This is a genomic window from Janthinobacterium saanense (assembly GCF_014200675.1).
Lineage (GTDB): Bacteria > Pseudomonadota > Gammaproteobacteria > Burkholderiales > Burkholderiaceae_D > Janthinobacterium.
In genome coordinates, this window is record NZ_JACHCI010000016.1 from 1 (window position 1) to 57309 (window position 57309).

A 57309-nucleotide genomic window follows, 5' to 3' on the forward strand; every position below is an offset into this window, starting at 1 on the left:
CAAATCAACTTGCGCGATTCGCCGTAAAATGGTGCTTCGATGTGTAACCTATGTCTCCCGACAAAGTGTTACCCATGTCTCCCGACTAAACACCCGGAGGGTACGACCCCAAAAAAAGCGCCCGCAGGCGCTTTTTTCACATCATGGCATCACTTAAAACTTGTAGTTGTAAGCCACGCCCAGCAACTGCATGCGGGTCTTGAACAGGCCCTTGGTGGTTTCACCGTTGCCGGTGCAGCCAGGCGTCACGGGCGAGCAGTTGTTCGTGTAGTTCACGCCGGCGTCCTTGAAGTCCAGGAAGCTGTAGGCCAGGTCCAGCGAGGACTTGTCATTGAGCTTCCAGTTGGCGCCGATCGAGTACTGCATGCGGTCACTGTCCGGCAAGGCCGGGTGGCGCAGTTCATCGTTCTGCACCGGCGCCTGGTCGTGGGCGATACCGGCGCGCAGCAGCAGGCTGTCGCTGTACTTGTAGCTGGTGCCCAGCGAAATGCGGTAGGTATCCTTCCAGTTCTGGCGGATGCGTTCAGCGCCTTCGCCCGTCGGCGGGAACTGGATGTCCAGGTTTTGCAGGCGCGAAGTACGGCTCCAGGTCACGTCGCCCATCAGCGCCCATTTGTCATCCATTTGATGGAAGGCGTTGACCGACAGGGTTTCCGGCGTACGCACTTCTACCAGCGCCTGCGAATTGACCTTGCCCGAAGCGCTGGAGATAAAGCTATTCACGGCAGCGTTGTTCGACACTTGCGAGAAGTCCCAGATGGTGCTGCCCTTGAGCTTGTGCGAGATCGACGAGCGGTAGGCAATACCGAAGCGCGTGCCTTCATTGAGCTGGTACAGATAGCCAAGGTTGAAACCAAAGCCCCAGTCATGGCCATCCATCTCGGCATGGCCATCGCCGGCGTTTTGCAAGGCCAGGCCGGCCGCTTGCGCGGCGGCTGGACCTTGCGTCTGATAGATCTTGCCCAGGAAGGCTTGCGCTGCAGCTGGCGCGTGGGCATTCAGGAAGGCAACCGTGCCTGGCACGTCTACCGCCTGGCCCAGTTCTGCCTTCATGTATTCGGCGGTGATGCCGAAACCGAAGGAATGATGTTCATCGAGCTTGAAGGCCACCGATGGGTTGAGCGCAACGGCTTCGAGCTTGATATTGGTGATCGCGTAGCGGCCACTCCATTGATTGCCATAATCGAGCTTGGCGCCATAGGGCACGAACAGGCCGGCGCCTATGGTCCATTGATCATTGATTTTCTTGCTGGCATAGATGGCCGGCGCAACCACGCCATTGGGCGCGTAATCCTTGGCGGCGCCCGTCGTCGGGCGTCCCGTGAAGGTGGTCGAACCCGTATCCTGGAACGAGGAATGCGGCAGCACCAGGGTACCGCCGCCGACGATCTGCGTGCCGTCCAGGCGCGACAGGCCGGCCGGGTTGTAGAAGATGGTGGAAGCGTCGGAGGCTTCGGCGCCGTTGGCGTCGGCCGTACCCTGGCCGGACACGCTTTGCGAGCCGAAACGGTAACCGGAAGCCTGGGCGGTGGCCGACATGCCAGCCAAGGCGGCGGCAACGACAAAGGGAAGGCACTTCAGGGGCAAATAGGTATGTTTCAATTGAGTCTCTCTTTATTATATGGCTTGCTTGACAGGGCTTCTCATTCAGCACTTTGCATGCAGTCCTGAACTCCAATTCAGGACCGCATGCATGCAGCATATAATATTTTTTAAAAAAAAGCGAACGGTCGCTCTTTTTATTTCGAGACACTTTCAAGGCTGATAACAGTCGCAAAATCCGGGCTGGCGACGGTGCTATACGGCGGCAGGACGCGGGCTTTTTGGGGGATCAGGAAGCGCTTGAGCATCAGTTCCAGCATCTGCTCGGCGGGCACCGGGCGCGACACATAATAGCCCTGCACCTCGTTGCATTGCAGCGCGCGCAAGATCTCCAGCTGCTCCGCCGTTTCCACGCCTTCGGCCACCACGCTCATGCCCAGCGCATGCGCCATCGACAAAATCGCGCGCACGAACACTTCGCCCTGCTCCGAACGCCCCAGCTCCATGGTGAAGGCGCGGTCGATCTTCAAGCCATCCATGGCAAACTTCTGCAACTGCGACAGCGAGGAATAACCGGTGCCGAAATCGTCGACCAGCAGCCGCACGCCCAGCGCGCGTATCGCCGCCAGCTGTTCCACGGCGCGGTTCTGTTCATCCATCATGGCCGATTCCGTGATCTCGACTTCGATCAGGCGCGCCTCGATGCGATGGCGGGCCAGGGCAGACGCCAGCACTTCGTGTACGTCGCCGCGGCCGAACTGGCGCGCCGAGACGTTGATCGAGACCGGCACCAGCTCCATGCCATAGCCCTTCCAGCGCGCCATCTGCTGGCAGACTTTTTCAATCACCACCTCGCCCAGCTGCGATATCAGGCCGCTGCTCTCGGCCACGGCGATGAATTCCAGCGGCGGCACCATGCCGTGCAGCGGATGCATCCAGCGCACCAGCGCCTCCATGCTGCACAGCTGGCCACTCATGGCGTCCACGCGCGGCTGGTAGACAACCAGGAACTGATCCTGCTCCAGCGCCGTCACCAGGCTTTGCTCCAGTTCGCGCCGGTTGCGGATGGTTTCAAACAGTTCGGGCTGGAAGAAACGGTGATGGCCCTTGCCCGCCGCCTTCACGGCATACATGGCGATGTCGGCATTCTTCAGCAGCACGTCCGTCTCGCCGCCATCGCGCGGATACAGGCTGATGCCGATCGAGGCGCCCATCTTGTGCCGCTCGACACCGAGATAAAACGGTTCATCGAAAGCGAGGGCGATGCGCTGCGCCACCTGCTCGGCGCGCTCCTCGTCTTCCATCGGGTCGAGGATGACGATAAATTCATCGCCGCCCAGGCGCGCCACATGGTCGCCCGGCCGCAGCACGGCTTTCAGGCGCAGCGAGGCAGCGCGCAGCACCTTGTCGCCCTGCGCGTGGCCTTGCGTGTCATTGATATCCTTGAAACCATCGAGATCGATGAACAGCAGCGCCAGCATATGGCCATCGATGGCCGCGCGCGCCAGGGCATTGGGCAGGAATTGCTGCAGCCAGTGGCGATTCGGCAGCCCCGTCAAGCCATCTTCATTGGCCAGGCGGCGCAAATCCTGTTCGTGTTCCTTGGCCGTGCTGATGTCTTGCAAGGTGACCGCCAGGCGCTCGCCGCTGCGCACCAGGCGCCGGCGTATCCAGCGCAGCTCGAATGGATTTCCCTCCTGCAGCTCGATTTCTTCTTCTGAAAAACCGGACTCCATGGCGGCCCGGTAGCTCTGCATCAGGTCGCGGAAATACTGTTCGTGCGCGCGCTCCTGCATGCGCATGCCCAGCAGCTGGTCGCGCCGCACGCCAAAGAAACGGGCGCCCGGTTCATTGCAGTCGACGATCTCGAAATCGATGATCGCGCCCGCCTCATCGCGCAGCGCGGCAATGATGTAAAAGCCGTCGCTGGTGCCTTCGGTGGCCATGCGATAGGCATTGCGCACGCCCGCCGACAAATGATGGCGCCAGGCCAGGCGCAGCGACAGCATGGTGGCGATCACGGTAAAGGCCAGCAGCAGCAGGCTGACGGCCGCCGCGATCCACATATAGATGGTGCGCGTTTCTTCGTAGGGATGCAGTACTTCCGCATCGCTCAGGCCCACCACGGCCGTGAAAGGATAGGCTTTCAAGGCTTGCCAGCCCACGTAGCGGCCTTGCTTGTCGGAAAACGCCACCCGGCCACCCGACTGCATGGAGCCGCTATCCGTTTCCAGGAAACTGGTGTCAAAGAAAGGCGTGCCCTGCACCGGCAAGACGCGTGTACCAAGGCGCGTGCTGAACAGCTCGCCCTCTTCACCCACCACGGCCGACATGCCCAGTTTGCCGAAATTGACGCTGTCGTAGAACTCTGCAAAATAGGCCGAATGGATGGAAATGAGCAGCACGCCGTCAAAATTGCCATCCGCATCTTCCAGCCGGCGCGTGAAATGCACGAGGGTATTGTCATCGCCCTTGGCCGCGCCTTCATTGGCACGCCCCAGACCGATGCGCAAGGCGCTGGAATTGCTGCGCCAGTGACGCAGCAGGAAATCGCTGCGCTCGCTGGTGCGCAAACGCTGCAAGGGCGCCGTGGCAGTGACGGCGTGTCCCTTGCGGTCGAGGATGGCCACAAGGGCAAATTGCGGCAAGGCATACATGCCCTGCGTCTTCAATTCATCGAGCCGCAGCTTCCCCTGTGATTTTTCCCACTCATATTTCAGTTGCAAGGTCAGCTGGTCCATCTGTTCCAAGGTGCGCAGCAGATACTGGCTGTAGGCCTTCGAGAGCGAGGCAACGCTGTCGAGCGCCTGCTGCTGCGCCACCTTCTTTTCCGCTTCCAGCTGCACCAAAGTGGCGGTCCACAGCACGGCGCACAGGGCCAGGCAGAGCAAAGGCCATGCCAGGATCAGACGCAGATTGGCCTTGAGGAAATCAGTCCGGCTCATTTCCACCACGGCAGCGTTATTATTATTCACAAATTGTCGCAAGAACATGGTGCAGCATCTGCCGTTTCTATATTGTTACCCTGGAGACACACAAGTTACCACAGAGTCAAATAATGTGGGGTGACGCCTGCAACATTATGTAAACGGTCACCCTCTTTTTGCAGTCTCGTCCGGCCTGTCGTGCCGCCCTGCGCTGCGTTACAATCACCATCCTTACCGTAGTAAAGCCGGAGCACATATGCAGCAATACCAAGATTTGATCAAGACCGTCCTTGAAACAGGCAGCTGGCAAGACAACCGCACGGGCATCCGCACCTTGAGCGTGCCGGGCGCCATGATGCGTTTCGACCTGGCCGATGGCTTTCCTGCCGTCACCACCAAGAAGCTGGCGTTCAAATCAGTGATCGGCGAATTGTGCGCCTTCTTGCGCGCTTCGCGCAATGCGGCCGAATTCCGCGCCCTCGGCTGCAAGGTATGGGACCAGAACGCCAATGAAAATGCGCAATGGCTGGCCAACCCGTATCGCGAAGGCGAAGACGACCTGGGTCCCGTGTACGGCGTGCAATGGCGCCAGTGGCCAGCCTACAAGCTGCTGGGTGCTGATCAGCCGGCACAAATTGCCGATGCGCAAAAGAACGGTTTTACCGTGGTCGCTCCCATCGTCGAAGATGGCGTGCAAAAAGTGCTGCTGTACAAGGCTGTCGACCAGTTGCGCGAGTGTCTGGACACCATCATCCACAATCCCGGCAGCCGCCGCATCTTGTTCCACGGCTGGAATCCTGCCGTGCTCGACGCCGTCGCCCTGCCCGCCTGCCATTTGCTGTACCAGTTCATCTCGAACGCCAATACGCGCGAAATTTCGCTGTGTTTATATGTGCGCAGCAACGATATCGGCCTGGGCACGCCCTTCAATATCGCCGAAGGCGCGGCCCTGCTGCACCTGGTGGCCCGTTTGACCGGCTACACGCCGCGCTGGTTCACTTATTTTATCGGCGACGCCCATATCTATGAAAACCACCTGGAGATGGTCAAGGAGCAATTGAACCGCGCGCCCTTCCCCGCGCCCCAGTTCATCATCTCGGACCGCGTGCCCGATTTTGCCAAGACGGGCAAATACGAACCGGAATGGCTGGAAAAGATCGAACCGTCCGATTTCTCGCTGCAAGGCTATGAACACCACGCCCCGATCAAGGCGGCGATGGCGGTCTGATGGCGACCGCAGCGCTGGAAAACCTGCGCACAAAGCTGTTTGAGGATAGCGAGGGCAGCAAGTTCGCGCGCCTGAAAGACCGCCTGCTGAAAAACCATGGGCAGCAAGAGCGGCTGGCGGTGCTGTCCATGCTGGTCGACTATGTGCGTGACGAACACGGCTATGCCTGGAATCCAGTCACGCAAGAAACCATCACAGACTGGCCTGCACAGTACCTGGTGTAGCCAACGCAGGCGACGATCCGCTGTGCCTGGACCTGGGCCACATCGAAGGCCACTCTGCCCCCGTGCTGTGGGCCATGCATGGCGCAGGGCGCTGGGACTTTGAGCCGTATTGCGCGAGTTTTGTCGAGTTTATTGCTGAGCTGGCGGAAAAAACAGGCTGAAGCAAGTCACACCATCCCGGCTTTCGGCGCTCCACTTACCCTGATGCAAGGTCATGATGCTGCGCACGATGGCCAGGCCCAGGCCGCTGGAGGATGACGAGGCGTGGCGCGATGGGTCGGCCCGGTAAAAGCGGTCGAACAGCCGGGCCAGGTGGTGTTCGGCGATGGTGGGACCGGTGTTTTCCACCGTGATGGTGGCGCCGGCCGCATCCTGGCTTGCCGCCAGGATTATCTCGCTGCCCGGTTCGGCATAGCGCACGGCATTGGCCAGCAGGTTGGCCAGGGCGCGGCGCAGCAGGACGGCGTCGGCCCAGACTGTTCCTTCGCCGCGCAGTACCAGGCGCACTTCGCGCTCTTCGGCCGGGCCTTCGAAATAATCGGCCAGGCGCTGGAATTCGGCGCTGACATCGACCGCCTTGCACTCGATCACATGATCGGCGTGCTCGGCGCGCGCCAGGAACAGCATGCTGTCGGTCATCTTCGACAGGCGCTGCAATTCTTCGAAATTCGATCCCAGCAGTCTTTGATAATAATCCACGTCGCGGCGCTGGCCCAGCGCCACTTCGGTCTGGCCCAGCATATTGCCGATAGGCGTGCGCAAATCGTGCGCCATGTCGGCCGACACCTGGCTCAGTTGCGTAAAACTGCTTTCCAGCCGGTCCAGCATGCCGTTGAACCCTGTAATCAGCGGCAACAGTTCTTGCGGCGCACCCACCTTATCGATGCGTACGGACAAGTTGCGAATGCCGATGGCGCCCGTCTGCTCGGCCAGCTGGCGCAGCGGCAACAGGCCACGCCGCGCGATCCAGTAAGCCAGCAGCGCGCTCAGCACCGACATGATGGCTGCCAGCAAGACGATCTGATCGCGGTAATTGCCCAGCATGCGTGTACGCTCAGTCAGCAAACGGCCCGAGGTAATCAGCAAGGGCTCTTGCGCATGGCTGGTGATGGCGGCGGCCGAAACGGCGATAAACGGCGTGCCGTCAGGTTCGATCCGATGATGCACGGTGTCCAGCGACAGCGGCGCATCGGCCGCCACCGGCTTGACGTCAGGCACGCGGCTGTTGCCGGGATTGACTTCGATCAGCGGCGCCTGGCCCGGATACTGCAAGACCAGCAAGGCTTCGCGGTTGCCCAGCATATTGGCGAACAGATGCGGTTTCTGACGTATCAAATCGACCACATCGACGTCGCGCAGCAAGGTGCGCAGCTGGTCGACCCGGTTGACCAGCGCCGCGTCGTCGCGCACGGTCAGCTGCTGTTCCAGCGCCCGGTACAGGGCATAACCGAGCGCGGCCGTCGCGGCAAAGGTCAGCAAGGCGAACAGCAGCGCCAGCCGGTTGATCAGCGAATGCGATTGCCTGGCCAGCTTCATGTTTCCTCTTCAAAACGATAGCCCACGCCATGCACGGTGTGGATCAGCCGTGTAGCGAACGGTTCGTCTATCTTTTGGCGCAAGCGCCGCACGGAGACATCGACCACATTGGTGTCGCTGTCGAAATTCATGTCCCACACGCGCGAAGCGATCAGCGAGCGCGACAGGACTTGCCCCTGGTTCGAGGCAAAAAAGTGCAGCAGATTAAATTCCTTGTTGGTCAGGCTGAGCCGGGTACCGGCTCGCACGACCTTGCGCTTGGGCACGTCAATCTGCAGGTCGGCAATGGCGATCACATCTTCCTGGCGCACTTGCTGGCCGCGCCGCAGCGCCACGCGTATGCGTGCCAGCAATTCTGCAAACGAGAACGGCTTGACCAGGTAATCGTCGGCGCCCAGTTCCAGGCCCTTCAAGCGGTCATCCAGAGTACCGCGCGCCGTCAGGAACAGCACCGGCGTGCCGGTGCCCAGCTTGCGCATGACTTCCCAGCCATCCATTTCCGGCATCATGACGTCGAGCAAGATCAAGTCGTAGCGCAATTCCTGCGCCATGAACAGGCCATCGCGCCCGTTTTGCGCCAGATCGACCACATAACCGGCTTCCGTCAAGCCGTTGCGCATGTACTCGCCCGCCTTGGGTTCGTCTTCGATGACCAGGATTCTCACGCTGCCGCTCTCTTTCTATTTTTCATGATCCATGATGCTCACAGTATGGCGCAAGCGCGGCAACAGCGGCATGACACAAAAATGACAAAAAAATGACAGTGCGCTGCTGCGCCATCTTACGCCAGCAATCCACGCGTCCGCCTGCCGCAGGTGGCAAAATGACCGATAATGTTGCCCGATGCGGCTGCGGAACAGCGCCGTAATAGCTGACAGGATACTTTTTGAATATCACAACGCAAGACCGGATGCGGCTGGACCTGATACCCGGCACCTTATGCGACGAGCGGCTATGGTCGCCCCTGGCATCAAAGCTGGGCGAAGCTTACGTTTGCAACTGCATACCCTTGCAGCAGGCCGGCACGCGCCAGCAAATGCAGGAATTGATCGCCAGCCACAGCGCAGCGCAATCGCACCTGGTGGGTTTTTCGCTGGGCGCCTATCTGGCCATCGAACATGCGGTGGCCCATCCGGAGCGGATAAAGTCCTTGATCCTGATCGCCAATTCCGCCAGGGGGTTATTGCCGGCAGAAATTGAAGCGCGCGAACGCATCGTCAATATGCTCAAGCGCAACGCCTATGCGGGCATCACGCGCCAGCGCTTGCGCGAGCTGCTGCACCCATCCCATTTGCAGGATCAATCCATCACGGGACTGATCGAGCAAATGGGCCTGGACCTGGGCAAGGACGTGCTGCTGACGCAATTTGCCACCACCATCCACCGCCCCGACCTGATGGAGCGCTTGCCAGAACTGCCCTTCCCCGTGCTGATCGTCGGCGCCGAAGACGATCAACTGGTGCCAGCGGCCGACTTGCGGGCCATGGCCGAGCGCTTGCCGCACGCCACCCTGCACATGGTGCGCGGCGCCAGCGGCCACATGATTCCGCTGGAACAGCCCGATGAACTGGCCGCCGCCATGCGCGCACATTTGCAGACATTTGGAGCGCATCCGCAATTTCAAGGATAATGGCGGGCATAGCGTTCCGCGCCCACCAAACTTTATGAATCAATGAGCTTACTGACCATCATCGTCGCCACCGACCAGCAAGGCGGCATCGGCATCAACAACACCTTGCCATGGAAGTTGCCGGAAGACCTGGCCCACTTCAAGCGCCTGACCACCGGCCACCCGATCATCATGGGCCGCAAGACTTTTGATTCGATTGGCCGGCCGCTGCCGAACCGCCGCAACATCGTCATCACGCGCAATGCCGAATGGCGCCATGACGGCGTGGAAACGGTCGCTTCGGTGGAGGCAGCGGTCGCCCTGCTGGACGGCGCTGAAGGTTTTGTGATCGGCGGCGCCGAGATTTACAAACAGTCGCTGGGCTTGACGCAGCGCTTGATCGTGACGGAAATCGGCCAGACTTACGCTTGCGATGCGTTTTTCCCCGCCATCGATCATGCCGAGTGGCAAGAAACGGCGCGTGAAGCGCACGTGGCGGCCAATTCCGGCTTGCCGTATGCCTTTGTTACCCTGCAAAGAAAAGCCTGAAACAGGGGATTCGGCGCAAGAATCTTGCTATCAAAGTGCTGTGATGGCGCTGTCGCAGGGCTGTCATTGCGTTGTCATTGCGCTGTCACACCGTTGAGGCAAGCTAAGGCAGGTTTTTTGTAGTTTCTATATGATATTTTTTTCCCGCAGACGCCGCATTTCTGCGAGAATCCCGTTCTTAATTTTTTTATGCGACTGCAAGGCAAACACCTCGCCTGGCCGTCGCGCCCTAGTCCGCCCCTCCATATAAGTCAGGGGCGGCTTGCTTTTTTGGAGACATGCATGAAATTCCGTTTCCCCATCGTCATTATTGACGAGGATTTCCGTTCTGAAAATACGTCCGGCCTGGGCATTCGCGCCCTTGCCGCCGCAATGGAAAAAGAAGGCATGGAAGTGCTGGGCGTGACCAGCTACGGTGATTTGTCGCAATTTGCCCAGCAACAATCGCGCGCGTCGGCCTTCGTGCTGTCGATCGACGATGAAGAATTCGGCTCCGGTTCCGTCGAAGACACCGATATCGCGCTGAAGTCCTTGCGCGCCTTCGTCGAAGAAATCCGCTACAAGAACGCCGACATTCCTATCTATATGTACGGCGAAACGCGCACTTCGCGCCATATCCCGAACGATATCCTGCGCGAACTGCATGGTTTCATCCATATGTTCGAAGATACGCCGGAATTCGTCGCGCGCCACATCATCCGCGAAGCGAAATCGTATCTGGACGGCCTGTCGCCGCCTTTCTTCCGCGCACTGGTGCACTACGCCAACGACGGCTCCTATTCCTGGCATTGCCCCGGCCACTCGGGTGGCGTGGCTTTCCTGAAGTCGCCTATCGGCCAGATGTTCCACCAGTTCTTTGGTGAAAACATGCTGCGCGCCGACGTCTGCAACGCGGTGGAAGAACTGGGCCAGTTGCTCGACCATACCGGTCCGGTCGCCGCATCCGAGCGCAATGCCGCGCGCATTTTCAATGCCGACCATTGCTATTTCGTCACCAACGGCACCTCGACCTCGAACAAGATGGTCTGGCACTCGACCGTGGCGCCAGGCGACATCGTGGTTGTCGACCGCAATTGCCATAAATCGATCTTGCATTCGATCATCATGTGCGGCGCGATTCCCGTGTTCCTGATGCCTACCCGCAATCACCTGGGCATTATCGGCCCGATACCGCTGGCTGAATTCACGCCGGAAAGCATTGCTCGCAAGATCGAAGCGAACCCGTTTGCCCGCGAAGCCAAGAACAAGAAGCCACGCATCCTGACCATCACGCAATCGACTTACGACGGCGTGATCTACAACGTGGAAACCCTGCGCGAAATGCTGGACGGCAAGATCGACACCCTGCATTTCGATGAAGCATGGCTGCCGCACGCCACCTTCCACGATTTCTACAAGAACATGCACGCCATCGGCAAGGACCGTCCGCGCGCCAAGGAATCGATGATCTTCTCGACCCAGTCCACGCACAAATTGCTCGCTGGCCTGTCGCAGGCATCGCAAATCCTGGTGCGCGAATCGGACCAGGTCAAGCTGGACCGGGACGCCTTCAACGAAGCCTATCTGATGCACACCTCGACTTCGCCGCAATACTCGATCATCGCTTCCTGCGACGTGGCCGCCGCCATGATGGAAGCGCCGGGCGGCACCGCGCTGGTGGAAGAATCGATCATGGAAGCGCTCGATTTCCGCCGCGCCATGAAAAAGATCGACCAGGAATGGGGCCAGGACTGGTGGTTCCAGGTCTGGGGACCGGACAGCTTCAACGACGAAGGCATGGGCCAGCAATCGGACTGGATGATACGCGCCGAGGACGACTGGCATGGTTTCGGCGACCTGGCTCCCGGCTTCAATATGCTGGACCCGATCAAGGCCACCATTGTCAACCCGGGCCTGTCCCTCGATGGCCACTTCGGCGAGACGGGCATTCCTGCGTCCATCGTCACCAAATACCTGGCGGAACACGGCGTCATCATTGAAAAATGCGGCCTGTACTCCTTCTTCATCATGTTTACCATCGGCATTACCAAAGGCCGCTGGAATACCTTGCTGACGGCGCTGCAACAGTTCAAGGACGATTACGACAAGAACCAGCCGATGTGGCGCATCTTGCCGGAATTCGCGGCAGCCAACCCACGCTACGAAAAAATGGGCTTGCGCGACCTGTGCCAGCAAATCCACGATTTCTACAAGGCTTACGATGTGGCGCGCCTGACCACGGAAATGTATCTGTCGGACATGATCCCGGCCATGAAACCGTCGGAAGCCTTCGCCAAGATGGCCCACCGCGAAATCGAGCGCGTGGCGATCGACGACCTGGAAGGCCGTATCACGTCCATCCTGCTGACGCCGTATCCACCAGGCATCCCGCTGCTGATCCCTGGCGAGCGCTTCAACAAGACCATCGTCGACTACCTGCGCTTCGCACGCGACTTCAACGAGCGCTTCCCCGGCTTCGAGACAGACGTGCACGGCCTGGTCAAGCGCGAAGTCGATGGCAAGCGTGGCTACTTCGTGGACTGCGTTCGCCAGTAACGGTACACGCTATCTGCAGCGCCCTGAAAAGCGCTGATAGACGCCGCCTGGTCATGGATCAGGCGGCGTTTTTCATGCGCAGGCGATTTACTGAATCTGGCCAGCCGCTGCCAGTGTCTGTTGCTCAGTCCCAGTCAAGCTGCGATGTCCGTAGCTGAGAACACGTGTAATCTGCCATTTCGCCCCAGTCGATTGCCAGACAATCAAAAATTTCGCAATCCCTTCACATTTCCCGCTCGCAATCTCGCAGAAGCGATGTTCTCCTTCCTCAATTGCGCCGAAATCCTTGATTGGGTAGACTTTTAATGTCGCGGGAAGCAATTCACGGCGAATATTGCCACAAATATATTTTTTTGTATTTGCGACAACCGTATCACGATCAAAAGTTGCTCCCCCCCTTGTCATGATAGAACTCGACCGTCGGTGAAAAATATGCAGCAAATGCGTCCAATGCACAGCTGTTATAGGCATCGAATACCTTGGTATCGAGCTGTGTAACAAGCCATAGACGGTTGCATGATATGCCACCCACACATATTGTGAAGAGCTGCATGCGGCGTGTGGTCGACGACGGAAAGGCGCTGCTTAGCCGCCAGCTGAACGCTCAGCCATTGATGGCGATACGCAAGGTGGCCACATACCCATCGACGGGATTGCCCGTCAAATGGGTCGTCTGCAGGCTGCTGGCGGGTCCGATGCCAGGGCTGGTCTCGCCAGGCCGTGCCAGGTTCGCCAGGCTGGCTTCATAGCCGCTGGCCGCATAGATCTGGTGCAGGGCCGCCTTGGGAAAGCTGAAGTGTGTAGTCTTGAGGCGGTTGCTACCGCTGGCCGCCTGGACCAGGCTGGGGTAGATTTCCAGATGCACGTGCGGCATGGTGCCTGGCTGGCAGCCAGGAAAGATGCTGGTAAAAGCCAGCATGCCGTCAGCATCCGTTTCCTGTAGTCCACGCAGATAATTCTGCCCAGCCAGCGTACTGGAATACAGGGAATAGCGGCCATCGCGGTCGCAATGCCATATATAAATGGCGTAGCCGGCCAGGCTGGCGCAGCCGGCGCCGGCATTGAGCAGTTGCAGCCGTATGCTCAAGGGTGCGCCCGTGGCCACCGCCGTGCCACCGTTGAAGCTGCTGCGGATATCGCTGCGCACGATGCCGGGCTGGTTCAGCACATTGATGATGCTGCCGCTATAGGTATTCGTGCCGTCAGCCGGATACGGCCCCGCCATTTCTTCCTGTATCACGGCGCAAGCCCCTGCCAGCGGTTCTGCGACGTCCGCCGCCGCCAGCGTGGTCGTGGTCGCGGTGGCGTCGCTGGCGCCACCGCAGCTGATCAGGGGCAAGGTCGCCGTGCCCACCAGCAGCCAGCGCAGCAGCCGGCGCCGTTCGGTCTGCCGGTGGTCCATCATTTCGACCCTGGATGCCAGGTCGACAGCAGGTGTATCCATACATATTCCATCAAGTGGGGCAAGCCGGCCAGCGCCGGACTGAGACTGGCGCACAGGAACAGCAAGCGCCTGGCGGCCTCGCTGAACGTGACGCTGGCTGGCTTGCGCTCCATGGTTCAGGCCGTGGTATTGACCAGGTTGCCGGCCGCTGGCAGGCTGGTAGCGCCGCTGGCGCCGCCCAGGCTGCCCGACAAGGATTGCAGGAAGCTGCCCAGCTTGGCATTACTGCCGTCGCTGCTGCCACCGAGTGAGCTCAACAGATTGGCAAAACTCGATTGCAAATCGCTGACGCTGCTGTCGCTGCTGGTGCTAGCGGTGCCATCTGTGCCGCTGGTGCTGTCTGTGCTGGACGACAATTTCTGCATCAGGCTTTGCAAGTCCGACCCGATATGGCCGGGCCCGCCCCTGCCGCCGCCATGGTGGCCGCCTTCGCCGGCGACTTTGCCCTGGCCTTCACCTTGGCCGCCGCCGCCCTGCGCGTGCAGGCTGCCCATCAACTGGTGCAAAAAGGCGCCCAGCGCCTGGCCGGCGTCGCTACCGCTGGCGGTACTGGTGGCGCTGGTGCTGTCATCGGTGCTGCTGGCCGTATCGCTACTGGTATCGGGCACGCTCACGCCTATCGATGACAGGGCGCTGGAAATGGCGTCCAGGAAACCGTTGTCATCGGACTTTTGCGGCGGCGCGCCGGCTGTGGCGCTGGTCGTAGTGCTGGCCGTGCTGCCATCCAAGCGGCTGTAGGCATTCAGTTGCAAGTTGCTGCTGGACGATAAGGCGCTGATGCTCATGTGTTACTCCCCTTTTATTGTATGTTTAATGATGGCTTACACTGGTGCCGGTGGACGTGGGCGCTGACCCTGACGGCCGGGACCGCCTTCGTGGCGCGCTTGACGGGCGGCCAGTTGTGTCCGCTGTTCCGGCGTCAGCAAGGCCAGCAGTTGCTGCTCCAGCCGCGCCTGCTCCAGGCTGATCCTGGCGGTGGCTTGCGCCGCGGTATTGGCCAGGGCGCTGGCCTGGGCGTCGTCGTATTGGGCCGAAGCGGCCAAGGCGCGCAATTGCGCATGCGCCTTGAAGGCGATTTTCTTTTGTTCGTGCAGCAGCGGCTCCTGGGCGTAGGTCGCGGCAAACACCTTGTCTTGCTGCGCCTCGGTCAATTCAATGCCGCGCAGGAAAGGCGGCACGCCCTCGCCAGCACCATGGCCGTGATGGCCCATGCCGGGACCCGCGCCGGGGCCGGGACCAAAGCCTGGACCCTGCTGCGCCTTGGCCGTCAGCGGCGCGGCCAAACCGGCCGACAGCAGCAGGAACAGCATCGTTTGCGTGTGCTTCATGGGATTCTCCTCTCGTTTTGATGAAGATTGATTGTCCGGTGCTGGCGTGTAAAGCAACGTTAGTACTAAGTAAAAGCATGTAAAGGAATGTGAGCGCTTGTGTGTAAAACCGGGTAAAACGCTGTGTAACAGCCCCCGATAGACTGCTATCATCGGGGCAACACAATCTACGACCATGGGAAAGACGCGCAAAGAATGAGCAAGGTACTGCTGATAGATGACGATGTGGAGCTGGTAGGCATGTTCCAGGAATACCTGGAGCAGGAAGGCTTTGCAGCGCGGGCCGTGCATGACGGCGAAACCGGCTCGGCCGAAGCGCTGACAGGCCTGTACGCCATCGCCATACTCGACGTGATGATGCCGCGCATGAACGGCCTGGAAACCTTGCGCCGCATCCGCGCCGGCAGCAATATGCCGGTGCTGATGCTGACGGCGCGCGGCGACGATACTGACCGCATCGTCGGGCTGGAACTGGGCGCCGACGATTACGTCACCAAGCCGTGCACGCCACGCGAGCTGACGGCCCGGATCCGCGCCATCCTGCGCCGCTCGCAAGCGGTGCAGCCAGACAATTCCGGCGCCGCGCCGCTGAGCGTGGGCCAGTTGACGATGTGGCCGCAGCAGCGCCGCGCAGCCTGGGCCGGCACCCATCTGGAACTGACCAGCACGGAATTCAATTTACTGGAAGTGCTGGTGCGCCAGGCAGGCAAGCCTGTCAGCAAGAACCAGCTGTCCGAACTGGGGCTGGGCCGTCCCATGGCCCGCTTCGACCGCAATATCGACGTACACCTGAGCAGCCTGCGGCGCAAGCTCGGCTGCCTTTCCGATGGCCGTTCCTGTTTGCAAACGGTGTACCGGCTAGGCTATCAGCTGATCAAGGAATAAGCGTGGGCCGCCTGTTCTGGAAGTTTTTCCTGTGCATTTTGCTGGCCCAGTTTGCCGCCACCATCGGCATCGGCGGCACCTTCTGGCTGAAAAACCGTGCTGCCCAGCAAGAGCGCCTGCTCGACATCGACACCAGTCCGCCCGCGCAGATGGCCATCGATGCGGCCGCCGCCACCCTGGAGTTTGGCGGCAGCAACGCCCTGCGCCAATTGCTGGTGCAAACGGAACGCTTTCGTGTCTACGCCGTCGATGACCAAGGCCGTGAATTGCTGGGACGCCACGTCAAGCCCGCCACCCTGGCCAGGGCGCGCACCATGCGGGGGCAAACTGCGGGGCGGCACGTGGTGCGCGAACTGGAAGGCGCCGATGGCGTGCGGCTGCTGCTATTCCTGCCCTATTCCGAACATTTCCGCGGCTTCGAGACGGGCGCCACGCGCGACACCCTGCAAGCCATCGTCATGGGCGATACGCGCGCCATGCCATCGGGGCGCCCACCTGCAGACGCCGGCGCGCCACCATCGAGCGCCAAGCCAGCGCCTTTCCCGGACATGGGCGGCATGCCGCCCGGCCCGCGCATGAATGCGCCTTACCGCAGCTTTATTCCCGTCGTGGCCGCCACGCTGGCCAGCCTGCTGTTCGCCTTTTTGCTGGCCTGGTATTTCGCCCGCCCGATCCGCGATTTGCGACTGGCCTTCGAAGGCGCGTCCAGCGGCGACCTGGCGCCGCGCTTCCGCAACAAGCCGGGCGGCGACGAATTGAAAGACCTGGGCCACGATTTCGACCGCATGACGGGACGCCTGCAAAACATGATGGATAGCCAGACCCGGCTGCTGCATGATGTGTCGCATGAATTGCGCTCGCCACTGGCGCGGCTGCAGGCGGCCATCGGGCTGGCCCACCAGCAACCCGAAAAAATGGCGGCGTCGATGGAGCGCATCGAGCGTGAAAGCGTGCGCATGGATAAACTGATCGGTGAATTGCTGACCCTGTCGCGGCTGGAAGCGGCCGCCATCCACCCGCTCAGCGAAGACTTCAGCATCGCCGACCTGCTGCACGACATCGTGGAAGATGCCTGCTATGAGGCGGGCGGGCGCCAGATCAGTATCAACTTCAAAGGCGACGCCGATATCGGCGAGGCCATCGTGACGGGCCAGGCCGACCTGCTGGGCCGGGCGGTGGAAAACGTGGTGCGCAACGCCATCAAGCACAGTCCCGATGGCGGCGCCGTGGAAGTGGCAACATCGCTGCTCGATGGCGGCCGGCAGGTGCGCATCGCCGTGCTGGACCAGGGCCCCGGTGTGGCGGCAGCCGACCTGGGCGCCATTTTTGAACCATTCTTCCGCGCCAGCACCACGCAAAAATCCACCGATGGACATGGACTGGGGCTGGCCATCGCCCAGCACGTGATCGGCGCCCACGGCGGCACGATCACGGCCAGCAACCGCGGCAGCGGCGGCTTGTGTGTGGAAATGCTCTTGCCTGCCAGAATGCCCGCCTGAGGCAGGCATGCTGGCACCGCCATCAGGCGTGCGTATCGATAATGCTGCCCAGGGTGGACGATACCGAACGCGCCGCACTGGTACTGGTGTCCGCGCTGTCGGACGACTGTGCCGACTGTTGCGCTACCTGTTGTGCTGAGGCAGCCTGCAACTGGGCGATCTGCGCCTGCAATGCCGCGATCTGATCGGCCAATTGCTGCTGCAGCTTTTGCGTGGCGTCCGTCTGCTCGCCCTTTTGCGCATCGGTCAATTGCTTTTGCGCCGAGGTGATCTGTCTTTGCAGTGTTGCAATTTGTGAACTATTGCTGCTGCCAGTACCACTGCTGACGGCGCTGCTGGCGCCATTTGATGAGATTGCCGAAACCATATTCCCTCCTGATACAACTAATTAACACCCTTTATTTATCGGCCAGCGCAGCGGCAAATGAATAGGCCGACATGTAAAGCCAGGTAAAGACAACATCGGCTGGTGACACGGCAATAAAGCTGGCACACTGGAGCTTGCTCCTGCCAAGGCTACGACCATGCTCTCTCTGCCAGACTTCCATCCCCGCCGCCGTTCAGGCCTGATTGAGTTTCCAGTACACCATATGCGTGGTGGTACCTCTACCGGACTGCTGCTGTGGGAACCTTATCTGCCGCCGCAGCAAGACTTGCGCGAGCAATTGCTGCGTCATTTGATGGGCGTGCCACAAGCGGGGGCGCAGCCCGGCAACCGGCAAATCACGGGCCTGGGACGGGGGCCCGCCACCAGCAACAAGGTATTTATTGCCGATGTGGAACAAAACGCGGGACAGCCGGGCCTGGTTAGTACCCTGGCGCAACTGGCCAGCGAACACGGTCATATCGATTGGAGCGTCAATTGCGGCAATATGTCGTCCGCCCTGCAACTGTGGGCCATCGATACGGGTTTGCTGGCGACTGAAGCTAGCGGCCAGCAGGAAGTGTCGATCCGCAACACAAATACCGGCGTGATCACCACTTCGCGCATGGCGCTGCTGGACGATGGACGTTATGCCACGGCAGCCATTCCCGGCGTGCACGGCGAGTTTCCCGCTGTCGATCTGTTCCTGCACGACCCGGTGGGCGCAAAGACGGGCAAGCTGCTGCCGACCGGATCAGCGCAAGATGTGGTGGCTGGCTATACGGTCTCTTGCGTGGATGTGGCCGTGCCGATGGTGATCGCGGACGCGGCCCAGTTCGGCAAGACGGCGCAGGAGCCGATACGCGAACTGGAAGCGGACACGGCCTTCATGAACAGCATCCGCGCCGTGTGGGTGGCGGCGGGCCTGCACATGGGCTTGCGGCGCCGCGATGGCGGCTTGATGACGCAAGATGAATTGCTCCGCAGCGAAACCATCCCCAAGTTCTGCCTCATCGGGCCACCGCAAGCCGGTGGCAACCTGGCCGCGCGCTATTTCACGCCGCAAACAGGGCACGCTTCGCTGGCCGTTTCGGGCGGCTGCTGCCTGGCGGCCGCGACCCTGATACCGGGCACGGTGGCGCACGCGATCGCCCGGCAAGTGGCGCCAGTGACTGAAAAATATGGGGATGTGCAGGTAGGAATAGAGAATCCGGCCGGCATTTTGGACACAACGATAGTCGCGCGTAAAGTGGACGGCCAGATCGGGATAGCGAGCGCGGCTTACCGGCGCAGCACGCAAATCTTGCTACGCGGCCATGTGCCGCTATACCAGGCCTCGCAGCAATTGCAGGCCTGGTTCAGGGAGTGGAGTTAGGTTTTAGGCAAGGTCACGCCGACCTGGCCCTGATACTTGCCGCCACGGTCCTTGTACGAGGTTTCGCACACTTCATCGGACTCGAAGAACAGCACTTGCGCCACGCCTTCGTTGGCGTAGATCTTGGCTGGCAACGGGGTCGTATTGGAAAACTCCAGGGTCACAAAACCTTCCCATTCCGGCTCGAACGGCGTCACATTGACGATGATGCCGCAGCGCGCATAGGTGCTCTTGCCCAGGCAAATGGTCAGTACATTGCGGGGAATGCGGAAATACTCGACCGTGCGGGCCAGCGCGAAGGAGTTGGGAGGAATGATGCAATAGCCCTTGCCGGACACATCGACGAAGTTGTTCGCGTCAAAATCCTTGGGATCGACGATAGTGGTATTGATATTGGTAAATAACTTGAACTCGTCGGCGCAGCGGATGTCGTAGCCATAGCTGGAGGTACCGTAGGAAACGATGCGGTTACCGTCGCGTTCCTTGACCTGGCCCGGTTCGAACGGCTCGATCATGCCCGTTTGCTCCGCCATGCGGCGTATCCATTTATCGCTTTTAATCGTCATCGCAGGGGCTTCTTTCTAGAATATCGAGTGGCTGGGCGGCGCAGCCTGTGCAGGTGCGGCCCGAATGGCAGGATTTTACGCGAAAAACGGGCGCTTTTGGCCCCCTGCCCCTGAAATTCATCGCCTAGCGCCGTGCCAGCATGGCCGTGATCATTTCATGCAGCAGCTGCGCCGTCAGCTCGGGCGACTCCATGGGAAACAGATGGCCACCCGGCAACTGCCGGAAAAATGGCCCGACCAGCTTGCGCGTGGCGTCCAGGCCCGCTTGCCGGCATTCCACCGATTCCGTGCCGCCTATAAAGCCGATCGGCACGGGAAAGCCATGCTTGACCAGTTCACCGATATGGTGGGGCAAACCGCGATACACCTCGGTTTCCACTTCGCGCGTAAAACGCAGTTGCACGCCGTCCGGATGCGGCGCCAGGCCGCTGGCGATATAGTCATTCAATACCTGCGGCGCCCAGGCGGCAAACATATCCTTGGCGGCAAAATGGGCATGGGCCGCTGGCGCATCGGGCCACAGATAACGCCGCTTGGCGGAAAAACGCGCCGGCGAATAGCGCTCGCCCAGCGCCGTATGGCGCACCAGGCGCAGCAGCAAGGCGCGCCAGCCGGCCACCACCGGGGAATCGAGCAAGACCACGCAGCGGACCAGCTCGGGATGCGCCTTAGCCACCATCAGGCTCAGCATGCCACCCAAGGAATGGCCGACCAGGATCACGGGGCTGCTATAGCGGCGCTCCAGGTCGGCGATCATTTCCTGCTGCAGTGCGGGCCAGCCGGTCGTGACCGGATAGCGGGGATCGTGGGCGTGCATATCGAGCGCCTGCACAGCGTAATGTTCGCCCAGCAAACCGAGCAGCTTGCGGTAAGTGCCTGCAGGATAGCTATTGGCGTGGGCAAAATGCAGTTTGGGCAAGGTCATCTTTGGGGCTGGCCAGTCAACGGGATAAACCATTGTAATGGCATGCTGGCAAGACAAGTCTGAGGGAGCACTCTAATCAGCTGCCGGGTCGCCTATAAAGGAAGCCAGCACTTCGCCCAGCTCATCCATCGATTCCACCACACAAAACGCCTCATCAAACGCACACTCACGGTTCATGGCGTTGCGCAGCACGATGCATTCCAGGCCGGCGGCATTGGCTGAGCGCAAACCACGCGGCGAATCTTCTACCGCCACGCAGTGGACGGCGTCCAGGCCCAGCTTTTGCAAACCCAGCAGATAGCCATCGGGCGCCGGCTTGCTGTTGGCATAGCTTTCACGCGTCAGCACGAAATCAAAATACGGCAGCAAGCCGGTCGCCGCATGACTGATCTGAAAATGCTGCTCATGGGCACTGGTCACCACGCCCATGGCTATCTGCGGGTGCAATGCCTGCAGCAAACGTTCGACACCGGGTATGGCCAGCCCGCGCGCCTGGCGCAAGCGTTGACCGAAGAGCTGCTTGCGCTCGGCCCGCAAGCGGTCGATCAGCGCAATATCGTGGCCCTGCCCCAGCAGCACGTGCCAGGCGCCATAGTTATTGTCCAGAAACCAGTCAAAAAATTGCTTGGGCGTCAGGTCCACGCCATAGGGCAAGAGCAGTTCGCGGTTGCTTTCATAAAACAGCTGTTCGGTATTGACCAGCACGCCATCGTTGTCCCACAGCACACCCTGGATGGTTTTCATGGTTCAGTTCAACAACTTATTTGAAGAATATGTCGTAAGACAATTTAACGATCAGCATCACCAGCAACACCAGGAACAAGATGCGCACGAAGGCGGCGCCCCGTCGCACGGCGATCCAGGTGCCCGTCAGCGCCCCCAGAATATTGCACACGGCCATGGGCGCAGCCACCGCGTAGACCACGTGGCCGGCGGGAATGAAAAAGGCCAGCGCCGCCACGTTGGTGGCGATATTGACCAGTTTCGAGCAGGCCGAAGCGAGGATGAAATCGAAGCCGAACACGCGGATAAACAGGAAAATCAAAAAGCTGCCCGTGCCCGGACCGAACAGGCCATCATAAAAACCGATGGCGCCACCGATCACCATGGCCAGGATGCGTTCACGCGGGCCGATCGGGCGCGGCTCGCGCGTGGCGCCGAAGTCTTTCTTGATGAAGGTGTAGATGGCCATGATGATGATCAGCGCCAGCACCATAGGCCGCACCACTTGCTGCGGCACATACGACACGGCGGCCGCGCCGATGAAGGACATGACGAAGGCGCAGGCCACGGCCGGCAGCACCAGCAGCCACGGGATATGCACCTTGCCGATGAAGGAGCGGGCGGCAAACGCCGTGCCGCAGGCAGAGGCCAGTTTATTGGTTCCCAGCAAGGACGTCGAAGCCATGTTCGGCATCAGGTTGAACAGGGCCGGCAGTTGTATCAAGCCGCCGCCACCCACGGCGGCGTCGATCAGTCCCGCAAAGAAGGCAAACATACACAAGAGGGAGATGGTCAGCATGCGGCGATCCAAAAACAGTGGCAAGGACGCAAGTATAGGCGCGCGATTATGTTATGGCTGCAGCTATGCATGCAACTCCATCTTGCGGAAAGCGCAATCAGGCGTGGCGCTTGACGAAACAGGCATGGTGCGCTCTACTGGCGACTTTCCTTCTGAACCGCCCTGCCATGTCCATGAAACTGATGTGGGAAATCCGCGCCTTTTGCAGCGTCGTCGAGAAACGCAGCTTCGTCCACGCCGCCCGCATGCTGGGGCGCTCGCCGTCGGCCGTCACGCGCGCCATCCAGTTTCTGGAAGACGCCATCGGCGCCGAGCTGATCCTGCGCACGCAAAAGCAATTCACCCTGACCACCGCCGGTGAAACGTATTACGCCTCGGCCAAGCATTTGCTGGAAACCCAGGCCGAAGCGGAAGACCAGCTGGCGGAACTGAGCAATTCGCCCCAGGGCTGGGTGCGTATTTCGGCGCCGGAAATCCTGTCGCTGGGCTTTTTGCCGAAAGTGCTGGCGCAGTTTTCACGCGATTATCCGAATGTCTCGGTCGATATCCACTTTTCAGATAAATCGATCGACCCGATCCAGGAAAAGCTCGACTTCGCCATTCGCGGCGCCTTTCCCCGCTCCAGCGAACTGATCGGCTACCCGCTGTGGAATTACCGCCGCTATATGTATGCCTCGCCCGACTACATCGCCCGCATGGGCGCGCCGCAAGAACCGGAAGAACTGGGCGGCCACGACATCATCGTGCACTCGGCGCCCCGCATCCTGCGCGACTGGCATTTCGTTTCCGGTGAGCGCAATGTGCGCTTCCAGGTCCAGCCGCGCTTCCGCTTTACGTCCGGCATCGCCACTTTCCAGGCGGCACAGGAAGGCGCCGGCATCGCGCGCCTGGCCAGCTGGCTGGCGGAACCAGCCGTGGCAGCCGGCGCCCTGCAAAGGGTTTGCCCGGCGTATCGTTTGACGTCCTCGAAAGAACTGGACCCCAGCATCCACGCCGTCTACGGCAGTGCTAGGCTGCCCAAGGGCGCCAGGCTGTTCCTGGAATATGTACGCAAGAAAGGCATGGAGATACCGGATGAGCGCCTGGCCTGACGCTTAATGTGAAACCGCGTCACTGTACACGGCATACTCAGCACCATCCCAAACATAGCCAGCCACCTCGCGCATGCCCAGCCGCCGATGCGCGCGCAGTGATCCGATATTGTCGCGGCGTATGAACAGCACCGCCTCGCCGCCGGGATGCCGGGCCCGCATGGCTTCATGCAGCAACACCAGCAAGCCCTGCCCCCGCTCCGACTCCGCGATGCAAACGGGACCATACACATACGCCCCCGGCCCACCAGCATAGGCCTCCAGCATGGCCAGCACGGCCGGCGCCTGGGCCGTGTCTTTCGCTGCACTGAACAGCACGCCAACGACAGGACCACCAATAACACGCCGCGCCACGATCACGGCAGACTCGCCGTTGGTCATCTGAACCACCTTTTCACGCGGAAATTCGCCCGTCAAGCTGCCGCCCTGCGCAGGGGAATTGGCTTGCAGCAAGGCAGTGATGGCGTCGATATCGGCTGCCTGGGCCAGGGTGATCAGGTAAGCGGCGCTGGAATTGCTCATTTGCATTCCTTTAAGGATGAGGTCTGGAGCGTAGCATGAAAGCGCTGGATTCCATGTCCATAGCGCTGGCAATCGGAATCACCTATATACACATCAATCCATGAATGCAACTCAAATGCCACAATGATTCATATTAATTCATTGACATATTATTTATCTGGATCAAGAAATTTCAATGGTAATCGTATTTATTTCCTACTTTTCAGCCATTCTTGCAATAAGCGGGAGCATTTATCTTGCATTGAAATTTCACAAGTCTTGGTATGCTCCTCTTAAAGAATTGGCGATTAAACCAGAATTTGGCGGCGTCAATATATTTCTAGGCGCCATGGTGGGTTACCTTGGATCGCATTTCGACAAGGAAATTTACAACGCCACCGGCCGTTTATATCTACCCGCCGACTGGACCGGTGGAACACCATGGATTACAGGTCAATTCACCGTCGTTCCTGTTTTCTTCTGGATCCTGGTGATACTCACCGTGATCGCATTTATTGCTACCGTTTCCGCCCAAGGTTCCGCGGCTGCCGAGATCAACACCGAGTTTCGCTCTTCATTCAAGCGTTTGTTCACGATGCCGCCGAATGGTTTTTTGGACGAATATCGCAAGCTTGCCTTGGGAAGTGGCCGGCTGGTGATGGATTTGCCGCCGACCTTGCGGCGCAGCCAGCACCAGGAGCTCATCCGTACACTGCTGCTTTCGATTTGCAATGTGGTCAAGGAATACGATAGCGGGCGAAATTCCTGTGTCTACGGATGCAATATCATGCTGTACTTTGGCACGGGAAGCAGCAGGTTCAACACCAGGTGCAAGGCACTCAGGAAGAATATCCGATGCATAGAGCGGGGCGTGGCGCTTGAGAATTTGGCCGGCGTGCTGGAACTACAACGTATTTTAAGTATCTCCAGTCATACGGGTGTCAATCCCGATAAGAGGCTGCAGAAATTGGCATTGCCCATACCGATGACGAGTGGCCCACTCGATGTACTTGATTATATCCCTGGTGCACCATTGACATTTGCAACAGGCAAACCTGCTGCCTATCGCAGTCAAAAAGATTTGATTGAGAAAGTAGAGAAAAATAGAAGGTTCTCTTCCAATGTACTCGATGATCTGGTCGCCACACTCAATGCGCAAAATGAATCCGTCCAGGCCGTTATCTGCATACCTTTATACAGTTACTATACTTCGGGTGTACCAGAGGCAATAGGAATATTGAATATTCATAAGAACATTGTTGATGAGCATTTTGAAGCGAAGTATAAAAACTTTGGCGATTTATTGGCGCCCCTGGTACAGAACCTGGAGCGCGCGGTCTCGCTGTATCCCTGATTAGTGCTATACTTTTCTTGAAGGAGGGTTTGTTATGGAAATCACAATTCCCGTAAGTAATGCGGCATACTTTGATCAATTACTGAAATCCATCGGGCGTGAACTGACTGCGCCGCGCTCGGAGCGCATGGAGCTCGTCGCTGTGAAAAGCGAGGCTGGCGGCTTCATCATGGAAAGATTGCCAGTGAACGCCAAGGATATTTATCGCGTCACTAAAGAGTGATTGCCCTCTCAATCGCTGTTCTGACCGCCTTACCCCTTGCCATGTCTAGTGCGCATACCAGTAGCGCGGATGACTGGCGCGGTAAGCAGTGACCGTGATCATCTCGCCAAACTCCAGCATCAAGGCCCCAGCCTCATCCGTGCGCAAGCGCGTAATCCCCATTTCCCCATAGCGCGCATAGACTTGCGCCTTCGGGTGTTTGTAGCGGTTGCGGTGCCCAACCTGGAATATCGCCAAACTCGGGTGAACGGCAGTCAAAAAAGCGGGCGTGGACGAAGTGCCACTGCCATGATGAGGCGCCAGCAATACATCGGCCGCCAGCTCGGTCCCCAGGCGCGCACGCAATTGCGCCTCCTGCGCCGCTTCGATATCGCCGGCCAGCAAGATCGCATGCTTGCCTGCCGTGATTTTCACCGTGCAGCTGCGGGCATTCGGCTTGAGCGATTTATCATCGTGACTGGCCGCCAGCGGGTGCAGCATTTCGAAACGCACGCCCTCCCACTCCCAGCTTTGGCCGGCCGCGCAATGCAGATAGGGCTTGCCCAGCTTGTGCTGCGCCACGACGGCCTGGTGACCGCTGGTCAAGGACGAGGCCAGCCAGCCCACGGGTATGTTTTCGAGCAAGGATACGGCGCCGCCCGCATGGTCTGCATCGCTGTGCGAAATGATCAGGCCATCGAGCTTGCCGATTCCCCGCGCACGCAGATAGGGCACGATCACCCGGCTGCCGCCGTCGGAATCCATGCCATACGCGGGGCCCGTGTCATACAGCAAACGGTGTCCATGCGTTTCAATCAATAGCGCCATGCCCTGCCCCACGTCAAAAGCCGTGACCCATAACTGGCCAGGCGCCGGGGTGCTTGGGAAGGCAGTCATCAAAGGCAGCCAGCTCAGCATCCCCAGCCAGCGATGCGGCCAGCCGCGCGGCGCCAGCAGCCACAAGGTGCCAAACAAGGCCCAGGCAAAACTCCACCACGGCGGCGCGGGCGCAGTCCAGACGGCAAACGGACCAATACTGAGCCACTCCAGCAGCTGCACCAGCAGTTGCACGATCAAGTGCGCCAACAGCAGCAGCCAGCCGGACAATGGCGCCGGCAACAGGCTGGCAGACAATGACAAGGGCGCCACCACCAGACTGACCAGGGGAATCGCCACGGCATTGGCGACCGGCGACACCAGCGACACTTGCGAGAACAGCAGCATGGTCAAGGGCACCAGCCCCACCGTCACCACATATTGCGTATGCGCACCCAAGGCCAATTCCGCCCGCAAACGCTGCCAGCGGCTGGCCTCCGGGGCCGCCGGCGCCGGTATGCGCCCCACGCTGGCGTACAGTATCGTGGCCACCGCCCCGAACGACAGCCAGAAACCGGGCCACAGCACGGCCCAGGGATCCAGCAGCACCACCACGCCCAGCGCCAGGCACAGCACATGAAACACGCTGGTGATGCGCCCCGTCCACAAGGCGATGGCGACCACCATCAACATATATAAGGTGCGCTGCGCCGGCACGCCAAAACCGGCCAGCAGCACATACAGCAAGGCCGCCACGGCGCCCGCCAGCGCCGCCACTTTTTGCGCCGGCAGCAGCAAGGGCAATTGCCATCCCGTAAAAAACGAGCGCCGCCACAAGACGCCCGCCGCCAGCGCGACCAGCCCCGCGATCATGGTGATATGCAAGCCGGAGATGGAAATCAAATGACTCACGCCCGTGCGGTTGAACACTTGCCAGTCCGACTGCGGTATCGCCCGCTGGTCCCCCACCACCAGCGCCACGATCACGCCGACATAGGGCTTGCCCTGCAAGCTGCGTTCTATCCGCGTGCGCACGGCTGCCCGGCACGCTTCCACAATGTTAGCGAAACCCGGCACAAAATCGGTCAAGCGTACATTTGGTGTATCCGCCCGTGGCTGCGGCCGCACATACCCCGTGGCGCGCACGCCCTGCTCCAGCAGCCACACCTCATAATCAAAGCCCATCGGGTTCGCATTGCCGTGGGGACGCTGCAGCCGCACCGTCAACTGCCAGCGTTCCCCCGGCTGCACATCACCCACCTCATTCGTCACCTCATCGCGAAACCCTTTGTACCAGGACAAGGCAATCAGCGGCGGCACTGGCGCCCCCACCGCCTTTTCCACGACAAAGTTAAAACGCACACCCTGCTCGAAGTGATATGGCAGGCTGGCGATGGTGCCGATGACGGTGATATCGCGGCCTTCGTCGGCCAGCGCCAATTGGGGAGCGAGAGCGAGTTGGGCCAGCCAGGCGGCCCAGAAGAAGCCGAGGATGATGCCGCTTGTCAATCCCGAAAGCAGGCGCAGCGAAGCATGCTGGTGGCGCAGTGCGTATCCGGCTAACAGACAGGCCAGGCAGGCGACTGCCAGCGTGGTTCCGGCATGGGCAGGCAGCGCCGCCTGCGTCTGCAGCCAGTAAGCGCCAGCGGCGAAGCCGAGGATGAAGGTGGGCATGGCGGGTGTAGTCACGCGCTGAAATGCACCAGTATGGGCGGCGGAGGTCGGGTATGCGCATCTTTATAGATAGCGCTTTTGACCGGGCGCAGCACGATGGTTGATATCGTACTTGGACGGTCAAAGGCTTGCCTGTCACCTGCAAATTAACGTGCAGGTACGCTTGAGGTGAAAAATCAAGAATTACAGCAGAGGTCGTGTCTAAATGCAGAACTGACCCTGCCTTCGCGCTAGACGGGACCTTAACCGCGCCTCATTGTGCCCGGAAGCGTCCGTGCCGATCCGTTGGCTTCCGATTGCGCTCGCGGTGAATGTTGATGGAATAGCCCTGATTTGTAGCCCACGCTATCGCCTGGGCCTGAGTATCGCACTCGTGCAATAACCGCTCTGTCCCCTCTTGCTCAACCGCGTGATGAATGCCTGGTTCCCAGTTGCTGGGATTTTTACCCTTAACAATATCAACCTTTGCCATAGAGCCTCGCTGTTTTGGAATATGAAGTTAGAGCGCGTTAGGTACATCACCTGCAATGCATCCTGTCGCGCATTATTTTACCGGTGGCGTAAAATTTCGTACCCCCGGCTAGCGCCCAGCTTATCAGGTTGTGTTAGCGAAAAACTCACGAATTCTCACCCGCGAGGACCACGAACATTCTTCGGGTACCCAGACTTTGGTACAGCCGTTGTGCGCTCGTGCTGTGGGACGCCTGCAAAGCTTACGGTGCCGAAGCGCGGGTCGTAGGCCTAGCTGCGCAATAATGAGCGCCAGGGAAAACTAATTGTCGTAGACCGAAAGATCGCCGGCTGAGCCAGGGAAGAACTTAATTGTCTTTCACCAGAGCAATCGCCCGCTGGTCCCCCACCACCAGCGCCACGATAACGCCGGCATACGGCTTGCCCGCCAGACTGCGCTCTATGCGCGCACGCAAAGCCGCACGGCACGCTTCAACGACGTTACCGAAGCTGACCACAAAACTGTCCAGGCGGACATTGGGCGTATCCGCCCGGGGCTGCGGCCGCACATAACCCGTAGCGCGCACGCCCTGCTCCAGCAGCCACACCTCATAATCAAAACCCATCGGGTTCGCATTGCCGTGGGGACGCTGCAACCGCACCGTCAATTGCCAGCGTTCCCCCGGCTGCACATCGCCCACGACATTCGTCACCTCATCGCGGAAGCCCTTGTACCAGGACAAGGCAATCAGCGGCGGCACTGGCGCCCCCACCGCCTTTTCCACGACAAAGTTAAAACGCACACCCTGCTCGAAGTGATATGGCAGGCTGGCAATGATGCCGGTGACGGTAATATCGCGGCCTTCGTCGGCCAGGGCCAACTGTGGAGCTAACGCTAGTTGGGCCAGCCAGGCGGCCCAGAAGAAGCCGAGGATGATGCCGCCAGTGAGTGCTGAAAAAAGACGCAGCAATGCATGCTGGTGGCGCAGTGCGTATCCGGCTAACAGACAGGCCAGGCAGGCGACTACCAGCGTGGCTCCAGCATGGGCAGGCAGCGCGGCCTGCGTCTGCAGCCAGTAAGCGCCAGCGGCGAAGCCGAGGATGAAGGTGGGCATGGCGGGTGTAGTCACGCGCTGAAATGCACCAGTATGGGCGGCGGAGGTCGGGTATGCGCATCTTTATAGATAGCGCTTTTGACCGGGCGCAGCACGATGGCTGATATCGTACTTGGACGGTCAAAGGCTTGCCTGTCACCTGCAAATTAACGTGCAGCCACGCTTGAAGTGAAAAATCAAGAATTACAGCAGAGGTCGTGTCTGAATGGCAGAACTGACCCCGCTTCCGCTCTCGCCCAGCCAAATCACGAACGGCATCTTCAACAGTCAACCGCTTACTCCTCGCATATGCCACGGAACAACGCTCACCGTTTATGGGGTCAATGACCAATGTGAGTGCGCCAGCCCTAGTTTTTGAAATCCGTGAAAACTCAAGCGACAAATTTGGGCCATCGAACTGCCATTCCCCACGTTGCTCATCGAATGCGGCACGTCTGTCCCAGAGCAAAGAACCCCAACCTAAGATGACAATATGTGGTGACATAATATATGCGAGCTTAAGAGTGCTTACTATCTATTTTCTCCAACGATTAATAACATCAGAGAACGTTACATCTCGCCATGGAGAAACCCATTCATTTTGAACCTTTACACTCTGAGAGTGAGGTTCAGGATCTGGACGAGGCATTTTAATCACAGCAGGCAATAGAACAGCATCCCCAACAACAACACATTCCCCTGGGGCAAGATTAGGCAAGATTTCGGTAATTCCACTCGTATTGTCGGGGAATAGACGACGGACATAATTTTGATCAGCATCGTTAGTTAAACGAAGTGATATGAAATTATTGCATTGCGCAAATATTGTTTCAGATACCTCTGATGGACGCTGGCTGACGACCATCAAGCTTAGTCCATACTTTCGTCCCTCCTTCGCTATTCGTTCAAGAGATTTTTTTGAGGCACGATAAGCGGCATCATTATGACGTGGAACATAATTATGTGCTTCTTCGCAAACCAACATAACAGGCACATCATTCAAACCTCCCTGAGAGTGCTGAAGCTTTGAGTAATGGAAACAAAAATCAAATATCAGTCGGGATACAAGACTTACCGTAATACTTAACACTTCGAACGGTATGCCACTTAAATCAATTATTGTTACATTAGCTTTATTAAGATACCCTAAAAACTGACGCATCAATGACTCGAAATCGTTCGTTTGATAAGGAGTTCCATCGGCCTTTATATTTTTCAATAGGAAATTGAGGCGCTTGTCGGTAAGCTTCGCCTCTAGCCTAGACGCAAATCTATTAAACTCGCCATTAAACGGCCCATTTGTGGCCTTTGTTGCATTCGCTGCGGACGGTGGGACAAATGATAAAATTTTATTAAAGTAACTATCTTTTCTGATATTGATTAAAGTGCCATCGGAAAGTTTCGGTTTATCCTCTCCCTCTAGCCGACCAATGACCTCGCGGTTCATATTTTCAATATATTGATAAACCTCTCTTATAGAAAAATATACGGGAGTATCGTATGTAATTTCCAAAGTAGAAGGATTGTACTTTTCTTTATTGAGTATTACTGCATGCTTGAATTGACTGACTTGGTTATGAGAATTAGATTCATTACTTTCAATAAATATGCTTTCCAACTCTTCGGAATTCATTAACCAATACGGGAGATGAAGAGTTTCCACATCAAGCCTATTGAGCGAAAAAGATTCATCAGAATGCAACGTAAAGGCGGCCGTATATTCATCATGGATATCAAACATTACTATGTGCGAATTGTTCTGCACTGCTTTATTTGAATTTTTCCTGGACTCAATACCAACTACGTCTTGTAGTATACGCGTAACGGTACATGATTTTCCTGATCCAGTAGACCCAACAATAGCAATATGCTTGCTAAAAAATCTATTTCCATCAATTTTGTATTCAATGTCTTTATTCATTAACAAGGTGCCGAGCGTGAAATTATGCTGAGCATCATTCGCGAATATTATATCTAGAGTTTTCTCATCAGCGACATATGCTTGCTCAGTCGGAACTGGTAAAAGCAAACTGCCGCGATCAAAATTCTTGCCATCAACTAATGTACCTATCGCTTGGCACTCGACATGGAACTGCCAAACTGGAGCCACCTCTGCGGTTGCCGCTGATACGATACCCTTAATATTGCGAATTGTTGCAATCGTGAAATCGTGATTACCTTGGGCAATTTTCAGGAAGCGGCCTACTTGCAAACCAGCTTTGTTGTTCTCGAAAATCGCAAGATCATCTATTGCAACAACGATTGCACCGGGTGCACAAGAGAGAACTTTACCAATTTTATTCGTAGACATCGGACAACCCCATCATAAATTTCAGCTCTTCGAAAGAATCAGTTCCCAATTTTTCAACAACAACGTCCTCAGTATCTAGGCTAGAAAATATGTGATCACTGATGACGAAAATATCATCACCTTTCCGCCTATTAAGAACTACTCCATTTTGCTCCCAATTCAAAATCCTCAAAAGAAACTCTCTATTTGATGTCCCATCATTTTTTTCGGCCATAGGTTTTCGAAGGAAGCGCTCCTCAATGAAGACATTTGCCACATAGCCGTCATTTGCTATAACGGCTTTTTGATGAAGACGAACAACAATGGAATTAAATTGTGCCTCATTTACTACCAGACAAAAAGTCGGCGTACTTATGTGCGTCGGCTTGTAATGATATTTTTCCAAATAATCTTTGATGAACAAGACTATCTTATCGTCAAAATCCAATATTTTATTGGAGTCGATAAGGAAATATCTTAGTCTTGCATTCTTTGCCAAGTTGGGCTTCAACTGCTTTCTTCGCGCCTCTAAAATCATTTTTTTTGTTTTAAGAGACAGAGTCCATTGACTAATCGCGGTTGTCTTAATTTCACGCAACCTATCAAGCATCTGTGCTTTCGTTATAACTCGAAGAGTTTCATCATGAAGGATACTCAATGAGGCGATCTGCTGAATTGCATTTGGATAGGCTAAGGTTTCCACTTCAACTTCACTGATTCCCTCTTTTTTTAAAAGATCGACAGCTTCAGCAACCATGATGTCGTAAGAAGGACCCAGCTTTGCCGAGAATTTCAGCAAAAACTTATCCACATCCACAACGCCATTTAATCTCGCAATATAACTCGCAAAATCTTTATTTTCAGATTTTAAAGCGGCTAAAATAATATCTTTTCCTATTTTAAAATCAGCTTCTTTTAAATTAGGGTAATGCGAAAATAGAATATATTCAACTTTTCCATTCGATTTAAAATGAAAGTGATCAAGCATTTGCAGGAGTGGCTTAAAAACTGAGCTTGCATTAAATTTTTCTGCGGTTTCATGATATTTACATTGAATCGCTTTTATAGTACCTGCGGAAACGACTTCAATATCCTCTATGATTCCTTCTATAGAAACCGGAGAAGTGCTATCGGCTTTCAAAATCTCAACGAGCGTTGTATTGAATTGATACAAGAACCCTTGAATCGTATAATCTGCGCTTCTACTCATATGACGAGCCTAAGGAAAAGTGATTTCTAAAGGCGGTTTGCCTTGAGATTGAGAGGTTTCATTGTGCCACAAATAGTTTCCAAAAAATATTATTTTTTTGCGAACTACTGTTTCCGTTTAAAAGCATCCATTCTGATCACGCACTGCTCATCTGCTGTTTACAAATGTTTGCTAAATGCAATTAGAAAACATTGTGACATCTAAACAAGATGGATCGCGAGACTAAACGGGGACTAGCATGTGGAATATGCCCTCCCCAATCACCCCCACAATTTTTTATCCCCGACCGCAACTTCCCCTCCCCCTCCGTCGAACCGAAGGAAATGACGATCAACAGATAGTCATCCAACCTTACAAATGGAGTTCACAATGACACGTCTCGCGACAAACCTAGCAAAAGCAGCAACCTCTTTACTTCTGGTGCTTTCAGCATCGTCCGTCTTTGCCGCCCTGCCTGAAGGCGCAAAAGCACCTGACTTCCAACTCGATGCGGCGCTGGCTGGCAAGCCGATGAACTTTTCGCTGGCAAAGGCGCTGAAGAAGGGACCGGTCGTGCTGTATTTCTTCCCGGCTGCCTTCACGCAAGGCTGCACGGTGGAGGCGCATGAATTTGCTGAAGCGACCGATGAGTTCAGCAAGATGAATGCCACCGTGATTGGCGTGACTGCCGGCAATGCCGACCGCGTAGCCGAGTTTTCGAAGCTGGAATGCCGTGACAAGTTTGCGGTGGCGGCTGATCCGGGCGCAAAGGTGGCTGCCACGTATCAAACCCAGTTCCGCACCAAGGATGGCAAGGCTCTCTCCGAGCGTACCTCGTTCGTGATTGCACCGGATGGCAAGATTTTGCTCAGCTACACCGATCCAAACCCTGAATTGCATATCCAGAAAGCAATGAGCGCCGTCACGGCGTGGTACAAGGCAGCCAAATGACCATCAGTTCGATGGTCACGAACGGGGATGGGAGCAGGCTATGCTGACTATCCTCGCCGCTGCATTCCTGGGGGGATTGATCCTCAACTTCATGCCCTGCGTGTTTCCGGTGATTTCACTGAAGGCGTTTGGACTGATCCGCCATGTGCACGACCGGCGCACGGTGCGCATCGAGGGCCTGGCTTTTCTGGCCGGCGTGGTGGTCACCATGCTGCTGCTGGGCGCTGCGCTGCTGGCGGCACGCGCCGGTGGCTCGGCGGTCGGCTGGGGCTTTCAGCTGCAGTCGCCTGTGCTGATTGCCGCCCTGTCGCTGATCATGCTCGGGTCTGCCCTCAATCTGATGGGGGTGTTCGAGTTCGGCCTGGCAGCGCAACGCATCGGTGGCGTGGCTGGCCCGAAATCAGGGCCGCTCGGGGCGGCGCTCACCGGGGCACTGGCCATCATCGTGGCTACGCCTTGCACCGCGCCGTTCATGGCGGGCGCCATCGGCGCAGCGCTGGTGCGCCCGCCGCTGGAAGCCATGTCGATCTTCCTGGCGCTCGCGCTGGGCTTTGCCGCGCCGTTTACCGCCGTTTCGCTGGTGCCCGCCTGTGCACGGCTGCTGCCGAAGCCAGGCGCATGGATGGTCACCCTCAAGCAGGTGCTGGCTTTCCCGATGCTGGCTGCCGCAGCGTGGCTGGCCTGGGTGCTGGCGCAACAGGCGGGGTCCGCCGCCCTGGGCGTGCTGCTGGCGTCGTCTGTCGTGCTGGGCTTTGCCGCCTGGCTGTATGGCGTGGCGCAACAGCGGCAGTTCTCCGGACGGCGTCATCGGCCACAGTTGGCGATCTCCATTTTGCTGGTGCTGGGCCTGGCCGTTCCGCTGGCCGGCTTACCTACGACCAGCGATGGCGGCAGTACGGCAAATACCATGGCCGCTACAAACACCGCTCCGGACAAGCCCGTCAAGTGGACGCCACAGGCCATTGTTGCTGAGCGTGGCCATGGCAAGCCTGTCTTTGTCAATTTCACGGCTTCCTGGTGCATTACCTGCCAGGTGAATGACAAGGCGGCTTTGTCGACCAAGGCGGTGAAAGATGCGATGATGCAGACCGGGACGGTTTACATGATCGCGGACTCGACCAAATATAATGCGGATATCGACAAAGCAATTAGTGAGTTCGGCCGTGGCGGACTGCCCGTGTATGTGGTCTATCCGGCCGATGGTGGCGAGCCTGTGCTGCTGCCTCAGCTGCTAAGCCCGGACATCGTGACGGCGGCCCTGGAAAAAGCCGCAAAGAAGCACTCATAAGTAGCGCCCGGTACAAATCGCTGTCACCGGGTATTCATTGAACCGGGAACAAGATTTGACCGATACATCGCTGACTGAACCATCGCCGACTGAAACATCGTCGACTGAAAACGATGCTTCAAGAGCCGCCTGGCCGCAGCTGATGCTGCGCGCCCAGGATGGCGATCAGCTGGCCTATGCGCGTTTGCTCAAGGCCATCGTGCCCGTGATTCGCGCGCTGGTGAGGCGGAAAATCTATCAGGATGACGCCTTTGTGGAAGACGTGGTGCAAGAAGTCTTGCTGGCCGTGCACCGGGTGCGCCACACCTATGATCCGCAGCGGCCATTCTTGCCCTGGCTATCGGCGATCAGCTCCGCGCGCGCCATCGATGCCTTGCGCGCGCGCGGCCGCCGGCAATGCTGGGAGGTGTACGATGAAGAAGCCATGCTGGACCATCCGGACACATCAGTTACAGAAAGCCATGACAGGCTGGCACCCAGGCAGCAAGTGGATCAGCTATTGAGCCATCTTCCCGAGCGCCAGCGGCAGATGGTGGAACTGGTCCATTTATCCGACATGAGCCTGGCTGAAGCCGCGGCCAGCAGCAGCATGTCGTTATCGGCGGTGAAGTCCGTGCTACACCGCGCTTTCATCACGCTACGCCGCCACAAAGATACGCACCATGACTAAACACGACGCCTTGATAGCACAGCTTTGTTCCGAAGTCCAGCCTGTAAAAAGAGCCGCTCCACCGTGGCTGCGGGCGGCATTCTGGATGCTGGCGGCCCTGCCCTGCGGTTTTCTGGCGTCGCTGGCCATGCATCGCTACGGGTCGGACTGGTCCAATCCTGGTGCGCTGTGGGCGGGGTTGGCGATTTTCGTCTCGCTCTGCCTGGGGCTACTTGCCATCGCGACCGCCTTTACTATCAGCATCGCCGGACGCCGCCTGACACAGTGGCACCGGCGGTCGCTCACTGCACTGTCTGTTGCATGGCTGATGGTAAATCTGATCGATGTCACATTTTCCAGCGAGCCGTGGGGCGAGTTCGGCGATGGGATCTATTGCTACAGCTTCATGATGCTGACGGGACTGCCGATGATGCTGCTCATCGTGGCTGCGCTGCGGCGCACCCGCTCGCTGCATCCGGGAAGCAGCCTTGCCATCGCGGGCCTGGGTATTGCCGCAATGACACAAATCCTGCTGGGGTTCTGCCACCCCGTGGCCGGTGATCTGATGGACTTGATCATGCACCTGGCGGCGGCGGCCACCTTGGTGGCGGTTTGCGTGGTCGCAGGGCGGCGCTGGATTGCCATCTGAGCGGGGCGATACAGACTTGATCGGCCATGCCGGTCCGACTCCACCATCACAATGTTGCTCTGGCCGCTGAATAGGGGCCGCTGACCGTCATGCATTTAAATTAAAAGTGACTTGTTTGAGGTAAATCAAAACTCGGTGATCCAGTCGCCTGATCGTTCGTGATTTCATTGCATATAAGAATCTTCCGCGTACGATGCGGAAGGCCTATCGTTACTATTCAAAGGAAAATCATGTACGAAAGCCACTACACGCATCACTTTTTCCGTCTGTGGGGCGCCAGGGAAGGTACCCTTGGTTTGACACCCGAGACCGTCTTGCTTGGAAATAGCCAAAATGATTTCGATGCCAAATTCGGTGATCTCGCAGGAAAAGCGGGACTACGTTACTTTCTGGTGGAATTCAAGTCCGACCGTGCCGGCATCGCGCAAGAAGTTGGCAGCCAGGGCAAACCACACCGGCGCGCGCTCTACGAGCATTTGCGCAAGGACAGCGATTGCCAGCAACTGGCCAGCGTAGGCCATTTTGCCGGATACCCTGAAAATGGATTGCTGGCATTTGAACCTTACGGCCATGCCATTGCTTCTCGTCAAACACGTCCGGATATCGTCAATAACGTTCTTCTCAAGAATGATCCCTGGCATGCACTCGACTATGCGCGCGAGCCCATCCCGTTCGGCACATTCTATGATTTACTCAATACCACCGACGACACGCTGAGCACATTGGTCCCTGGTTTCTACAGCGAGGGTATCGGCCTGCCGTTGGCAAAATTTGAAGAGTATATCCATTGCATGTACCAGCACCTGGAACAGGTTAAGGATGACGACGGCAATATCCTGTTGGGCATTACAGATCCCAAAAACCATACTTTCATTTACTTTAAAGATACTGTTCCTGAATTAATCGCCAGACTGCATGCGGCATTCAATACCTTGAGGAAAACCATCCCTCCACGCCCAACACCACCCGCCAATCCGGCACAGAAGCCTTGATTTTCTGAACTTTCCTCTTTTCAATAATTCTGCCTCCCTTCCTTGCTGCCTGGCCACGGAATGCCCCGGCCAGGCAGCAAGAAATTAATATTTCAACAATTCCATAGAGGACAAAATTATTGTCCCGCACGGTATAATCGGCCTCGCTTACTTCAACACCCAGGCACGACATGACTTCCTCCGCAGCACCTCTGAACACCCCCGCCGATATCACCGACAGCACTGAAGACCATCACGACGCCACCCTGGTCGCGGAACTGGGGGAACTGGCCGAGCATGTGCGGCTGGTGAAGATGGAGGGACGCGTGTTCGTGCGCTTTTCGGGCGTCGTCAAGGCCGGTGGCTTGCGCGTGCCGTATGCGCTGGTGCCCAGCCAGGGCGTGCTGGCGCGGCCGGCCAAGTGGCGCAAGATGGACCGCGAAGCCAAGCTGGCACTGGTGCGCGAACGCGCCAGCGCGGCCGTGTTTGAGGAACTGCGCCAGCATGTGATGGACTTCGTGGCCGATATCGCGGGCCAGTGCGAGGATGTCGATACCGACCCGATGGTGTTTTTGCATACCCTGGGCGACATGCAGACGTCCGAGCCGGCCGGCATGGTGTTCGACCGCATCCGCCAGCGTTTTACACACGCCATCGAGCGCCAGCAGGAAGAGCAGCATGCGGCGCGCACGCGCCAGAGCATCAACCTGGCCGAATACCCGGCGTCGTTCGAGATGGCGCGCCGCCTGCCGCGCCGCTTTATCGCCCTGCTGGGCCCGACAAATTCGGGCAAGACGCACCGCGCGATGGAAGCGCTGGTCAAAGCCAAGAGCGGCGTCTACCTGGCCCCCTTGCGCCTGCTGGCCCTGGAAAATTATGAGCGCATGCAGGAAGCGGCGCCGCATGGCAAGCCGCTGGCCGTCAACCTGATCACGGGTGAAGAGCGGCGCATGGAAGACGGCGCCACCCACGTGGCCAGCACGGTGGAAATGCTGGACACAAAAACCGTGGTCGAGGTGGCCGTGATCGATGAAATCCAGATGCTGGCCGACCCGGACCGGGGCGCCGCATGGACGGCCGCCGTCTGCGGTGCGCCGGCCCACACCGTCTATCTGGTCGGGGCGCCGGAAGCGCGGCGCGCCATCGAAGCGCTGGCCGAGCGCCTGGACTGCCCGCTGGAAGTACACGTACTAAAACGCATGGGGCCTTTGTCGATGGAGCAAACAGCCGTGCGCAAGGTGCGCAATCTGCGCCGCGGCGACGCCGTGATCGCCTTTTCGCGCCGCGAAGTGCTGATGTGGCGCGACATGATCACGGAAACGGGGCTGTCGGTCGCCACCGTCTATGGCAATCTGTCGCCGGAAGTGCGGCGCGCCCAGGCCCAGCGCTTCCGCGACGGCACGGCCGATATCGTGGTCGGCACCGATGCGCTGGCAATGGGCTTGAACATGCCGATCGCGCGCATCGTGATGACCACCAGCGTCAAATACAATGGCCGCGAAGAAGAAGAGATTTCAGCCGCGCTGGCGCGCCAGATCGCTGGCCGCGCGGGCCGCTATGGCGTGCATGAAGAGGGCCTGGTGGCCGGCTACGACAATGAAACGCATGAAGTGATGCGCGCGCTGCTGAAGGAAAAGCTGCATCCCCTGAACACCAGCGGCTTTGCGGTGGCGCCTTCGCTCGAGCATTTGCACCGGATTTCCTCGGTGACGGGCGAACTGTCGCTGGTCAAGCTGCTGCGCCGCTTCATCCACAATATCGACGTGCCGGACGGCTTCTTCTTCCCCCGCATCACGGAAGACCAGAAAGAGCGCGCCATCTGGCTCGACTCCCTGCCGCTGTCCGTGGCCGACAAATTCACCCTGTCGCTGGTGCCGATATCGAGCAAGGTGCCGTCATTGCAAACGGCGTGGGAACACTGGGCGAAAAATCTGTCGCTCGGTAAAACGTCTACCCTGCGCCAGCACGCGTATGGCGGCGGCACGCAAAACCTGCAGCAGGTGGAAGACACTTGCCGCTACTACTCGGCCTATGCGTGGCTCAGTTATCGTCTGCCCGAATTCTTCCCCGATATCGAGGTGGCGCAAAACCTGTCGCGCGATGCGTCCGAACGGGTGGACTCCATCCTGCGCGCGCACAATGCGGCGTCGCGTGGACGGTCGTCGAAGAAATTCAAGTAAGCACTAGCGCAGTTCCCAGAACCACACCTCGGCAGACGTCCAGTAGCATGCGGAACCACATACGGTGACGCCGACCGATGGCAGCACGATGTCGATATGGCCACCCGCGCCGCCCAGGTAGCCGGGAATGCGCCAGAACGCGGCTACACCCTTGCGGCTGCCAACGCCCGCGACGGCAGCTTCCCGGGTGTAGCGTTCGGGCTTGCCGAACAGCGCAGGACTGGCCAGCATATGCGCCAGCCTGGCCTGTCCCGGTTCGATCAGTTTCCCCTTGAACGGCCCCTTGCGTATCGCCATGCGGCCCCGAAGTTTGACGCCGGACTTGATCAAGGCCAGGCTGATGCGGATGGCGCAAGTGTTATTGAAATTATCCTTATCGATCAAATCTTCCCAGCCGATCTCGCCAAACAAGACTGCCTGATCGACGGCGTCCACGCTGGCATAATTTTCACGCAGCTTGATAAATGCAGGTTTCATATCAGTCTCCCGTTTTTGACGGACTAGAAGAGGAACAGGGAAAACGCCGCGCCAGGATGGCCACGATCAGCGCCGCAGCATCGCCCTGCCGCGCGCGGGCCGGCAACTGTTTCAGTTCCATGATGATACGGGCGTCGATTTCCACCGTTTTCATGCGCCCCGTATCGCACCACTGCCGGCCTTGCACGGCATCGGCTACGCCGGCCAGATAGCCCCTGGCGTACTGTTGATGAAACAAGGCGCCAGGGTTACGCGCCTCGCCATCGTCTGAAGCGTCGCCGTAATAAACGATCAGCTGCTCGGCACTCAGGCGCGGCGCGGCAGGGTAAGCAGCCATGGCTACAGGCGCAAAGCTAGCACCCACGAACAGTGTAATCAGGGGCGATAAGGAAAACATGGGCAACCTTGCTCATCGAGTGGGATCAGGCCGATTGTAGGCAGCTGCGGCACTCTGGCACTGCGCGAGGTCAAGCAAAAGACTGCCTGAGTGCCCATCCTGCATCCCATGCATATCGATGCTGCATAAGCGCCGCTTCCCATTTCGGTCGCCAGCGGCGAGTATGGCGGCTGACGTTTATTTCACGAGAATCCAGATGCCCGCAAGTACAGCAACACCGCACCGCCCGTCTTTCCTTAACCCTCACCTTCCACTGCGCGATAACCAGCAAATCTGGCCACGGCTGGCCCCCATCTCGCGGGCGCTGCTCAGCACCGACGGTAGTTTTACCTTGATGCTGCAATCGCTATCGAGCGAAGATATCAAGCCGTCCGTGCTGCGCCACCAGCAAGTACGCTCTGCTGGCGCCGGGCTCGATGGCTGTTTCGAGGAAGGGGAATTGCTGCTGCAGCGCGCCGTGCTGCTCAAGACGGCGCGATCGGGACGCAATCTGGTGTACGCCGATTCCAGCATTGCCGTGCAACGCCTACCGGCCGGCATGCAGCAAGCCTTGCTGTACCGGCGCTACCGCATCGATGCGGGAGGCCAGCCCTTGATGCATATCTGCGAGTATTTTTGCGCCAGCCTGTTTGCGCCAGACGAACGCTAATCCGTTGGAGTTTTTTAAGGCTTGGCCGCCTCGTAATGCAGCTTGAGCACCAGGCCATTATGGTCATCGGCCATATAGATATCGCCATCCTGACCCAGTTGCACGTCCACCGGCGCGCCACGCCCCTGCTTGCCCTTGCGCTCCCAGTTGCTGATCAGCTCAACGGATTTTCCCAGCGGCGCACCGGCCTTGTCGGGCAACAGCGCTACCAGGCGATGGCCATGGGCACGGTAGCCGTGGTAGCCGATGATCAGGCTATTTTTATACTGATCCGGGAAGCGCGTGGCCGTGTAAAAGAGCATGCCCAGCGGTGCAGCGTGGGCGGGCAACAGGCGCAGCGGGGCCGTGTATTTGGCGGCGCAATTGGTCTTCGGGTATTCGGGGCTAGGCTGGTTGTCGTCGTAGCAGTAAGGCCAGCCATAATGCTGGTCGGCCTTGACGATATTGAGTTCCTCGTGCGGCAGGTTTTCATCGTTTTTCAGCTGCGGCATGGCGGCCTGGATGGCGTCGCGGCCGTTTTCCGCCTGCCACAATTGGCCGGTGGCGGGATGAAAGGCCAGCGCCATCGAGTTGCGCAAGCCATGCGCATAGGTGCGCCAGCTGGTCACCGTGCCAGCCGGCCAGGCCATCTTGTATTCGCGGATGGCGCCCAGCGCTTGCGACCCTTCGGCCGCCGCGCAAGGTCTGGACGCATCGGGCGCCTTGCCATCCGCGCCTTCGCAATGATCGGTGCTGGCGCCCACGTTCACATACAGGTCGCCCTGCGGGCTGAAACGCATGGTCGTCAAGGGATGCAGTCCCAGGCCGGGCAAGCCGGGCACCTTGGCGCTGCCGCCGATCACGTCGGTGACAGTCACTTTCGGGTCGCGCGGGTCAAAGCGGAAAATACGCTTGACCACGCCCACATAGATCATGCCGTCCGGGCCTTGCACGATGCCGTTGGGCCGGTCCAATTTATCGAGCAGCAGCTTGCGTTCATAACCGGGGCCACCCGGCTTGCGCTTGAGCAGCCAGAGCTTGCCCTGGCCTTCAGACCAGCCGACCATGTCGGTGACCATCAAGTCGCCATTCGTCAGCGGCAGCACGCCACGCGGAAACTTCAAGCCATCGGCCAGCACGGCCACGCAAAAGCCGGGCTGCGTGGTCACGTCCAGGCGCGGCAAGCCATCGCACAATGGCGCCGGAGCGGCCATGGCGGGTGTCGCGGTAAAAATCAGTGCGGAGGCGAGTAGAGGTTTCAGCATATTGCTACTATATCAAAGGAAGGCGCGGCATGACCGCACGCGCGTTGGCCGTAGTTTGTGCGGCCACCTGGGCCAGGTCCAAACCGCGCAACTCGGCCAGCACGGCGCCGATGCGGGGCAGTTCTTCCGGGCTGTTGCGGCCGGGGTGCAGCCAGCTGGGCGAGATATCGGGCGCATCGGTTTCCAGCACGATCGCTTCCAGCGGCAGCTCGGTGGCCAGGCGGCGTATCTGCAGCGCGCGCGTAAACGTCATCGCGCCGCCAAAACCCAGCTTGAAGCCCAGGTCGATATAGCCCTGCGCCTGCTGGAAGCTGCCATTGAAGGCATGCGCGATGCCGCCATTCGGGCGTATCTGGCGCGCGTGTTTCAGCACCATGTCTTGCGAGCGGCGCACATGGGTCAGCACGGGAAGATCGAAATCGCGGGCGATTTTCAGCTGCTCGCGCAGGAAGTGTTCCTGTTTCGTGCGCATGGCCGGCTCGCACAGCATGGGAATGAAAAAATCCAGGCCAATCTCGCCGATGGCGACAAAGCGCGGATCCATCATCGATGCCTCGACCAAGGCACGCAGCACCAGCAAATCATCGTCGGTGGCGTGCGGCACGTAGATCGGATGAATGCCCAGCGCATAGCAGCCATTGGGCGCAGCATGGGCCAGGTCGCGCACGATGGCGAAATTGGCCCGTTCGACGGCCGGGATCACGATCATGCCCACACCCAGATCGCCCGCGCGCTGCGCCACCGGCAACGATGCATGGCCGAATTCGTGGGCGTCCAGGTGGCAATGCGTATCGATCCACAGCATGGTCATACCTCAGTCTCAGTATTGGTACGGCTGCAGCCCTTCATCAGTCAGGCGCAGCACGCGGTCGCAACGCCTGGCCAGCTCGATATCGTGGGTGACGATGACGAAAGCCGTGCCCAGGTTGCGCGACAGTTCCAGCATCAGATCGAAAATCTGTTCCGCCGTGGCGTGATCGAGGTTGCCGGTCGGTTCATCGGCCAGCACGCAGGCAGGCTGCGTGACCAGGGCGCGGGCCAGGGCCACGCGCTGGCGTTCGCCGCCCGACAATTCGCCCGGCGTATGGGTCACGCGCTTGGCCAGGTTAACACGGGCCAGAATCTGCTGCGCCAGCTCGGTGGCAGGCGCGCGCTTCATGCGCCGTATCATCAAGGGCATGGCGACGTTGTCCAGCGCCGAGAATTCAGGCAGCAGATGGTGGAACTGGTAGACGAAGCCCAGCGAAGCATTGCGCAAGTCGCCGCGCGCCTTTTCACTGAGGCTGGCGAAGTCCTTGCCCAGCAAGCTTACCTTGCCGGTGGTCGGCGTATCGAGACCGCCCAGCAAATGCAGCAGGGTCGATTTACCGGAGCCGGAGGCGCCGACGATGGCGACCCTTTCGCCGCGATGCACGTCGATGTCGATACCGGCCAGCACTTGCACCTTGTAGCTGCCTTGCGTAAAAGTCTTGCCCAGGCCACGGCAGGACAGGACGGGGGCGCCGTTGTCGGCAGATTTATTCAGATCGGTCATGGTATTGGTCAGTGGATTACTCATAGCGCAGGGCTTCCGCAGGTTTGACGCGGGCCGCCCACCAGCTTGGATACAGGGTCGCCAGAAAGGCGAGGATCACGGCCAGCACGCCGATCTTGCTGACATCGGGCCAGCGCAGGTCGGATGGCACGGTGCTGATGAAATAAATATCCTTGGACAAGAACTGTATGCCCAGTACGTGTTCGATAAACGGCACGATCACGTCGATATTGAGCGCAATCAGCACGCCGCCGGCCACGCCGAGGATGGTGCCCAGGATGCCTACCAGCGCGCCCTGGATCACGAAAATCTTCATGATGGAGCCGGGCGACGCGCCCAGGGTGCGCAAGATCGCGATATCGGCCTGCTTGTCCGTCACCGTCATCACCAGGGTCGAGACCAGGTTAAAGGCGGCTACGGCGATGATCAGGGTCAGGATGATGAACATCATGCGCTTTTCCGTCTGCACGGCAGAAAACCAGTTGGCGTTCAGCTTGGACCAGTCGCGCAGCCACAGGTCGCCCGGCATGCTCTTTTTCAGCTCGGCCGCTACTTGCGGCGCGCGGTTCATGTCAGCCAGGCGCAAACGCAGGCCCGATGGCGCATCGATGCGCAGCAGCCGTTCGCCATCCTTGATATTGATGAAGGCCAGGCCCGCATCGAATTCATTGTGGCCAGCCTGGAAGATGCCGCTGACGGTAAAGGTGCGCATGCGCGGCAGCACGCCGGCCGGGGTAACCTGGCCCTGGGCCAGCATCAGCGTGACTTTTTCGCCGAGGTTCACGCGCAGCGCGCGCGCCAGCTCGATGCCCAGCACGATATTGTAGGTGCCCGGCTGCAGCGCATTGAAACTGCCGATACGCGTCTGGCCCGCCACGTCCGATACATTCGGCTCTTCTTCCGGCAAGATGCCGCGCACGATGGCAGGGCGCAGCGCATCGTCGCGCAGCAGCATGCCCTGGGTTTCAACAAACGGTGCGGCGCCCTTCACTTCGGGATTCTTGAACGCCTGCGCCGCTTCGGCGCGCCAGTCCGGCATGCTGCCGCTGTTATCGAACACTTCCACGTGGGCCAGCACGGACAGCATGCGGTCCGTGACTTCCTTCTGGAAGCCGTTCATGACAGACAAGACGACGATCAGCGCCGCCACGCCCAAGCCGATGCCGGCCATGGAAATGAGCGAGATGAAGGAAATAAAACTGTTGCGGCCACTGCGCTTGCCGGCCCGCGTGTAGCGCAGGCCGACCAGCCATTCAAAAGGCAGATTCTTTAAAATACTCATTGTTCCGGCGATTGTTATTGATACTTTGTTAGTTCTTAAATGGAGTCGGCAAACACATTATTCATAGCGCAGCGCTTCAGCCGGTTTCACCCTGGCCGCACGCCAGCTCGGGTAAATCGTCGCCACCAGCGCCAGGCCGAAAGCGATCAGGCCGATCTGCGTCACATCCATCCAGTGCAGGTCCGAAGGCACGGTGCTGATCTGGTATATCTCTTTCGAGATGAAGTGCAGGCCGAACAGCCCTTCGATAAAGGGCACGATCACGCCCACGTTCAGCGCCAGCAGCACGCCGCCGAACACGCCCAGCGCGCTCCCCAGCAAGCCCACCAAGGCTCCCTGGATCATGAAGATCTTCATGATGGAAAATGGCGAGGCGCCCAGGGTGCGCAGAATGGCGATATCGGCCTGCTTGTCGGTCACCGACATCACCAGGGTGGACACCAGATTAAACGCCGCCACGGCGATGATCATGCTGAGGATAATGAACATCATGTTCTTCTGGCTTTGCACCAGCGCATACCAGCTGGCAGCGGCGCGCGACCAGTCGCGCATCCACAGCTCGCCCGGCATCGATGCCTTCAATTCACGCGCCACCCGCGGCGCCTGGTTCATGTCGTGCAGGCGCAGACGCAGGCCGGACGGGCCATTCAATTGCAGCAGCTGCTCGGCGTCCTGCATGTTCACAAACGCCAGGCTGCCATCGAGTTCATTGTGGCCTGCCTCGAAGATACCGGACACTTTCAGCGCGCGCATGCGCGGCATGACCAAGCTATTCGGTGCGTCACCGGCCTTCGGCTCGCGTTCCAGCATCAAGGTGACGTTCTGCCCTACCTGCACGCCGAGCGCCTTGGCCAGGTCGATGCCCAGCACCACATTGTAGGAGCCAGGGGTCAAGTCCTTGAAATCGCCCTGCTTCATCTGGCTGGCCACGCTCGATACGGTGGCTTCCTGCTGCGGCAGCACGCCGCGCACCACGGACGGGCGCATGGTTTCATCATTGAGCAGCATACCCTGCGTTTCCACAAACGGCGCGGCAGCCTGGACTTGCGGATTGGCGTAGGCGGCGCGTTCCTGCGCCTGCCAGTTCGGCATGGAGCCGCTGGTGTCGAACACTTCGACGTGGGCCAGCACCGACATCAAACGGTCGGTGACTTCCTTCTGGAAGCCGTTCATGACGGACAAGACGACGATCAGGGCGGCCACGCCCAGGCCGATGCCGGCCACGGAGATGAGGGAGATGAAGGAAATGAAGCTATTGCGGCCGCTGCGTTTCCCGGCGCGCGTATAGCGCACGCCGATCTGCCACTCGTAAGGAAATTTTCTGATGATGCTCATGCGCTCCCGCGACAACGATGATATGCGAGCGCGCAGTTTGCCACACAATGGCCGAGTCATGCGGCCGATTTGCAAGGCTGGACGTGCAAAAAATAATTAAAAACACAATATTCCACATGCCAGCCACCTGAAAATGCGCCGCCGCTACGCCATGCCCGCCACAATCGCCTACAATCTCGGGATGAATCAATTGACACTCGTTTTACCCTACGCCCTGCCCCACCCCGAGCTGGCCGCCGACCTGATCAAGGCCCTGCAAGCGCCTGCCCTGGCAGCCCTGCTCTCGCGCACCGCCATCAGCACCTTGCATGAAGTCGATTACGCGGCGAGGGTGCTGCCGCATGAAGCCTGGCTGGCGCAAGCGCTGGCACTGGAACAAGAGCCGGCCTTCGCGGCCCACGCCATGCGCGGCTACGGCTTGCAGCCCGAAGCGGGCGCCCGTTACTTTATCGTGCACCCCGTGCATATCCAGGTTGACCGCAACCACGTGAGCCTGGGCGATATGCGCCAGCTCGCTCTCGGCGAGGCCGACAGCCGCGCCCTGTTCGAAGCGGCCCGCCCGTATTGCGAGGAAATCGGCCAGCCGCTGTACTACGGCGACGCACAGACCTGGTTCATGCGCGCCGATGGCTGGAGCGATTTGCAAGCAGCCTCGCCCGATGCCGCTGCCACGCAGGATTTGTCTACCTGGATGCCGGAAGGCGAACATGCGCGCGCCTTGCGCCGATTGCAAAACGAAATACAAATGCTGTGGCATGAAAACAGTGTCAACGAAGCGCGCGAGAGCCGTGGCTTGAAAACCATCAATTCCTTCTGGCTCTGGGGCGCCAGCCAGGCAGCAAACCAGCAAGCCGATGGTATTACCAGGCTGCATACGATGGACGCGCCGGGCTGGCTGGCGGCGCTGGCGGAACCTGCACAGCGCAATACCAGTCTACACAGTGTACTGGCAGGTAAAGACGATGCCTTGCTGGTGCATGGCGGGCTGATCGGCCCTAGCCTGGCGCAGGACTGGGGCAGCTGGCTGCAAGAGATGCGGGCGCTGGAACAGCACTGGTTCGCGCCGCTGCTGGCCGCCCTGCAAAATGGCAGTCTGGGCAAGCTGCGCCTGGTGATGAGCCACCGCGACGGCTGGCTGGACTGTACGACCAGCAAGAATGCCCAGCGTAAATTCTGGCGCAAGCACACCCTGAACAAGTTGAAAGCATCATGACACGCACCCGCATCGCCACCCGCCCCTGTCCTTACCGCGAATCCGAAATGCTGCGCCAGGGCGGCATCCACCCCGTGCTGGCCCGCTTGTACGCCGCGCGCGGTTTGTCCGACGCGAAAGAGCTGTCGAGCGAACTGGCGGCCCTGATGCCGCCGTCCGGCTTGCTGCATATCGACGCGGCCGGTGTCTTCCTGGCCGACGCCATTGCGGCAAAGAAACGCATGGTGATCGTGGCCGACTATGATTGCGACGGCGCCACCGCCTGTGCCGTGGCCCTGCGCGGCTTGCGCGCCATGGGCGCCGATGTCGATTTCATCGTGCCCAACCGTTTTGAATACGGTTATGGCTTGACGCCGGAAATCGTTGAGCTCACCGCCCGCGAAAAGTCGCCCGACATCATCATCACCGTCGACAATGGCATCGCCAGCATCGACGGCGTGGCCGAAGCGAACCGGCGCGGCATCCAGGTCGTCGTTACCGACCACCATTTACCGGCCGACACCCTGCCCGACGCAGCCGTCATCGTCAACCCGAACCAGCCCGCCTGCGGTTTCCCGAGCAAACACCTGGCAGGCGTGGGCGTGGTGTTCTATGTGCTGCTGGCCTTGCGCGCCGAAATGCGCCGGCGCGGTATATTTGATGCTCAAACGCAACCCAAGCTGGACAACTTGCTGGACCTGGTTGCGCTGGGCACGGTGGCAGACGTGGTGCGCCTCGATACGAATAACCGCATCCTGGTCGCCCAAGGCTTGAAACGCATGCGCAAGGGCAATATGCATGCGGGCGTGGCCGCCCTGTTCCGCGTGGCGGGCCGCGAAGCGCGCAGCGCCACGCCCTTCGACCTGGGCTTTGCCCTGGGTCCGCGCCTGAATGCGGCAGGACGCCTGCAAGACATGTCGCTCGGCATCGAATGCCTGATCACGGACGACGAAGGCCGCGCATGGGCGCTGGCCCAGCAGTTGAACGACATCAACTTGCAACGCCGCGAAATCGAAGCGGAAATGCAGGATACCGCCCTGCTGCACCTGGATAGTTTCGAGCCGGCCAACAGCAGCACCATCAGCGTCTTCGACGCCTCCTGGCACCAGGGCGTGATCGGCATCGTTGCCTCGCGCCTGAAAGAAAAATTCTACCGCCCTACCATCACCTTTGCGCCGGGCGCCGACGGCTGGATCAAGGGCTCGGGCCGCTCGATTCCCGGTTTTCACATGCGCGACGCGCTCGACCTCGTCTCCAAGCGCGCGCCCAGCCTGATCGACAAGTTCGGCGGCCACGCCATGGCGGCCGGCCTGACCATCCGCGCTGATGCTTTTGATGCCTTCTCGCAAGCCTTCGAAGCGGTCGGCCAGGCCTGGCTCAGCCAGCAACAGCTTGAACGGGTAGTGGAAACGGACGGCCCGCTGGAAGACGCCTATTACACGACGGCCTTTATCGAACTGATGGATGGACAAGTGTGGGGCCAGGGCTTCGCGCCACCCGTGTTTTGCGATGAATTCCGCGTCGTCAGCCAGCGCATCTTGAAAGAGCGTCATTTGAAGCTGCTGCTGGAAAAGAACGGCGTGCGCTTCGACGCCATCTGGTTCGGCCACACGGACGCCCTGGGCGAACGCACGCGCGTGGCGTTCCGGCTCGATGCGAATGAATACAATGGCACGACAAAAGTACAATTGATGGTGGAGCACGCAGAGCCTATTTGAAGGCACCTGACAAAACCTGCTGCGCGGCGCGCTTTGACAACCATCCCAAGGGCGAAGTGCTGGGGTCGGACCCTCAGGGTCCGACCCCGGTTTGCGTTTGGGGTGGACACCAACTTGCTACAGTTAAACCCTCTCCCGGCAATAACCCTCTCACTCCATGCTCACTGGCTTGAACCACCTCACCCTGGCCGTGCGCGACCTCGAACGCAGCCTCGTCTTTTACCGTAATACCCTGGGGAACCTTAACCGCAGCGAAGGCGATTGCCTGTATTTTCTGGATCCGGACGGCCATCAACTGGAAGCGCATGTGGGCGGCCTGGCAACGCGTCTGGTGGCATGCCACAAGGCGCCCTACGATGGCATGGTTTTCTTTGATGAGTGACAAGGTGTAGCGCACACGCTTGCGCCGCCGCTGCAACAATTCCATAAAAGGAGTAATATTAATCCATAAAAGGAGTCACTATGCAACTAGCCTACGCCTACCCCAAGAGCCGCTTTGAACCGGCTGTCCTGGTCGACCTGAACGCCAAGGGCGAGCGCGAACGCTTGTCGCTGGCGGCGCTGAAAGGCTTTTTCAAGCTGGCCGCCGCCTGGAAGCTGCGCGACGACGATGCGCGCGAATTGCTGGGCGGCTTGTCGAGCAGCGCTTATTACGAGTGGAAAAAGAACCCGGACCGCTTGCTGGAAGTGGACCGCATCACGCGCATTTCCTATCTGCTCGGCATTTATAAAGCGCTGCACATCCTGTACGGCGACAAGTTGGCCGATGAATGGGTCAGCTTGCCCAACAAAAATCCCATCTTTGGCGGGCGCACGCCCCTGTCGCAAATGCTGGCGGGCGGCTTGCTGGCCATGCAAACCGTGCGCAAGTTGCTCGATGCGCGGCGTGGAGGGCTGTAATCTTGTCTGTTAAACCAGCAGAGGCGGAAAGTTTGCCACCCTTGGCCGCTTTGCGCCAGATCGATACCTGCCGTTTGATCCCGTCGCGCTTTGCCGATATGGAAGACTCCGTACTGGCGCCGCTAGCGGAAGACGACGACCATCTGCGCGAGCTGTTTGAACTGGACAACGCGACCAATGCGCGGCTGGTGGCCGAGTACGGCGGCGCGCCAGGAATTGGCGTGGACGAGCTGGTTTTTGGCGTGCCCCACTTCCGCATCATCAACGCCGCCTACACCTATGCCCGGCCGGAAGGCGCACGCTTCAACGATGGCGACCGGGGCGCCTGGTATTGCGCATTCGAGATGGAAACGGCGCTGGCCGAGATCATTTTCCACAAGACCGTGGAGTACCAGGAAATCGACCGTTTTGACGATAGCGTCAGCTACCAGTCGCTGCTGGCCGATTTTTCCGCCAGTTTCCACGATCTGCGCGGCCAGGAGCGCTACCAGGCTTGCCTGGATCCGGCCAGCTATATCGTTTCGCAAGACCTGGCGGCCGTGCTGCTCGACGCCGGCTCCCTGGGCGTGATCTTCCCCAGCGCCAGGCGCGCGGGCGGCACCAACCTGGCCTGCTTCCGCCCTGCGCTGGTCGGCAATGTTCGCAAAGGCGCGGCCTATCGTTTAACATGGCAGGGTACGCTGGCGCCGCGCGTTGAAATGATGTAAATACGCGGCCGGCATCCTACTCATAGAATCTGAATACTCGCATGCAAACCAACCCTGAAAAAGATACCGACCTCCGTCTCAAAGTCAACAGCGAAACGGCCCGCCTGCCGTGGCGCGAACTGGAAAAACATTTCGCCCAAGGCAATGTGGTCTGGGTCGCCAATGAACTGGACTTGGTCGAAGTCGCCGTACGCATCTCGCACGACGACAAGGCCAGTATTGCGCAATGGCTGGGCGACGGCAAAGTCGCCAAAGTGTCGGACCAGCAGGCGCTGGACTGGCAGGCGGCCGATGCGGCGCTATGGGCGGTGGTTGTCAGTCCGTTTATCCTGGTGCAAGAAGAAAAACCTACCAAACATTAAAGACTGCGCTCCATCATCAAACGTATCGTTGCCTGTCCCGGGGTGCTCGTCACGCTGCTGCTGGAACCCGCCGCATCGGCGTAAGACTGGCCCTGTACCCGCTGCTGGCGCAGCAAATTGGCCAGCGACAGGCGCACCCGCGTGTTCGCTTCCGGCTGCCACAGGGCATAAGCGTCGACGCTGCGCTTGACACTGCTGTAGCTGCTGGAATAGGCATCGAGGCGCGCCAGGCCACCCGTCTGCAAATTGAAGTTGCCACCCATGCTGATGGCAGGCGACAGCCGGTAATCGAGGCCCAGGTTGAGCGTGGACGGCACCTGGCTGGCCAGGCGGTTGCCCGGCCCCGGTACGGCGTCGACCCGCGACCAGTTGCGCGCAGCATTGGCGCGCAAGTCGATATCGGGTGCGCCCGCCAGCCAGGTCCGCAGCGGGAATTTCAAGTCCGCCTCGATGCCATGCACGCTGGCGATGCCATTGTTGAACGGGCTGGTGATCCAGATGCCATCCTGCTCGTAAAGGCGCTGCACGGTCACATCGCTGATGCGGCGTGCAAACGCCGACACGCTGGCCACGCCGCTCTTGCCGAAGTAGCTTTCATAGGCCAGGTCCAGCCCCCAGGCCAGTTCCGGGCGCAGGTCCGGATTGCCCTGGAAATCGGGATTGTTGGCGCTGTTGCCGTTATTGATGGTGTAGCGGCGCGGCACCAGGCTGCGCGTGCCGGGCGCTTTATAGGTGCGCGCCAGCGCCAGGCGCAGCTGGTCGCGCTCCTGCTCGGGCAGTTTCCACAGCATGTGCAGCACCGGGCTCCATACGCTCGAGCGCGTCTGCACCTTGGCCAGGGTCGCGCCTTCGGTAGCCGTACGCAGCCCTTCCCAGCGCACGCCCGCATACATTTGCAGCCGTGGCGTCATGTCCCATTCATCTTGCGCAAACAGGGCCAGGCGCTGCACGTCGGCCGTGTAGTCTTCATCGAGCGCATACGGTGCGCCGCCGGCGGGAAAAGTGTCGCGCTGGCTGCGCGCTTCGCTGCGCCGTATCAGGCTGCCATCCCAGCCCGTGCTCAAGGCATGGCCGCCGCCCAGGCGGGCCAGGTATTTGCCGCTGCTGTTGTAGCTGTCATCGACCGCCCATGACACGACGCGGCGCAGCAGCAAGGACGTGCCATCGATGGCATTACCGTCAAAGCCGTAATCGGTATCGCGCCGGTTATGGTTCAGACCCAGCCTGGCCGTCAGCTTGCCTGCCGCGCCAAACGCATGCACCCAACTCACGTCGCTACGCGCCGAGAATATGCTCGCCTGCGAACTGGCGTCGTTATCCGGATAGCTGGTAGCGGCGCCCAGCAAGCTGGTTTCGCGCGCCGTGCCATCGAAGGCCGTGCGGTACCAATCCAGCAGGCTTTGCCAGCTCAAAGTATCGCCATTGTCCAACACCCAGTTCAGGCGCGGCGTCAGGCTGGCCTTGTTGATGGACGAGCGGCTATCGTTGCGCGTACGGCGCAGTACCAACGCCTCGCCGGCAGGACCATAGGCGCTGTCTTGCGTCGCGCCATGCATCACATCGTCGGTGCTGCGGTCCAGCGCCCCCGTCAAGGCATACGAAAAGCCTTGCAGCTTGTCTTCCACGCTCAGGGACGCCGATGGATTCCAGCGGCCGGCCACTCTGCCCGTGCCCAGTTTGGCTACACGCTGTTTGCGGCTGGCGCCCTTGCGCAAGATCAGGTTGATGCTGCCGGCGACCGCCTGCATGCTGTATTCGGCCGTCGCGCTGCGCAGGATTTCGATGCGCTCTATCATTTCAGGCGCCATAGCCTCGATGGAAAAACCGGGCGGCGCCGGATCGCCATTGATCAGGATTTGCGTATAGCCCGCACCCAGGCCACGCATGCGCACCTCGTTGCCGACCACGGACACGCCAGGCTGGCGCTTGAGCATGGCCGTCAGATTGTTCTCGCCATACTGCGCAATGTCTTCGCGGCTGATGATGATTTTTGCGGCCGTGTCGTCGCGCCGCTGCTGCACGCCGCTGGCGCCGGACACTTCCACGCGCGCCATCGGTGCGCCATCCTGGCTGACGGTGGCGTCCTGCGCATGGCTGGCAGTGGCGGACAGGCACAAGAGAATAAAAGGGGAAATACTGCGGCTGCTTTTCGGTGGCATGGGATGCTGATTCAAGTAGTGGTGATGAGAACTGCAGTATTGCCAATCCCGTACTGGCCGTCTGCCAAAGCGTGACGAATCACCGCATCACCGTGACGGCTACTCCATGGCCCGGCGCACTTTGTCCAGATAACGCTCGCTGACCGGCACTTGCGCGCCGCAGTGCAAGGTGGCGGCATAAGTGCCGTCGCCCGTTACGGCCAGGCTATGCAACTGGGACAGGCGCACGACGGCACACCGGTGCACCCTTGAAAAGTGCGCAGTATCGAGATGCGTTTCCAATTTGCTCAGTGTCACGCGATGCAGGATAGTACGCCCTGCCGTATGCAGCTGTACATAGTTACCGGCCGATTCCAGCCATAATATTTCAGCAACAGCGATGCGCTCGATGCGTCCGACGGAACGCACGCTGAGATGCGTCAGCCATGGCGAGGCTAGAGGCGCCAGATAGCCGCGCAAGGCGCGCGCATAAGCACCACGCTGTGCCAGCGCCAGCATGGCTGCGGCACGCTCGACGGCCTGCGCCAGCCGGGAATCATCGAGCGGCTTGAGCAAATAATCGAGGGCATGGACTTCGAAGGCGGCCACCGCATGTTCGCTATACGCCGTCACGAAAATGATCAACGGCGGCTCGGCCTGCTCACTCAGGCTGCGCGCCAGTGCCAGGCCCGACTCCTGCGGCATCTGAATATCGAGGAAGATCACATCGACTGCCTGCGCGGCCAGCGCGGTACGGGCAGCAGCAGCGCTCGCGCATTCGGCGACGATACGCCATTGCCCATGCGCCGCCAGTGCGTAACGCAGATTGATACGGCTTGGCGCTTCGTCGTCGACGATGACCGTGTTAATCATCATCACGCCACCTGCAGCGGCATGCGGATTTCGACCAGGAAGCGGCCATCGACACGCTGTGTCTGCAGGCTGGCTTGCTTGTTGGAGGACTGCAAACGCTCGCGCGTGTTTTGCAAGCCCAGTCCCGCCCCGGGATTCGGTGTAGCGTGCGGCTGCAAAGGGTTACACACGCGTATCAGCACATCATTGCCAGCCAGCGCGAACGACAAGCGGATATCGCCTTCACCCTCATGGCTATCGAGATCATGGCGCAGCGCGTTCTCGATCAAGGGCTGCAACAGCAGCGGCGGGCAATCGCCATGCCGGACCGCGACGCTATCGCCCTCGATGACAAAATGCAGGCGCGCACCGTAGCGCAGCCTTTGCAGGGACAGGTAATCGTGCACGAACTGCAGTTCCTCGCCAATGCTCACTGTCTCGCGCGCACCGGCCGCCAGCGCATAACGCAGCAAGTCGCTCAAGCGCGCGATGCCAGACAAGGCCAGCGGGCCGTCGGCCGTGCGCACCAGTGCGCTGATGGCGTTCAAGGCATTGAAGATAAAATGGGGCTCCAGTTGCGCACGCAGCGCCAGCATGCGCTGCTGTTCCAGGGCCAACTGCAAGGCCAGGTTATCGTTTTGCGCACGCCGCCAGCCTGCTTCGCGCACCCGCGCAAGACGCCAGTTGCCTATCGCCGCCATCGCCACCAGCGTGCCGCTCATCCAGGAAAATTCCGTAAAGCGGTTAAACATGGGCATGGCCATGAAGGCTGAACAGACAGCCGCCCATGCCACACCGGCTCCACGAAATAACACATCGCAAAACGCCACATACAGCCATTCCAGCGGCAAAAAGGAAAACAGCAAGCCTGTATAAATGAGGGCGCTGCGCCGGGCGCTGTCGAACAGGGCCGGCCAGCGGGACAGTGCCAGCGACAAGCCGCTACCGAGCATAATCATCGGCACATGGTAGGCCAGCCAGCGCAGCAGGAAATGGCCATAGCCATGCACGGCCTGGCCCACATAATCACGGTAGGAGCCGAGTGCGCCGACTGCGCAGATCGCGGTCCAGACGGCGGTGTGACAGGCTATCGTTGGGGCAATGGCTGGCCAGATGGGAAAAGATGGCGCGTCGGGTGTCTTCATGCGCGCCGAGTATAGCAGCGCGATTACGGCATCTGGCGGCAAATCAGCCCCGCACAGCGGGGTTTCGTCACACGCTCAATAAAACCCTAGTGCCCGCCTCCCAGGTAAGCCGCAATCACCTTCGGATCGGTCTTCAGACTCTCGGCCGGGCCGTGCACGGAGATGCTGCCGTTTTCCAGCACGTAGCCGTAATCGGCCACGTTCAGGGCGGCGGCGGCGAACTGTTCCACCAGCAGCATGGTCACGCCCTCGGCCTTCAGGCGCGTGATGATGCGGAAGACTTCTTCCACCAGGATGGGCGCCAGGCCCATCGATGGCTCGTCCAGCAAAATCACTTCCGGGTTCAGCATCACGGCGCGGGCCATGGCCAGCATTTGCTGTTCGCCGCCCGACAAGGTGCCGGCCAGCTGGTCGCGCCGCTCCTTTAACCTGGGGAACAGCTCCATGGCCTTGTCCAGGTCGCCCCGGATATCGCCCTTGGGGCGCGCCCGCGTAAACCGGGGGAATGCGCCCAGCAGCAGGTTGTCGGTCACCGACATCGAGGCAAAGACGCGCCGCCCTTCCGGCGAATGGGCCAGGCCCGCGCGCGCGATGCGGTGCGAATCGAAGCCGGTAACATCCTCGCCGCCCAGGGTGACGCTACCCGATTTGGGTTTCAGCATGCCGGAAATGGCGCGCATGGTGGTGGTCTTGCCGGCGCCGTTAGAGCCGATCAGGGTCACCAGCTTGCCTTTCGGGACATCGAGCGAAATGCCGTGCAAGACTTCGACTTTGCCGTAGCCGGCATGCAGATCAGAGATGGTCAGCATGATGTTCCTCTCAATGCGCCGTGGTAGCCAGGGACTCGGCGCTGCCGCCCAGATAGGCTTCGATTACTTTCGGGTCGCTTTGCACGGCGGCAGGCACGCCCTCGGCTATCTTCTGGCCGAAGTCCAGCACCGTCACCACGTCGGACAGCGCCATCACCACGTCCATATGATGCTCGATCAGGATAATGGTGATGCCGTGCTCGCGGATCTTGCGGATGATGGCCATCAGCTCCTTGATATCGGGCGCCGTCAGGCCGGCCGCCGGTTCATCGAGCAGCAGCAAGCGGGGATTCAGGCCCAGCGCGCGGCCGATTTCCAGCAGGCGCTGCTTGCCATAGGGCAGATTGCGCGCCTCTTCATTGGCCAGCTCGGCCAGGCCCACGAATTCCAGGATGCTGGCCGCCCGCGCGCGCGCTGCCGCTTCTTCGCGCTGGTAGCGCGGCGTGTGCAGCATCACGTCCAGCACGTTCGACCTGAAGGTATTGTGCAAGCCGACCAGCACGTTTTCGGTGGCCGTCATTTCGCCGAACAGCTGCACATTTTGAAAGGTGCGCGCCACGCCGCCCAGCGCGATCTGGGACGGCGTGCGGCCAGAGATCACCACACCGGCAAACTCCACCTTGCCCGCCGTTGGTTTGTAGATCCCCGTCAGCACATTCATCATGGTGCTCTTGCCCGAGCCATTCGGCCCGATCAAGCCATGCACGGAACCTTGCGTGACATTCAAGTCCACCCGGTTCAGGGCTTTCAAGCCGCCAAACTGCATCAGCGCCTGCTCGACCTTCAGCAGGGTCGCGCCCTGCTGACCACCTTGCGCATGCTGGAATGGCGCCACGCCGCTGGCCGCCACGGCCGCCACATGGCCGCGCCCCTTGCCGACAAAACTCATCAAAAATCCCACGATGCCATCTTGCAGGTAGTAGACGACAAATAAGGTCATCAAGCCAAAGATGGTCAAACGCCAGTCGATCATATTATCGAGCTTGTAGGAAAAGGCGGCCAGGCCGATGGTGGCGGCCAGCGGCACGATCACGCCGCGCACGGTAGAGCGTTTTTTTGCCAGCATGTAGGCCGAACCGATCACGCCCAGTATGGCGGCGCTGACCGCGATCTGGCGGAACAGCTCAATGTCGGCCAACAGGCTGGGCAGCATGACCACGA

55 protein-coding genes (1 of these 55 only partly in view) are annotated in these 57309 nt (G+C 59.3%); 24 read left to right on the forward strand and 31 right to left on the reverse strand.

The annotated features are described in order from the left end of the window. Positions 1–153: 153 nt before the first annotated feature. Together HDE72_RS19585 and HDE72_RS19590 are read right to left on the reverse strand one after the other, a co-directional pair. Positions 154–1602, reverse strand: a complete 1449-nt coding sequence (locus HDE72_RS19585) for an OmpP1/FadL family transporter (RefSeq protein ID WP_183744150.1) — start codon at positions 1600–1602, stop codon at positions 154–156. Between the two features lie 137 nt (positions 1603–1739). Continuing rightward, on the reverse strand, positions 1740–4517 hold the full coding sequence (locus tag HDE72_RS19590) for a bifunctional diguanylate cyclase/phosphodiesterase (protein WP_311735262.1): 2778 nt from the start codon (positions 4515–4517) through the stop codon (positions 1740–1742). Between the two features lie 208 nt (positions 4518–4725). On the opposite strand from HDE72_RS19590, the gene HDE72_RS19595 reads away from it, so the two are divergent. After that, on the forward strand, positions 4726–5697 hold the full coding sequence (locus tag HDE72_RS19595; RefSeq protein ID WP_183744156.1) for a thymidylate synthase: 972 nt from the start codon (positions 4726–4728) through the stop codon (positions 5695–5697). Next, complete coding sequence (locus HDE72_RS19600) at positions 5697–5921, forward strand: hypothetical protein (protein ID WP_183744159.1); 225 nt, start codon at positions 5697–5699, stop codon at positions 5919–5921. Before HDE72_RS19595 ends, HDE72_RS19600 begins: the two co-directional genes overlap by 1 nt. 129 nt (positions 5922–6050) lie before the next feature. Here HDE72_RS19600 and HDE72_RS19605 read toward each other — a convergent pair whose 3' ends face one another. Both HDE72_RS19605 and HDE72_RS19610 read right to left on the reverse strand, forming a co-directional pair. Next, complete coding sequence (locus HDE72_RS19605) at positions 6051–7457, reverse strand: heavy metal sensor histidine kinase (protein ID WP_183744162.1); 1407 nt, start codon at positions 7455–7457, stop codon at positions 6051–6053. Beyond that, entirely contained in the window at positions 7454–8122 is a 669-nt protein-coding gene (locus tag HDE72_RS19610) for a heavy metal response regulator transcription factor (protein ID WP_183744165.1), read from the reverse strand. Before HDE72_RS19610 ends, HDE72_RS19605 begins: the two co-directional genes overlap by 4 nt. Positions 8123–8343: 221 nt before the next feature. Between HDE72_RS19610 and HDE72_RS19615 the strand changes: the two genes are divergently transcribed. The 3 genes from HDE72_RS19615 to HDE72_RS19625 all read left to right on the forward strand — a co-directional run bounded on the left by HDE72_RS19615 (position 8344) and on the right by HDE72_RS19625 (position 12150). Continuing rightward, entirely contained in the window at positions 8344–9087 is a 744-nt protein-coding gene (locus HDE72_RS19615; protein ID WP_260176813.1) for an alpha/beta fold hydrolase, read from the forward strand. Positions 9088–9129: 42 nt separating this feature from the next. Then, positions 9130–9615, forward strand: a complete 486-nt coding sequence (locus tag HDE72_RS19620; RefSeq protein WP_183744167.1) for a dihydrofolate reductase — start codon at positions 9130–9132, stop codon at positions 9613–9615. 282 nt (positions 9616–9897) lie between these two features. After that, positions 9898–12150, forward strand: coding sequence for an arginine/lysine/ornithine decarboxylase (locus HDE72_RS19625; protein ID WP_183744170.1), 2253 nt, complete (start codon positions 9898–9900; stop codon positions 12148–12150). An 87-nt stretch (positions 12151–12237) separates the two neighbouring features. On the opposite strand, the gene HDE72_RS19630 is transcribed toward HDE72_RS19625, so the two are convergent. The 5 genes from HDE72_RS19630 to HDE72_RS19650 all read right to left on the reverse strand — a co-directional run bounded on the left by HDE72_RS19630 (position 12238) and on the right by HDE72_RS19650 (position 14922). Then, positions 12238–12555 (reverse strand): hypothetical protein, encoded by a 318-nt coding sequence (locus tag HDE72_RS19630; protein WP_221291327.1) that lies wholly within the window; start codon positions 12553–12555, stop codon positions 12238–12240. 199 nt (positions 12556–12754) lie between these two features. After that, on the reverse strand, positions 12755–13594 hold the full coding sequence (locus HDE72_RS19635; RefSeq protein ID WP_183744173.1) for a peptidase associated/transthyretin-like domain-containing protein: 840 nt from the start codon (positions 13592–13594) through the stop codon (positions 12755–12757). Continuing rightward, entirely contained in the window at positions 13552–13707 is a 156-nt protein-coding gene (locus HDE72_RS19640; protein ID WP_183744176.1) for a hypothetical protein, read from the reverse strand. Before HDE72_RS19640 ends, HDE72_RS19635 begins: the two co-directional genes overlap by 43 nt. 3 nt (positions 13708–13710) lie before the next feature. After that, positions 13711–14379, reverse strand: a complete 669-nt coding sequence (locus HDE72_RS19645; RefSeq protein ID WP_183744179.1) for a hypothetical protein — start codon at positions 14377–14379, stop codon at positions 13711–13713. A gap of 36 nt (positions 14380–14415) precedes the next feature. Beyond that, on the reverse strand, positions 14416–14922 hold the full coding sequence (locus HDE72_RS19650) for a Spy/CpxP family protein refolding chaperone (protein WP_183744182.1): 507 nt from the start codon (positions 14920–14922) through the stop codon (positions 14416–14418). Between the two features lie 195 nt (positions 14923–15117). On the opposite strand from HDE72_RS19650, the gene HDE72_RS19655 reads away from it, so the two are divergent. Further along, positions 15118–15807: a response regulator transcription factor gene (locus HDE72_RS19655; protein ID WP_183744186.1), complete on the forward strand. Its 690-nt coding sequence runs from the start codon at positions 15118–15120 to the stop codon at positions 15805–15807. A 2-nt stretch (positions 15808–15809) separates the two neighbouring features. Continuing rightward, complete coding sequence (locus HDE72_RS19660) at positions 15810–17306, forward strand: sensor histidine kinase (protein ID WP_183744189.1); 1497 nt, start codon at positions 15810–15812, stop codon at positions 17304–17306. Positions 17307–17328: 22 nt separating this feature from the next. Here HDE72_RS19660 and HDE72_RS19665 read toward each other — a convergent pair whose 3' ends face one another. Continuing rightward, a complete protein-coding gene (locus HDE72_RS19665) occupies positions 17329–17673 on the reverse strand; it encodes a FlxA-like family protein (RefSeq protein ID WP_183744192.1) in 345 nt (114 codons plus the stop codon). 157 nt (positions 17674–17830) lie between these two features. On the opposite strand from HDE72_RS19665, the gene HDE72_RS19670 reads away from it, so the two are divergent. Next, complete coding sequence (locus HDE72_RS19670; RefSeq protein WP_183744195.1) at positions 17831–19045, forward strand: PrpF domain-containing protein; 1215 nt, start codon at positions 17831–17833, stop codon at positions 19043–19045. On the opposite strand, the gene dcd is transcribed toward HDE72_RS19670, so the two are convergent. From dcd to HDE72_RS19690, 4 genes are all read right to left on the reverse strand, one after another. Continuing rightward, entirely contained in the window at positions 19042–19611 is a 570-nt protein-coding gene (gene dcd, locus HDE72_RS19675) for a dCTP deaminase (RefSeq protein WP_183744198.1), read from the reverse strand. The two genes, HDE72_RS19670 and dcd, sit on opposite strands and share 4 nt — an antisense overlap. Positions 19612–19735: 124 nt before the next feature. Continuing rightward, positions 19736–20536: an alpha/beta fold hydrolase gene (locus HDE72_RS19680; protein WP_183744201.1), complete on the reverse strand. Its 801-nt coding sequence runs from the start codon at positions 20534–20536 to the stop codon at positions 19736–19738. A 72-nt stretch (positions 20537–20608) separates the two neighbouring features. Continuing rightward, positions 20609–21280 carry an HAD family hydrolase gene (locus tag HDE72_RS19685; RefSeq protein WP_183744204.1) on the reverse strand — a complete coding sequence of 224 codons (672 nt, stop codon included), beginning with the start codon at positions 21278–21280 and terminating at the stop codon, positions 20609–20611. A gap of 16 nt (positions 21281–21296) precedes the next feature. Next, the gene (locus HDE72_RS19690) at positions 21297–22058 is read right to left on the reverse strand and encodes a sulfite exporter TauE/SafE family protein (RefSeq protein ID WP_183744207.1); all 762 of its coding nucleotides are present in this window, start codon (positions 22056–22058) and stop codon (positions 21297–21299) included. Positions 22059–22225: 167 nt separating this feature from the next. On the opposite strand from HDE72_RS19690, the gene HDE72_RS19695 reads away from it, so the two are divergent. Further along, entirely contained in the window at positions 22226–23149 is a 924-nt protein-coding gene (locus HDE72_RS19695) for a LysR family transcriptional regulator (RefSeq protein ID WP_183744209.1), read from the forward strand. A gap of 3 nt (positions 23150–23152) precedes the next feature. Here HDE72_RS19695 and HDE72_RS19700 read toward each other — a convergent pair whose 3' ends face one another. Beyond that, on the reverse strand, positions 23153–23671 hold the full coding sequence (locus HDE72_RS19700) for a GNAT family N-acetyltransferase (protein ID WP_183744212.1): 519 nt from the start codon (positions 23669–23671) through the stop codon (positions 23153–23155). A 175-nt stretch (positions 23672–23846) separates the two neighbouring features. On the opposite strand from HDE72_RS19700, the gene HDE72_RS19705 reads away from it, so the two are divergent. Both HDE72_RS19705 and HDE72_RS19710 read left to right on the forward strand, forming a co-directional pair. Further along, complete coding sequence (locus HDE72_RS19705; RefSeq protein ID WP_183744215.1) at positions 23847–25004, forward strand: hypothetical protein; 1158 nt, start codon at positions 23847–23849, stop codon at positions 25002–25004. A 34-nt stretch (positions 25005–25038) separates the two neighbouring features. Continuing rightward, entirely contained in the window at positions 25039–25227 is a 189-nt protein-coding gene (locus HDE72_RS19710) for a hypothetical protein (protein WP_183744218.1), read from the forward strand. Between the two features lie 45 nt (positions 25228–25272). Here the strand turns inward: HDE72_RS19710 and HDE72_RS19715 are convergent, their stop codons facing one another. The 4 genes from HDE72_RS19715 to HDE72_RS19730 form a co-directional block, all read right to left on the reverse strand. Next, positions 25273–27696, reverse strand: coding sequence for a DNA internalization-related competence protein ComEC/Rec2 (locus HDE72_RS19715; RefSeq protein ID WP_183744553.1), 2424 nt, complete (start codon positions 27694–27696; stop codon positions 25273–25275). Positions 27697–28514: 818 nt separating this feature from the next. Next, positions 28515–29276 (reverse strand): ComEC/Rec2 family competence protein, encoded by a 762-nt coding sequence (locus HDE72_RS19720; RefSeq protein WP_311735261.1) that lies wholly within the window; start codon positions 29274–29276, stop codon positions 28515–28517. A gap of 499 nt (positions 29277–29775) precedes the next feature. After that, positions 29776–31551, reverse strand: coding sequence for an ATP-binding protein (locus HDE72_RS19725; protein WP_183744221.1), 1776 nt, complete (start codon positions 31549–31551; stop codon positions 29776–29778). Then, a complete protein-coding gene (locus HDE72_RS19730; protein WP_183744224.1) occupies positions 31538–32740 on the reverse strand; it encodes a hypothetical protein in 1203 nt (400 codons plus the stop codon). The genes HDE72_RS19725 and HDE72_RS19730 overlap by 14 nt, the downstream gene beginning before the upstream one ends. Positions 32741–33109: 369 nt before the next feature. On the opposite strand from HDE72_RS19730, the gene HDE72_RS19735 reads away from it, so the two are divergent. The 6 genes from HDE72_RS19735 (at position 33110) to HDE72_RS19760 (ending at position 39407) form a co-directional block, all read left to right on the forward strand. After that, a complete protein-coding gene (locus HDE72_RS19735; protein WP_221291328.1) occupies positions 33110–33670 on the forward strand; it encodes a peroxiredoxin in 561 nt (186 codons plus the stop codon). A 40-nt stretch (positions 33671–33710) separates the two neighbouring features. Further along, complete coding sequence (locus tag HDE72_RS19740) at positions 33711–34958, forward strand: protein-disulfide reductase DsbD family protein (RefSeq protein WP_183744230.1); 1248 nt, start codon at positions 33711–33713, stop codon at positions 34956–34958. Between the two features lie 55 nt (positions 34959–35013). After that, entirely contained in the window at positions 35014–35628 is a 615-nt protein-coding gene (locus tag HDE72_RS19745) for a sigma-70 family RNA polymerase sigma factor (protein WP_221291329.1), read from the forward strand. Beyond that, positions 35621–36256 (forward strand): NrsF family protein, encoded by a 636-nt coding sequence (locus HDE72_RS19750; RefSeq protein WP_183744234.1) that lies wholly within the window; start codon positions 35621–35623, stop codon positions 36254–36256. The genes HDE72_RS19745 and HDE72_RS19750 overlap by 8 nt, the downstream gene beginning before the upstream one ends. 230 nt (positions 36257–36486) lie before the next feature. Next, a complete protein-coding gene (locus tag HDE72_RS19755) occupies positions 36487–37248 on the forward strand; it encodes a hypothetical protein (RefSeq protein ID WP_183744237.1) in 762 nt (253 codons plus the stop codon). 170 nt (positions 37249–37418) lie between these two features. Then, on the forward strand, positions 37419–39407 hold the full coding sequence (locus tag HDE72_RS19760) for a helicase-related protein (RefSeq protein ID WP_183744239.1): 1989 nt from the start codon (positions 37419–37421) through the stop codon (positions 39405–39407). Between the two features lie 3 nt (positions 39408–39410). Here HDE72_RS19760 and HDE72_RS19765 read toward each other — a convergent pair whose 3' ends face one another. Together HDE72_RS19765 and HDE72_RS19770 are read right to left on the reverse strand one after the other, a co-directional pair. Further along, complete coding sequence (locus HDE72_RS19765) at positions 39411–39884, reverse strand: T6SS effector amidase Tae4 family protein (RefSeq protein ID WP_183744242.1); 474 nt, start codon at positions 39882–39884, stop codon at positions 39411–39413. 1 nt (position 39885) lies between these two features. After that, entirely contained in the window at positions 39886–40281 is a 396-nt protein-coding gene (locus HDE72_RS19770; RefSeq protein WP_183744245.1) for a Rap1a/Tai family immunity protein, read from the reverse strand. Positions 40282–40477: 196 nt separating this feature from the next. Here HDE72_RS19770 and HDE72_RS19775 point away from each other — a divergent pair, with 196 nt between their 5' ends. Beyond that, on the forward strand, positions 40478–40930 hold the full coding sequence (locus HDE72_RS19775) for a chorismate pyruvate-lyase family protein (protein ID WP_183744259.1): 453 nt from the start codon (positions 40478–40480) through the stop codon (positions 40928–40930). A 14-nt stretch (positions 40931–40944) separates the two neighbouring features. Here HDE72_RS19775 and HDE72_RS19780 read toward each other — a convergent pair whose 3' ends face one another. Genes HDE72_RS19780 through HDE72_RS19800 form a run of 5 tightly spaced genes read right to left on the reverse strand, consistent with a single transcriptional unit; the run spans position 40945 to position 46325 of the window. Next, positions 40945–42174 carry a PQQ-dependent sugar dehydrogenase gene (locus tag HDE72_RS19780; RefSeq protein WP_183744262.1) on the reverse strand — a complete coding sequence of 410 codons (1230 nt, stop codon included), beginning with the start codon at positions 42172–42174 and terminating at the stop codon, positions 40945–40947. A gap of 7 nt (positions 42175–42181) precedes the next feature. Next, positions 42182–42976, reverse strand: coding sequence for a TatD family hydrolase (locus HDE72_RS19785; RefSeq protein WP_183744561.1), 795 nt, complete (start codon positions 42974–42976; stop codon positions 42182–42184). 18 nt (positions 42977–42994) lie between these two features. Further along, complete coding sequence (lolD, locus tag HDE72_RS19790; protein ID WP_183744563.1) at positions 42995–43708, reverse strand: lipoprotein-releasing ABC transporter ATP-binding protein LolD; 714 nt, start codon at positions 43706–43708, stop codon at positions 42995–42997. A 16-nt stretch (positions 43709–43724) separates the two neighbouring features. Beyond that, entirely contained in the window at positions 43725–44990 is a 1266-nt protein-coding gene (locus tag HDE72_RS19795) for a lipoprotein-releasing ABC transporter permease subunit (protein ID WP_183744266.1), read from the reverse strand. Positions 44991–45047: 57 nt separating this feature from the next. Next, the gene (locus HDE72_RS19800; protein WP_183744269.1) at positions 45048–46325 is read right to left on the reverse strand and encodes a lipoprotein-releasing ABC transporter permease subunit; all 1278 of its coding nucleotides are present in this window, start codon (positions 46323–46325) and stop codon (positions 45048–45050) included. Between the two features lie 181 nt (positions 46326–46506). Here HDE72_RS19800 and HDE72_RS19805 point away from each other — a divergent pair, with 181 nt between their 5' ends. From HDE72_RS19805 to HDE72_RS19830, 6 genes are all read left to right on the forward strand, one after another. Further along, positions 46507–47538, forward strand: coding sequence for a hypothetical protein (locus tag HDE72_RS19805; protein ID WP_183744272.1), 1032 nt, complete (start codon positions 46507–46509; stop codon positions 47536–47538). Continuing rightward, complete coding sequence (gene recJ / locus HDE72_RS19810) at positions 47535–49235, forward strand: single-stranded-DNA-specific exonuclease RecJ (protein WP_183744275.1); 1701 nt, start codon at positions 47535–47537, stop codon at positions 49233–49235. The genes HDE72_RS19805 and recJ overlap by 4 nt, the downstream gene beginning before the upstream one ends. Before the next feature lie 157 nt (positions 49236–49392). Further along, on the forward strand, positions 49393–49617 hold the full coding sequence (locus HDE72_RS19815) for a VOC family protein (RefSeq protein ID WP_183744278.1): 225 nt from the start codon (positions 49393–49395) through the stop codon (positions 49615–49617). A gap of 80 nt (positions 49618–49697) precedes the next feature. Further along, positions 49698–50135, forward strand: coding sequence for an MbcA/ParS/Xre antitoxin family protein (locus tag HDE72_RS19820; protein ID WP_183744281.1), 438 nt, complete (start codon positions 49698–49700; stop codon positions 50133–50135). Between the two features lie 2 nt (positions 50136–50137). After that, positions 50138–50842, forward strand: a complete 705-nt coding sequence (locus tag HDE72_RS19825) for an RES family NAD+ phosphorylase (protein WP_260176814.1) — start codon at positions 50138–50140, stop codon at positions 50840–50842. 41 nt (positions 50843–50883) lie between these two features. Further along, positions 50884–51204, forward strand: a complete 321-nt coding sequence (locus HDE72_RS19830) for a DUF2288 domain-containing protein (RefSeq protein ID WP_183744284.1) — start codon at positions 50884–50886, stop codon at positions 51202–51204. Here HDE72_RS19830 and HDE72_RS19835 read toward each other — a convergent pair. The 5 genes from HDE72_RS19835 to HDE72_RS19855 form a co-directional block, all read right to left on the reverse strand. Beyond that, the gene (locus HDE72_RS19835) at positions 51201–53363 is read right to left on the reverse strand and encodes a TonB-dependent receptor plug domain-containing protein (RefSeq protein ID WP_260176815.1); all 2163 of its coding nucleotides are present in this window, start codon (positions 53361–53363) and stop codon (positions 51201–51203) included. The genes HDE72_RS19830 and HDE72_RS19835 overlap by 4 nt on opposite strands. Positions 53364–53462: 99 nt before the next feature. After that, the gene (locus HDE72_RS19840; protein ID WP_183744287.1) at positions 53463–54218 is read right to left on the reverse strand and encodes a LytR/AlgR family response regulator transcription factor; all 756 of its coding nucleotides are present in this window, start codon (positions 54216–54218) and stop codon (positions 53463–53465) included. Next, positions 54218–55339 carry a sensor histidine kinase gene (locus HDE72_RS19845; protein ID WP_183744290.1) on the reverse strand — a complete coding sequence of 374 codons (1122 nt, stop codon included), beginning with the start codon at positions 55337–55339 and terminating at the stop codon, positions 54218–54220. Before HDE72_RS19845 ends, HDE72_RS19840 begins: the two co-directional genes overlap by 1 nt. An 86-nt stretch (positions 55340–55425) precedes the next feature. Beyond that, on the reverse strand, positions 55426–56148 hold the full coding sequence (locus HDE72_RS19850) for an ABC transporter ATP-binding protein (RefSeq protein ID WP_183744293.1): 723 nt from the start codon (positions 56146–56148) through the stop codon (positions 55426–55428). A gap of 10 nt (positions 56149–56158) precedes the next feature. Continuing rightward, positions 56159–57309: the 3' portion of a branched-chain amino acid ABC transporter ATP-binding protein/permease gene (locus HDE72_RS19855; RefSeq protein WP_183744297.1), read on the reverse strand. Its footprint extends 793 nt past the window's final position; 1151 of the gene's 1944 nt are visible here — the last part of the coding sequence; the start codon falls outside the window, past its right edge; it ends in the stop codon at positions 56159–56161.

Bases quoted from the DNA above. Each gene is read 5' to 3' on its own strand.
- HDE72_RS19595 (WP_183744156.1), top strand. From the start codon at position 4,726: ATGCAGCAATACCAAGATTTGATCAAGACCGTCCTTGAAACAGGCAGC.
- HDE72_RS19600 (WP_183744159.1), top strand. From the start codon at position 5,697: ATGGCGACCGCAGCGCTGGAAAACCTGCGCACAAAGCTGTTTGAGGAT.
- HDE72_RS19605 (WP_183744162.1), bottom strand. From the start codon at position 7,457: ATGAAGCTGGCCAGGCAATCGCATTCGCTGATCAACCGGCTGGCGCTG.
- HDE72_RS19620 (WP_183744167.1), top strand. From the start codon at position 9,130: ATGAGCTTACTGACCATCATCGTCGCCACCGACCAGCAAGGCGGCATC.
- HDE72_RS19625 (WP_183744170.1), top strand. From the start codon at position 9,898: ATGAAATTCCGTTTCCCCATCGTCATTATTGACGAGGATTTCCGTTCT.
- HDE72_RS19630 (WP_221291327.1), bottom strand. From the start codon at position 12,555: ATGACAAGGGGGGGAGCAACTTTTGATCGTGATACGGTTGTCGCAAAT.
- HDE72_RS19635 (WP_183744173.1), bottom strand. From the start codon at position 13,594: ATGGATACACCTGCTGTCGACCTGGCATCCAGGGTCGAAATGATGGAC.
- HDE72_RS19640 (WP_183744176.1), bottom strand. From the start codon at position 13,707: ATGGAGCGCAAGCCAGCCAGCGTCACGTTCAGCGAGGCCGCCAGGCGC.
- HDE72_RS19645 (WP_183744179.1), bottom strand. From the start codon at position 14,379: ATGAGCATCAGCGCCTTATCGTCCAGCAGCAACTTGCAACTGAATGCC.
- HDE72_RS19650 (WP_183744182.1), bottom strand. From the start codon at position 14,922: ATGAAGCACACGCAAACGATGCTGTTCCTGCTGCTGTCGGCCGGTTTG.
- HDE72_RS19655 (WP_183744186.1), top strand. From the start codon at position 15,118: ATGAGCAAGGTACTGCTGATAGATGACGATGTGGAGCTGGTAGGCATG.
- HDE72_RS19665 (WP_183744192.1), bottom strand. From the start codon at position 17,673: ATGGTTTCGGCAATCTCATCAAATGGCGCCAGCAGCGCCGTCAGCAGT.
- HDE72_RS19670 (WP_183744195.1), top strand. From the start codon at position 17,831: ATGCTCTCTCTGCCAGACTTCCATCCCCGCCGCCGTTCAGGCCTGATT.
- dcd (WP_183744198.1), bottom strand. From the start codon at position 19,611: ATGACGATTAAAAGCGATAAATGGATACGCCGCATGGCGGAGCAAACG.
- HDE72_RS19680 (WP_183744201.1), bottom strand. From the start codon at position 20,536: ATGACCTTGCCCAAACTGCATTTTGCCCACGCCAATAGCTATCCTGCA.
- HDE72_RS19685 (WP_183744204.1), bottom strand. From the start codon at position 21,280: ATGAAAACCATCCAGGGTGTGCTGTGGGACAACGATGGCGTGCTGGTC.
- HDE72_RS19690 (WP_183744207.1), bottom strand. From the start codon at position 22,058: ATGCTGACCATCTCCCTCTTGTGTATGTTTGCCTTCTTTGCGGGACTG.
- HDE72_RS19695 (WP_183744209.1), top strand. From the start codon at position 22,226: ATGTCCATGAAACTGATGTGGGAAATCCGCGCCTTTTGCAGCGTCGTC.
- HDE72_RS19700 (WP_183744212.1), bottom strand. From the start codon at position 23,671: ATGAGCAATTCCAGCGCCGCTTACCTGATCACCCTGGCCCAGGCAGCC.
- HDE72_RS19705 (WP_183744215.1), top strand. From the start codon at position 23,847: ATGGTAATCGTATTTATTTCCTACTTTTCAGCCATTCTTGCAATAAGC.
- HDE72_RS19710 (WP_183744218.1), top strand. From the start codon at position 25,039: ATGGAAATCACAATTCCCGTAAGTAATGCGGCATACTTTGATCAATTA.
- HDE72_RS19715 (WP_183744553.1), bottom strand. From the start codon at position 27,696: ATGCCCACCTTCATCCTCGGCTTCGCCGCTGGCGCTTACTGGCTGCAG.
- HDE72_RS19725 (WP_183744221.1), bottom strand. From the start codon at position 31,551: ATGTCTACGAATAAAATTGGTAAAGTTCTCTCTTGTGCACCCGGTGCA.
- HDE72_RS19730 (WP_183744224.1), bottom strand. From the start codon at position 32,740: ATGAGTAGAAGCGCAGATTATACGATTCAAGGGTTCTTGTATCAATTC.
- HDE72_RS19735 (WP_221291328.1), top strand. From the start codon at position 33,110: ATGACACGTCTCGCGACAAACCTAGCAAAAGCAGCAACCTCTTTACTT.
- HDE72_RS19740 (WP_183744230.1), top strand. From the start codon at position 33,711: ATGCTGACTATCCTCGCCGCTGCATTCCTGGGGGGATTGATCCTCAAC.
- HDE72_RS19750 (WP_183744234.1), top strand. From the start codon at position 35,621: ATGACTAAACACGACGCCTTGATAGCACAGCTTTGTTCCGAAGTCCAG.
- HDE72_RS19755 (WP_183744237.1), top strand. From the start codon at position 36,487: ATGTACGAAAGCCACTACACGCATCACTTTTTCCGTCTGTGGGGCGCC.
- HDE72_RS19760 (WP_183744239.1), top strand. From the start codon at position 37,419: ATGACTTCCTCCGCAGCACCTCTGAACACCCCCGCCGATATCACCGAC.
- HDE72_RS19765 (WP_183744242.1), bottom strand. From the start codon at position 39,884: ATGAAACCTGCATTTATCAAGCTGCGTGAAAATTATGCCAGCGTGGAC.
- HDE72_RS19770 (WP_183744245.1), bottom strand. From the start codon at position 40,281: ATGTTTTCCTTATCGCCCCTGATTACACTGTTCGTGGGTGCTAGCTTT.
- HDE72_RS19775 (WP_183744259.1), top strand. From the start codon at position 40,478: ATGCCCGCAAGTACAGCAACACCGCACCGCCCGTCTTTCCTTAACCCT.
- HDE72_RS19780 (WP_183744262.1), bottom strand. From the start codon at position 42,174: ATGCTGAAACCTCTACTCGCCTCCGCACTGATTTTTACCGCGACACCC.
- lolD (WP_183744563.1), bottom strand. From the start codon at position 43,708: ATGACCGATCTGAATAAATCTGCCGACAACGGCGCCCCCGTCCTGTCC.
- HDE72_RS19795 (WP_183744266.1), bottom strand. From the start codon at position 44,990: ATGAGTATTTTAAAGAATCTGCCTTTTGAATGGCTGGTCGGCCTGCGC.
- HDE72_RS19800 (WP_183744269.1), bottom strand. From the start codon at position 46,325: ATGAGCATCATCAGAAAATTTCCTTACGAGTGGCAGATCGGCGTGCGC.
- HDE72_RS19805 (WP_183744272.1), top strand. From the start codon at position 46,507: ATGAATCAATTGACACTCGTTTTACCCTACGCCCTGCCCCACCCCGAG.
- recJ (WP_183744275.1), top strand. From the start codon at position 47,535: ATGACACGCACCCGCATCGCCACCCGCCCCTGTCCTTACCGCGAATCC.
- HDE72_RS19815 (WP_183744278.1), top strand. From the start codon at position 49,393: ATGCTCACTGGCTTGAACCACCTCACCCTGGCCGTGCGCGACCTCGAA.
- HDE72_RS19820 (WP_183744281.1), top strand. From the start codon at position 49,698: ATGCAACTAGCCTACGCCTACCCCAAGAGCCGCTTTGAACCGGCTGTC.
- HDE72_RS19830 (WP_183744284.1), top strand. From the start codon at position 50,884: ATGCAAACCAACCCTGAAAAAGATACCGACCTCCGTCTCAAAGTCAAC.
- HDE72_RS19835 (WP_260176815.1), bottom strand. From the start codon at position 53,363: ATGCCACCGAAAAGCAGCCGCAGTATTTCCCCTTTTATTCTCTTGTGC.
- HDE72_RS19840 (WP_183744287.1), bottom strand. From the start codon at position 54,218: ATGATGATTAACACGGTCATCGTCGACGACGAAGCGCCAAGCCGTATC.
- HDE72_RS19845 (WP_183744290.1), bottom strand. From the start codon at position 55,339: ATGAAGACACCCGACGCGCCATCTTTTCCCATCTGGCCAGCCATTGCC.
- HDE72_RS19850 (WP_183744293.1), bottom strand. From the start codon at position 56,148: ATGCTGACCATCTCTGATCTGCATGCCGGCTACGGCAAAGTCGAAGTC.